Below are 56,616 nucleotides of genomic sequence, written 5' to 3' on the forward strand. Positions count from 1 at the left end.
GAGGCGATCTCGGGAGCGTACGCGAGGTGAGTGAACCGCGACTCGATGATCCGCACCCCGGCCGCCTCCACACGCGCGTGCAGCTCGGCGGCGAGCTTCTCGGTGATCTCCTCGGCGTTGCCGCGCAGCGACAGCCCGTCCTCCTCGTGGGCGTCGTAGGGGTACTCGATGGCGATGTGCCGCACGGCCGCCTCGGTCTGGGTGGCGACGAACTCCAGGTAGTTGTCCACCTCGAAGGACGCCTGCGCGGTGTCCTGCACCTTCCACACCACGACCGCGGCCAGCTCGATCGGGTTGCCGTAGGCGTCGTTGACCTTCAGGACCGCGGTCTCGTGGTTGCGCACCCGGGTGGAGATCTTCTCGCGGGAGGTGAACGGGTTCACCCAGCGCAGCCCGTCCTCGCGGATCGTGCCCCGGTAGCGGCCGAAGAGCTGGACGACCCGGGCCTCGCCCGGCGCCACCATGTTCAGCCCGCCCATCGCGAACAGTGCGGCGATGCCAACCAGCAGGCCGGCGGCGATCAGTGCGGCCTTGGCGCCGGCGACGGCGACCGTCGCGCCGCCCGCGACCAGCGCCACCGCCACCAGCAGCCCGAGCAGGCCGAGCAGCAGTGCGACGCCGCCCTTGATGCTGTGCGCCGGGAACTCCCGCACCCGCGGCGCGGGCATCTCGGGTATGTCGACGGCGGGCTCGGCAGTGGGTGCGGCGTCCTGTGCGGTCGAGTCGTGCGTGGACATGGGGGTCCCCCGTTTCCGCTGCGCGTCTGCCACGCGCAGCCAATAGCTTCTGTCTAGCTAAGTGATAGCACTTTATCGCGTCCTGGCAACCCTGGGCCCTTCTTGTACGTCGGTTCATTGGGGCGGGTGCCGATTGTCACGTCCGCAAAGTGCGGATCGAGGGCCCTTTGTCACAGAGAGCGGTGTTAGCTTTCTGAGCTGACCCGAGCCACGGACCTGAGTGACAGCCGAGACGGAAGCGGAGCGGACGGACGCATGGGACGAGCGGAAGAGAGACGAGCGCGACAGCGCGGTGGCCGCCGCGCGGCGCCCAGGCGCTCGTCCGGGACGCCGGCTGTCGGCGTGGCGGGTGGCGCGCCGGATGGTGGGCCGGGCGGCCGGGCGGCTGCCCGGCGGGCGGCCAGACCGGCCAAGGCCCGCAAGAGCGGTATACGCCGCCTGTTCACCTGGAAGAAGATCCTCGGCACGTTCTTCGGCGTGTGCCTGCTCGGCATAGGCGCGTTCATCGTGCTGTACCTGATGGTGGACATCCCCAAGGGCAACGCGGTCGCACAGCGCGAGAGCAACGTCTACAAGTACAGCGACGGCTCCGTCCTGGCCCGCGACGGCAAGGTCAACCGCGAGAGCGTGTCCCTGGACAAGGTGCCCAAGGACGTCCAGCACTGCTTCGTCGCGGCCGAGAACAAGACCTTCTACCACGACTCCGGCGTCGACCTGAGGGGCACGGCCCGCGGTCTGCTCAACACCCTGACCGGCAAGGGCACCCAGGGCGGCTCGACCATCACCCAGCAGTACGTCAAGAACTACTACCTCGACCAGAACCAGACCGTCACGCGCAAGCTGAAGGAACTGGTCATCTCGTTGAAGGTGGACCAGAAGTACACCAAGGACCAGATCCTCGCGGGCTACATCAACACCAGCTACTACGGCCGCGGCGCCTACGGCATCCAGGCCGCCGCGCAGGCCTACTACCGGGTCGACGCGCAGAAGCTCACGGTCGCGCAGGGCGCGTACCTGGCCGCCCTGCTCCAGGCGCCGAGCCAGTACGACTGGGCGGTGGCGACCCCGACCGGCAAGAAGCTGGTCCAGGCCCGCTGGAACTACGTACTGGACAACATGGTCAAGCAGAACTGGCTCGACGCCGCCACGCGCCAGGCCACGAAGTTCCCCGTCCCCAGGGACCCCAGGGGCACCCCCGGCCTGGAGGGCCAGAAGGGCTACCTGATCGACCTCGCCAACAAGCAGCTCGAGCAGAAGCTGATGAAGGACGAGGGCATCCCGCAGTCCCAGGCGGAGGCCGAGGTCGTGGGCCGGGGCTGGACCATCACCCTGAACGTCGACAAGAAGAAGCAGGCCGCCCTGGAGAAGGCGGTCAAGGCACAGCTGACCAGCAAGCTGGACCCGAAGAAGCGCAAGGTGGACGGCGACGTCCAGGCCGGCGCGGTCTCCGTCGACCCGAAGAACGGGAAGATCGTCGCCCTCTACGGCGGCCAGGACTACTTCAAGCACTACACCAGCAACGCCACCCGGCGGGACTTCCAGCCGGCCTCCACCTTCAAGCCGGTCATCCTCGCCGCCGCCCTGGAGGAGGGCGCCAAGACGCAGGACGGCCTGCCGATCAACGCCAACACGGTCTACGACGGCACCAGCGGCCGCCAGGTCCTGGACAACGGCACCAAGGTCGGCTTCGGCCCGCCCAACGAGGACGACCAGAGCTACGGGAACATCACCGTGCAGAAGGCGATGAACCTGTCCGTCAACTCCGTCTTCGCGCAGATGGGCGTCGACGTCGGTATGGAAAAGGTGATGAGCACCGCCGGCAAGCTCGGCATGGACACCGAGGGCATGCAGGCCGTGCCCGCCCAGACCCTGGGCTCCATGGGCGCCAGCCCGCTGGAGATGGCCGGGATCTACGCCACCCTCGACAACCACGGCAAGAAGGTCACCCCGAGCATCGTGGCCAAGGCCGAGCAGACGAACCGCTCGGTCGCCATGCCGGACGCCGTCGGCGACGAGGTGATCAGCCACCAGGCCGCCGACACCGTCACCTCGGTGCTGACCGGCGTGGTCGACGACGGCACCGCGAAGACCTCGGTCGCCGACAACCCGGTCCGCAACGGCCAGGAGGTCGCCGGCAAGACCGGTACGTCCGACGAGGACAGGTCCGCCTGGTTCACCGGCTACACCCCCGACCTGGTCACCTCGGTCGGCCTCTTCGGTGAGCAGGCCAAGCCGCCGTACCGGCACGTGAGCCTGACGGGTGCCACGGGTCTCATCCCGGGCCCGGGGCGCATCAACGGCGGCGGTTACCCGGCCCAGATCTGGGCGGCGTACACCTTCGGCGTGACCGACAGGGCCGAGTTCGAACTGGACACCACGCAGGGCGCGGCGGTCCAGCCCCCGCAGACGCCCTCGTTGTCGCCCTCGCCGTCCCACTCGCCCTCGCAGTCGCCGTCCAGCCACGCGCCGTCGCCCTCCAAGTCGCCGTCGCAGTCGCCGTCCAAGTCGCCCAGCCAGTCCCCGTCCAAGTCGCCCAGCCAGTCGCCCTCGCAGTCGCCGAGCCAGACACCGTCGGGCGGCCCGGTCACCGACAACCCACTCAACCCGAACGACCAGCAACAGCTGAACGGCAGACAGCCGGCCCAGTAGCCGCGCACGGCGCGCTGCATACGGCGCGCTGCATACGGCGCGCTGCATACGGCGCGCTGCATACGGCGCGCTGCATACGGCGCGCTGCATACGGCGAAGGGGCGCCCGGTCCGACCGGGCGCCCCTTCGCCATGTCCCGTCCGCCTCGGCCTCAGCCCCGGTTCAGCTCGAACCAGACCACCTTGCCGGTGCTCAGCCGGGTCGCGCCCCACCGCCGGGCCAGCCGATTGACCAGGTACAGCCCGCGGCCGCCCTCGTCCGTGGCGCGCGCCTGCCTGAGGCGCGGCAGCTGGGGCACGTCGTCGCCGACCTCGCACCGCAGCACGTCGGTGCGCAGCAGGCGGAGGGTGACCGGGCGGGAGGCGTAGCGCACGGCGTTGGTGACGACCTCGCTCACCAGGAGCTCCACGGAGTCGGTCAGCTCCTCCAGACCCCAGCGGGCCAGCGCCCGGCGGGCCAGCCGGCGGGCCCGGCCGGGAGCGGAGTCCTCCGGCTCCAGGAACCAGTACGCCACGTCGCTCGGCGCGATCCCGTCGAAGCGGGCGGCGAGCAGCGCGATGTCGTCGTCCCGGTCGCCCGGGCCGAGCATGTCGAGCACCTCGTCGCACAGGGCTTCCAGCGGCGGCGGATGGTCGGGTCCGGTGAGCTGGGCGGTCGCCGACAGCTTCTCGCGCAGCTGCTCTATTCCGGTCCACACGTCCCGCAGGCGCGACTCCACCAGACCGTCGGTGTACAGCAGCAGGGTCGCGCCGGCCGGCGCGTCCAGTTCCACGGCCTCGAAGTCGACGCCGCCCACGCCGATCGGGGCGCCCGGCGGCACCCGCAGCACCTCGGCCTCGCCGCCCAGGTGCAGCAGGACGGGCGGCGGATGGCCTGCGTTGGCGATGGTGATGCGGTGCGCGACGGGGTCGTAGACGGCGTACAGGCAGGTCGCCATGCGGTCGGTGCCCAGGCGCTGCGCCTGCTCGTCGAGGTGGTGCAGCACCTCCTGCGGGGGCAGGTCGAGTCCGGCCAGCGTCTGCGCGGTCGTACGCAACTGGCCCATGATCGCGGCGGAGGTCATGGAGTGCCCCATGACGTCGCCGACGACGAGGGCGACCCGGCTGCCGGGCAACGGAATCGCGTCGTACCAGTCGCCGCCGACGCGCGCGGTCTCGGCTGCGGGCAGATAGCGGGACGCCAGGCGGACGCCCGTCGGGCGGGGCAGCGTCTCCGGCAGCATGGTGCGCTGCAACTCGTCGGCGATGTAAGCCTCGCGCCCGTACAGCACCGCCTTGTCGATGCCGAGCGCGCTGTGCGTGGCGAGCTGGGCGGCGACCAGCAGGTCGTCGGGCTCGAACGCCAGGCGCTCGGGGCGGCGCAGGAAGAGCGCGGCGCCGATCACGCGGCGCCGGCCGCGCAGCGGGGCGAGGATGGTGCGCTGCCCGTCGGGTACGGCCAACTCCGAGTCCTCGCCCAGCAGTTCCTCCAGGGCTGCGCGGGCGGGCGGGGTGTCCGTGAACACCGGCCTCACCCCGCGCAGCACCTCACCGAGCGCGCTGCCGGGCCGTACCTCGCACAGCTCGTTGGTGACCACCGACAGCTCGGCCGGCTGCTCCGGGACCGCCGGGGGCACGTACACGCCCTCGGTGTCGCGCTCCGTCGGTATCCGGTCGGTACGGCGCAGCCGCAGCACGAGCGGGCCGACCGGCCGCTCGTCGCCCACCGGCAGCGGTTCGCGCAGATAGACGAGGATGGCGTCGGAGAAGGTGGGCACGGTGGCCCGGCACAGCCCCATCACGATCTCGTCGAGGTCCATCCCGCGCGCGATGCGCCGCGTGGCCGCCCCCACGAACCGCAGCCGGTCCCCGTCCCGCCGCATGGGCAGCGGCCGCCCGGGCGGCAGCCCCTGCCCGGTACGGCGCTCCTGGCCGGTGGGCGGCAGACCTTTGCCGGTCCGGTGCTCGCGGTTGTCGGGCTGGCGGTTGTCGGGCCGGCGGTTGTCGGGTTCGCGGCTGTCGGACTGCGGGCCCCGCCCCGCGCGCCGCTCCCGGCCGTCGGGCGGCGGCTCCTGTCCGGCCCGGCGCTTCTGCCCGCCGGGCCCGCTCCCCGCCCGGGGCGCCTCGGCACCCGCGCGGGCGGCCTCGGCGCCGTCCGGGAGCCCATCGCCGGCGCTCCCGCCGTCGGGGATCCGGCCGGCGGCGGCCCGGTCTCCGGTGGCCCGTCCTCCGGCCGTCGTGCCCTCGTCGGCCCGTGCCTGGGCGTTGCCCGCCCCGGAGGTCGTGGTGTCGGGGGTCGCGGCCCCGGAGGTCCGGGCGGCGGAGGTTCTGGCGCCGGAGGTTCTGGCCGCCGCGTCCGGCTGGGCCGGGATGCCGTCCGGCACGGGGCGCGGGCGGTGCGGGTCCGGCTCGGGCTCGGCGGACGCGGGCTGGGAGTGCTCGGACGCCGAGCCGACGGGAGCACCGGAGCCGCGCGGAGCCGGCGAGGCGGCCGCGTGGCCGCCGGCCGACGGACCGGAGCCGCGGCCTCCGGGAACGGGTGCGCCGGAGCCCCGGGCCGCGCCGGCCGGCGCCGCTTGGGTACTCCCGGCCTCGTGGCCCTCGGAGCCCACCGGAGCGGCCGGTACGTCGTTCCCCGCCGTCCCCGCCGTCCCCGCCGTCCCCGCCTTCCTCGGCTTCTCCGTCTTCTCGGCCTTTCGGGTCTTCTGACTCTTCTGACTCTTCTGGGTCTTCTGGGCCTTGTCGGTCCCGCGGCCGCCCGCGGGCCGCGACGACGCGGGCGGGCAAGGCGGTACGTCGCCCTGGCGCGACTGCAGCGGTAACGCCGGGGCGCCCGTGGCCTGCGGCGGCTCGGGGGTACGCAAGAGGGCCCCACGGGCGTCCGCGGGGTCGGGGCCCGCCTGGGGGCGTTCGAAGGAGGTCGGCTGCTCCGTCACGCGTGTCGAATCCATCCGTCCGGGGCTGCGCGCCGTGCGCACAGTACGTCCCGCCGAAGACCCGATACCCGGAATACATGTCCCAGGAACGGATTTACGGCGTGGTCAGAGGCTGTTCCTGTGCCACCGGCGGACCGTCTGCGGCCCGCACGGGTATTGCCCTGGTACCCCTCGCTCACGTCCTGCCGCCCCTCGGTGACGTCGGGTCAGACTCCGCAGACCGTCACGGAGTTGCATCTGTGCGCCCTTGCGGAGGACGATCCTACGTTTATTGCCCGGGGGCGCATCAAGGGTCTCATGAGGACACGTGCGCGGGCGTACGGTCCCAGTCCTCCGGCAGTGACGGTACCGTCCAGGCGGGGTCCGGGCGCCAGTGCTGCCAGCCCTCGGAGAACGGCGGCCGCCAGGCGCGGATCGCCTCCACCGCGTCCCGGCCGGCCTCTTCGACCCGCCTGGCCAGCCCGGCGTCCACCAGGCCGTCCCGCTGGGCCTGCGCGAACTCGTCCTCGTCCCGCCAGTGCCAACTGCGGTCCGGGTGCACGGAGATGTCCAGAAAGTGATCCTCGGAGTCGACCCCGCCCGCCCAACGCGCCAGCGGTTGTTCAAGATTGACGTACCAGTTCTTGAACCGCCAGCCCGGCTCCCAGAACAGCCACACCGACCACGGCTCACCGGGCCGGGCCAGTTTCAGCACTCCCGTGCCGAACCAGCGGTCGCGCTGCACCGTACGCGGCTTGGTGTAGCGCGAGGCCAGCGGTTCCAGGTGCACGGGCGTGCCGTCGGCGAGGACGGGCTTCACGCACTCGGTCCCGGGTGCCATCCAGACGGCCAGCAGCTCCGGGTCGTCCCGCACGACGGTGACCGGCCGCGCGATGTGGAAGCGCGCGCCGCCGTTCTCCCGGTAGCGCCACAGGATCTGGCTTCCGGGGGTCCAGTGGGTTGCCGCACCGCCCGGCGTCACGCGTCTCACCGCTCCGTCGTCTGCCATGCACAGATATTAGGTGCCCCGGGCATACGACGCTGCGGCGAGCGTCACGGTTCACGCCCGGGGCGGACCGGTCACGGGCGCGTCATCCGCAGGACGTCCAGCGCCTCGTCGAGCTGCTCGGCGGTCAGGTCGCCGCGCTCGACGTACCCGCTCTCGAGCACGACCTGACGGATGGTCTTCTGCTCGGCGAGCGCCTTCTTGGCCACCTTGGCGGCCGCCTCGTAGCCGATGTACTTGTTCAGCGGCGTGACCACGGACGGCGAGGACTCGGCGTACTCGCGTGCCCGCTCCCGGTGGGCGACGATCCCGTCGACGGTCCGGTCGGCGAGCAGCCGGCAGACGTTCGCGAGCAGCCGGACCGACTCCAGGACGTTCTTGGCGATGACCGGCAGCATGACGTTGAGCTCGAAGTTCCCGGAGGCGCCGGCGGTCGCGACGGTGGCGTCGTTGCCGACGACCTGGGCGCACACCATGAGCACGGCCTCGGGGATGACGGGGTTGACCTTCCCCGGCATGATGGACGACCCCGGCTGGAGGTCGGGCAGGGCGATCTCGGCGAGCCCGGTCCGGGGCCCCGAGGACATCCACCGCAGATCGTTGGCGATCTTCGTCAGCCCCACGGCGATGGTCCGCAGCTGCCCACTGGTCTCGACGATCCCGTCCCTGGCGCCCTGCGCCTCGAAGTGGTCGCGGGCCTCGGTGAGCGGCAGCCCGGTGACGCGGGCGACCTCCTCGATCACGGCCGCGGAGAACCCGGGCGGGGTGTTGATGCCGGTGCCGACCGCCGTCCCGCCCAGTGGCAGCTCGGCCAGCCGGGGCAGCGAGGCGCGCAGCCGCTCCACGCCGTAGCGCACCTGCGCGGCGTACCCGCCGAACTCCTGGCCCAGGGTGACGGGCGTGGCGTCCATGAGATGCGTCCGCCCCGACTTCACGACGTCGGCGAACTCCTCGGCCTTGCGGGCGAGGGCGTCGGCGAGATGGTCCAGGGCGGGGATCAGGTCCCGGGTGACGGCGGCGGTGGCGGCGATGTGGATGGAGGAGGGGAAGACGTCGTTGGACGACTGGGAGGCGTTGACGTGGTCGTTGGGGTGCACGTCCCGGCCGAGCCGCTCGCTCGCCAGGGTGGCGACGACCTCGTTGGTGTTCATGTTGGACGAGGTCCCGGACCCGGTCTGGAACACGTCCACGGGGAAGTGCTCGTCCCACTGCCCCCCGGCGACCTCCGCCGCCGCCTCCTGGATCGCCCGGGCGACGTCCTTGTCGAGCACGCCGAGCTCCGCGTTGACCTTGGCGGCGGCGCCCTTGATCCGCGCGAGCGCCTCGATGTGCGCCCGCTCGATCCGCTGCCCGGAGACGGGGAAGTTCTCCACGGCCCGCTGCGTCTGGGCGCGCCACTTGGCGTGGACGGGGACCTGGACTTCGCCCATGGAGTCGTGCTCGATGCGGAATTCGTCGCTCATACCGGGTACAGCGCGGGAGCGGGCGCGGATGTTCCGGGGTTGCGCCGAACGGGGGTGCTACCGGCCACGGTTGGCGGCGCCCAGGGGTGCCCGGGTGCCCAGCGATGCCCGGGAGTGCCCAGCGAGGCCAGGGCGTGCCAGGGAGGCCCGGGCGTGCCAGGGAGGCCAGGGAGTGCCCGGTGGGCGGGAGCGGCGGGGTGAGAACCTGGCCCCGCCGCATCCGGAGGGCTACTACGCCTTCCCCGGCCCCCGCACCGGGATCGACGTGAACGTCGGCTGCGGGGCCGGCCGGGAAGCCGCTGTCAGCAGCTCCACCTGGGCTTGTGCGCTGTCGTAGATCGAGAATGTCTCCAGTGGCCACATCCTCTCTTCGAGCGCACCCGAACCTTCCGGATCTACTGCTCCAACGTGGTGCCTGGCCTGCTCCAGACCCCCGCGTACGCAACCGCGCTGCTGACTGAGATCACCGACTTCCGGCAGACGCCCAATGACGTCACGGAGACTGTGGCCGCCCGCATGGATCGGGCACGGGTTCTCCGCGAAGGGGATCATCGGTTCGCCATCCTCGCCGAGGAAGCCGTCTTGCGGTAGCGACACAGCAGCCTCCCGGGCTACGCGGATTGCACGGACTTCTACGCACGGATCCTCCCGATGCTGCCGTGCTGGCGCCAAGGGTGCGCTTCAAGCCACGGGAGCGGGGGCTCATAGCGCCACCCACGGGACAGCAGCAGACCCCCCGGCGGCGCCGAGGGGTCTGGGAGGCTCTTAGGGGTGGCTCAGGACAGGCCGGGGCCCCGCACCGGGATGCTGGTGAACGTCGGCTGCTCAGGCTCCCGCGAAGTGAAGAAGTCGTTGCCCTTGTCGTCGACGACGATGAACGCCGGGAAGTCCTCGACCTCGATCTTCCAGACGGCCTCCATGCCGAGCTCCTCGTACTCCAGGACCTCGACCTTCTTGATGCAGTCCTGCGCGAGACGGGCCGCCGGACCGCCGATGGACCCCAGGTAGAAGCCGCCGTGCGCGTCGCACGCGTCCGTGACCTGCTTGCTGCGGTTGCCCTTGGCCAGCATCACCTTGGAGCCGCCCGCCGCCTGGAACTGCTCCACGTAGGAGTCCATGCGGCCGGCCGTGGTCGGGCCGAAGGAACCGGAGGCGTAGCCCTCGGGAGTCTTGGCCGGGCCGGCGTAGTAGACCGGGTGGTCCTTGAGGTACTGCGGCATCTCCTCGCCCGCGTCCAGCCTCTCCTTGATCTTCGCGTGGGCGATGTCGCGGGCCACGACCAGCGGACCCGTGAGGGACAGCCGGGTCTTCACCGGGTACTTGGTCAGCTCGGCGAGGATCGACTCCATCGGCTGGTTGAGGTCGATCCTGACGACGTCGCCCTCCGACTCCAGATGCTCGTCCGTGGTCTCCGGCAGGAAGCGCGCCGGGTCCGTCTCCAGCTGCTCCAGGAAGACGCCCTCGGCGGTGATCTTGGCGACCGCCTGGCGGTCGGCCGAGCAGGAGACGGCGATCGCGACCGGGCAGGACGCGCCGTGCCGCGGCAGGCGCACCACGCGCACGTCGTGGCAGAAGTACTTGCCGCCGAACTGCGCGCCGATGCCGATCTTCTGCGTCAGCTCGAAGACCTTCTCCTCCAGCTCCTTGTCCCGGAAGCCGTGGCCGAGCGGCGAGCCCTCGGCCGGCAGGTTGTCCAGGTAGTGCGCGGAGGCGTACTTCGCCGTCTTCAGGGCGTACTCGGCGCTGGTGCCGCCGACCACGATCGCCAGGTGGTAGGGCGGGCAGGCGGCCGTGCCCAGCGAACGGATCTTCTCCTCCAGGAACTTCATCATGGAGGCCTCGTTCAGGACGGCCTTGGTCTCCTGGTAGAGGAAGGACTTGTTGGCCGAGCCGCCGCCCTTGGCCATGAACAGGAACTTGTACGCGCCGCCGTCGGTGGCGTACAGCTCGATCTGGGCCGGGAGGTTGGAGCCGGTGTTCCTCTCCTCCCACATGGTGAGCGGAGCCATCTGCGAGTAGCGCAGGTTCAGCCTGGTGTAGGCGTCGTAGACGCCGCGCGAGAGGGCCTTCTCGTCCTCGCCCTCCGTGAGCACGTTCTGGCCGCGCTTGCCCATGACGATCGCGGTGCCGGTGTCCTGGCACATCGGCAGCACGCCCGCCGCCGCGATGTTCGCGTTCTTCAGCAGGTCCAGCGCGACGAACTTGTCGTTCGCGCTCGCCTCCGGGTCGTCGATGATGCGGCGCAGCTGGGCGAGGTGGGCCGGGCGCAGGTAGTGCTGGATGTCGTGGACGGCCTCCTCGGCCAGCTTGCGCAGCGCCTCCGGCTCGACCTTGAGGAACGTACGCCCGTCGGGCCCCTCGACGGTGGAGACGCCCTCCGACGTCACCAGCCGGTACGGGGTGGTGTCCTCACCCTGGGGCAGCAGATCGGTGTACGCGAACTCAGGCATCTCAGCCCATTCCTCACTCGGCAGACGGCACCCGCCGACGCTGGCGGGCGCTCACCAGCGTAGAACCTGCCGCCGGCAGCGAGTCTGTGAGGTCCGGCTCAGTCGACGTCCCCGCGGCTCGTGCCTCCGGCCTCGCGGCCTTCCGGCCCCGGGCTGCCGGGCTCGCGACCCGCGGGTCGTCCACAACCCTAGTCGCGATCTATCGCGTTTCGGTACGCTGCTGTCGTGGACCTTCAGAAGCAGACCGAACCGCGTCCGGCCGCCGCCCGCGTCGCCGAGCTGCGCGCCTCGGACGCCGACCGTGACCGGATCGCCGACATCCTGCGCGACGCCCTGGCCGAGGGGCGGCTGACCGCCGACGAGCACGCCGAGCGCGTCGAGGGGGTGCTGAGCGCCAAGACGGTCGGCGAGCTCGAGGTCTTCATCCAGGACCTGCCCGCCGGCCAGCGGGGCCGTACGGCTCCGGCGCCCGCGTACGGTCCCGCCCCGAACCACCCGCCGGCCGGCGCGATACCGCCCGAGGCCGACGAGAACGTGGTGGCTGTGTTCAGCGCGGCCATGCGCAGGGGCCGCTGGCGTGCCGGGCGCAGGCTGCACGCGTACGCGATCTTCGGCACCGTCGAGATCGACCTCAGTGAGGCGCTCTTCGAGTACCAGCAGGTCGTCATCAAGGCCGTCTCGGTCTTCGGCGACGTCCAGATCCGTGTCCCGGAGAACGTCTCGCTGCGCGGCACCGGCGGCGGTGTCCTCGGCAACTTCGAGGTGCACCCACTGGATTCGGCCGAACCCGACGCGCCCGTCGTCTACGTCGACGGCTGGGCGGTGCTGGGCAACGTCGAGGCGCGACCCAAGCGCGGCAAGCTCGTCGCGGACATACTCGATCGCGTTCAGCGCAAGGTCGACAAGGGTTTGCGCAAGCACTTGTGACATTGACGGTTGTGAACCGGACCGCTTCCGGAGCGAAGCGGTCCGCCCCGGCTCCGTCCGGCTGCCGTGCACTTCAGGCCCCCGGCCGCTCTCCGGATCCAGCGGTCGGGAACTCAGTGCATAGGCGCGCGCACAGCGGGTAGGCCTTGCTGCATCGTCTCTCGCTCGCGAAGCCGTCGTCAGGAGAAGACCGTGCTGCAACCGCCGCATTCGTCCCTGCAGGTCGCTGCCGTCCCGGCTCAGCGGGTGCCTGTGCGGGACAGGGACCAAGACGCCCCCTGGCACACCGAGGCTGTGTGCCGGCGCGACGAGGCCGGCCTGTTCTTCGCACCCTCGAAAGAGCCCACCGCCGCCCGGCTGTCCCGTGAGGAGGCGGCCAAGCGGGTCTGTGCGCGCTGCCCGGTGATGGTCGAGTGCCGCGAGCACGCGCTGCTGCAGCCCGAGCCGTACGGCGTGTGGGGCGGTCTGACCGCCGCGGAGCGCCGCGTCGTCCTGGCCCGGCGCCGCCGCCGCGACCTGGAGCTGAAGAAGACGGCACGCGCGACGGGCCCGATCGCGGCAGCCGGCTAGGGCAGGCCCCGGACACCGGGACACCCGGACCCCGGACACCCGGACCCCGGACACCCGGACCCCGGACACCCGGACCCCGGACACCCGGACCCCGGACACCCGTCGTCATACGCGACCGGACACCCGTCGTCATACGCGAATGGGGCGCCCCCTCCGCACCGGGAGCGCCCCATCGCCGTGACCGGCCCGCGGGCCGGGTTACTTGGCGCGGTCGAAGTCGATCGCGCTGTACGCACGCAGCTTGCTCAGCCGGTGCTCCGAGTCGATCCGGCGGACCGTGCCGGACTTCGACCGCATGACGATCGAGTCGGTCGTGGCGGTCTCCGAGCGGTAGCGCACGCCGCGCAGCAGCTCGCCGTCGGTGATGCCGGTTGCGACGAAGAAGACGTTCTCGCCGGAGACCAGGTCGTCCGTGGTCAGCACACGGTCGAGGTCGTGCCCGGCGTCGATCGCCCGCTGCCGCTCCTCGTCGTCCTTGGGCCACAGCTTGCCCTGGATGGTGCCGCCCAGGCACTTCACGGCGCAGGCCGAGATGATGCCCTCGGGCGTGCCGCCGATGCCGAGCAGGAGGTCGATGCCGGTGCCGTCGCGCAGCGCCAGGATCGAGCCGGCGACGTCGCCGTCGGAGATCAGCTTGATGCGGGCGCCCGTCTCGCGGATCTCCTTGATGATGCCCTCGTGCCGTGGCCGGTCCAGGATGACGACGGTGACGTCCTCGGGGGTGGACCGCTTGGCCTTGGCGACGCGCTTGATGTTCACGGACACCGGCGCGTTGATGTCGACGAAGTCGGCCGCCTCAGGCCCGGTGACCAGCTTGTCCATGTAGAAGACGGCAGACGGGTCGAACATGGCGCCCCGCTCGGTGGCGGCGAGCACGGCGATCGCGTTCGGCATGCCCTTGGCGGTGAGCGTGGTGCCGTCGATCGGGTCGACGGCGATGTCGACCTCGGCCCCGGTCCCGTCGCCGACGCGCTCCCCGTTGAAGAGCATCGGGGCCTCGTCCTTCTCGCCCTCGCCGATGACGACGACGCCGTTCATCGACACGGTGGAGACGAGGGTGCGCATGGCGCGTACCGCGGCGCCGTCGGCGCCGTTCTTGTCACCGCGCCCCACCCAACGGCCCGCGGCCATCGCCGCGGCCTCCGTGACCCGGACGAGTTCCAGGGCGAGGTTGCGGTCGGGGGCTTCGGAGGGGACATCGAGCTCGGACGGCAAGTGATGATGCTCGGTCATCGGAGCGCACCTTTCTGATACGACGACGGCCGGATGAGGGTTCTGGCCCCGACTCTATCGCCGAGCAGACAAAATGAGCAGGGGACCCCACGGATGAGCGGTTCGGACACCTGCGACGATAGGGGGCGTGGCAGGTTCGAACGGCAAGCAGAAGACAGTGCGGAGCATGATCCTCTCCCTGGGCGTGACCGCGCTCGCGGCGACGGTCGTCTACCTCTTCATCCCGCACAACGATCAAGCTCCCGACATCAAGCGGGTCGACTACCGCGTCGAGCTGCTCACCGCCCGGCGCGCGGCCTCCTACCCGGTGGCCGCGCCCGAGGGCCTGCCCCAGAGCTGGAAGGCCACCTCGGTCCGCTACCAGAGTGACCAGTACGACCGCTGGCACCTGGGTTTCCAGGATCCCGAGGGGCAGTACGTGGCGATCGAGCAGTCCACTCAGCAGCGCAGGGACTTCGTCGACGAGGCCAGCCAGGGTGCCCACGCCACCCGGGTCACCCAGAAGATCGGCGGACGGACCTGGACCCGGTACACCGGCGGCCGCTACGACGCCCTGGTGCTGGAGGGCGCCAAGGGCTCCACCACGGTGGTGACGGGCACGGCATCCTTCGACCGGCTGACGGCGATGGTGCAGGCGCTGAAGACGTCCTGAGCCCAGCCGCGAGTCCGCGTCCTCAGCCCGGGTCACGAGGCCCGGGTCACGAGGCCCGGGTCACGAGTCCGGGCCGTGAGTCCGGGCCGTGAACCCGCATGCTGAGCCGGGCTGCGAGTCCGCGCCCCGGGTCCGAGCCGCGAGCCTGGGACCCGGGTCCGGCCCGCGAGGCCGAGCCCGGACGGGCCCTACTCGGAGGACTCCGCCTCCGCCCCGCCCTCTTCCGCTTCCCTGGACTCCTCGGCCAGGGCCGCGTCCAGCCGGGCGCGCGCGCCCTCCAGCCAGCGGCGGCACACCTTGGCCAGTTCCTCGCCCCGCTCCCACAGCGCGAGGGACTCCTCCAGGCTGGTACCGCCCGCCTCCAGGCGCCGGACCACCTCGATCAGCTCGTCCCGCGCCTGCTCGTAGCCGAGCGCCTCTTCCGCCGGTGCTGCCTTGCTTGTCATCCGCCCACCCTATGTGTCGACACGAACCGTGAACTCGCCCTCGGCGACCCGCGCGCGCAGTGCCTCGTCCGCGGTCACCTCCGCCGGATCGCGGACCACGTGCCCGTCGGCCTTCTGCAGCACGGCGTAGCCGCGCCGGAGGGTCGCGGCGGGGGAGAGGGCCACCACGCGTGCGTGCGTGTGCGCCAGCTCCGAGTCGGCGCGGTCCAGCAGGTGGCGCAGCGTGCGCCGGCCGCGGTCCAGCATCGAGGCGACGTGGTCCGCCCGCTCGCCGATCATGCGGTGCGGGTCCTCCAGGCAGGGCCGGGCGAGCGCGTGGGCGAGCCCACGCTCCTCCCGCTCGAGATGTGCCCGTACGCACCGGCGCGCCCGGTCGCGCAACTGCCGTACCCGCTCGTACTCCTCACCGACGTCCGGGACGACCTTCTTGGCGGCGTCGGTCGGGGTGGAGGCGCGCAGATCGGCGACGTAGTCGAGCAGCGGGGTGTCCGGCTCGTGCCCGATCGCGGAGACGACGGGTGTACGGCAGGAGGCGACCGCGCGGACCAGCTGCTCGTCGGAGAACGGCAGCAGGTCCTCCACGCTGCCGCCGCCGCGCGCCACGACGATCACGTCCACGTCGTCCATCTCGTCGAGCTCCTTGACGGCCTGGACGACCTGCGGGACGGCGTGCACGCCCTGCACGGCGACGTTGCGCACCTCGAAGCGGACGGCGGGCCAGCGGTGCCTGGCGTTCTCCAGCACGTCCCGCTCGGCGGCCGAGGCCCGCCCGCAGACCAGGCCGATCAGCTGGGGCAGGAAGGGCAGCGGCTTCTTCCGCTCGGTCGCGAAGAGCCCCTCGGCGGCGAGGGACTTCTTCAGCTGTTCGAGCCGGGCCAGCAGCTCGCCGACGCCCACCGGCCTCATCTCGGCGGCCCGCAGCGACAGCTGCCCGCGCGGGGCGTACCACTCCGGCTTCGCGTGCACGACGACGCGGGCACCCTCGCTGACCACGTCGGCGATCGCGTCGAAGACCTGGCGGTAGCAGGTCACGCTGACGGAGATGTCGTACGACGGATCGCGCAGCGTCAGGAACACCACGCCCGCGCCGGGCCGCCGCGACAACTGGGTGATCTGCCCCTCGACCCACACGGCGCCGAGCCGCTCGATCCACCCGCCGATCAGCCGCGAGACCTCACCGACGGGCAGGGGAGCCTCTGGGGACGTGGAGACAGCCATGCCCGCGAGCGTAGCCGCCGCCACCGACAACACGGCGCCGTCGCAGCCACCAGGGGCCGCAGGACCGCGGTGGAACAGGCCACCCCCCCGGCCGCTCCCCCCGCCACCCTGGTCGCCCCGCCAACCCCTGCCCCACCGCCGCCCGGCCACGTGGGCCGTCAGTCCCCGCCCGGGCGCGATCTTCGAGCGGCCGAACGCGGCCTTACGATGGGGGGCATGACTGCTTCGCCTGGCCGCCGTGTCCTGCTCGCCGCCCCCCGGGGCTACTGCGCGGGCGTGGACCGCGCCGTGATCGCCGTCGAGAAGGCCCTGGAGCAGTACGGGGCCCCGATCTATGTCCGGCACGAGATCGTCCACAACAAGTACGTCGTACAGACCCTGGAGAAGAAGGGCGCCGTCTTCGTCGAGCGGACGGAGGAGGTGCCTCCGGGCAACATCGTGATGTTCTCGGCGCACGGTGTGGCGCCCGTCGTCCACGAGGAGGCCGAGCGCGGCCGCCTCGCCACCATCGACGCGACCTGCCCCCTGGTCACCAAGGTCCACAAGGAGGCCGTCCGCTTCGCCAAGGAGGACTACGACATCCTCCTGATCGGGCACGAGGGCCACGAGGAGGTCATCGGCACCACCGGCGAGGCCCCCGAGCACATCCAGCTCGTCGACGGTCCCGAGGACGTCGCGGACGTCGAGGTCCGCGACGCGTCCAAGGTCGTGTGGCTGTCGCAGACCACGCTCTCGGTCGACGAGACCATGGAGACGGTCGACGCGCTCAAGGAGAAGTTCCCGCAGCTGATCTCCCCGCCCAGCGACGACATCTGCTACGCCACCCAGAACCGCCAGCTCGCGGTCAAGCAGATGGGTGCCCAGGCGGACCTGGTCGTCGTGGTCGGCTCCCGCAACTCCTCCAACTCCAAGCGGCTGGTGGAGGTCGCCAAGCTGGCCGGCGCCGCGCAGGCCTACCTCGTGGACTTCGCCGACGAGATCGACGAGGCCTGGCTGGAGGGCGTCTCCACGGTCGGCGTGACCTCGGGCGCGTCGGTGCCGGAGGTGCTGGTCGAGCAGGTGCTGGATTGGCTGGCCCAGCGCGGTTTCCAGGACGTGGAGATCGTCAAGGCGGCCGAGGAGTCCATCACCTTCTCGCTGCCCAAGGAGCTCCGCCGGGACCTGCGCGACGAGGCGGCGACGCTGGTCGCCGAGCGCGGCGGCTCGGGTACTCCTCAGGCGTGACGCGGTTGGCGCAAGCGTGATGCGGTTGGCGCAAGCCCGACGCGGGTGGCGCAAGCCCGACGCGGGTGGCGCAGACGTGACCGCCGGCGGCCGGGCCGGACGGGGCACCGGTGTCCGTGACGTGACTGTCAGTCGCACGTCGTAACGTGGAGCCATGCAGATCTTCGGCGTGGACATCGGCGGATCGGGGATCAAGGGCGCCCCCGTGGACCTGGACAAGGGCGACCTGACCCAGGAGCGCTGCAAGGTGCTCACCCCGCAGCCGGCGGCGCCCGACGGGGTGGCCGACGGCGTCAAGCAGGTCGTCGACCACTTCGGCTGGACGGGACCGGTCGGTCTGACGTTCCCGGGCGTGGTCACCGGCGGCGCCACGATCCGTACGGCGGCCAACGTCGACAAGAGCTGGATCGACACCGACGCGCGCGCACTGTTCGGCGAGCGGCTGGGCGGCCTTCCGGTGACGGTGGTCAACGACGCCGACGCGGCGGGCGTCGCCGAGATGCACTTCGGCGCCGGCCGGGACCGCAGGGGCACGGTGATCCTGCTGACCTTCGGCACCGGCATCGGCAGCGCGGTGTTCGTCGACGGCGTCCTCGTGCCCAACACCGAGCTGGGCCATCTGGAGCTGGGCGGCCACGAGGCGGAGAAGCGGGCCTCCAGCAAGGCCAAGGAGGACGACGAGCTGACCTGGGAGCACTGGGCCCGCCGGGTGCAGAAGTACCTCGCCCACGTCGAGATGCTCTTCACCCCCGAGCTGTTCATCGTCGGCGGCGGGGTCAGCCGCAAGGCGCAGAAGTTCCTGCCGCTCATCGAGGGCCTCAGAGCGGAGATCGTCCCCGCCCAGCTGCAGAACAACGCGGGCATCGTGGGGGCGGCGATGCGCGCGGCGGAGGTGGCGTAGCCGGCCGTGGGCGCGGGAGCGACCGGGGGAGGCTGGAGCGGCCGGGGACGGGGGCAAGCCGGGGACGGGGCAAGCGGGCAGGGGCCCGCACCGCACGTGCGCCTCACGCCGGACATGACGTGGGGCTCACGCCGGACATGACGTGGGGCTCACGCCGGACATGACGTGCGCCTCACTTGCGCCTCACGCCGAACGCGACGTGGGGCTCACGCCGTACGGCGGCTGCGCGGCGCCCGGCGGCGGATCAGCGCGGCACGTCGCACCAGCGCCGTCACCCCCGCGACCAGCGTCCCCCCGTACAGCCACACCGCCTGGGTGGCGAGCGCGGTCACCAGTCCCATCAGCCCGCCGAGCACACCGTCGCCCCCGTCGGCCACCGGCAGCAGCCCCACGGTGAACCCCAGCGGCGCCACGACGGGCGCGATCAGCAGATCGCCCTTGCGCACCCACACCGCCGTCAGCAGGCACACCGGCACGAAGAGCACGCCGTACACGGTCAGCGACCCGCTGAGCAGCAGCAGGTCCAGACACCCCAGCGCGAACATCACCGCCCCGCAGAACAGGCCGCTCCCGAGTCCGGTCAGCCGTGGATTGGGCAGCTGCCGCAGTCGCCGCAGGGCGGGTACGGCCGTCGGCGGGGCCGCGGACGGGTGCCGTACCGCCGCCGGGCGCCGAACCGCGGGCCGGCCGGCCCGCCGGTCGCTCCCGGGCCGGCCCCGGGCCGCCTGGGAAGGCACCGGCGGCCCGCCGCGTCCGCCGCGTCGCGGTCCGTACTGCTGAGGTCGCGTCCTGTGTTCCTCCACTGGACCAACCTAGGTCTGTTTATGTGCCGAATAGGCCGTCTGACACGCCGGGCGGCGCGGCTTGGCCAAGCGTTCGAACCGTCGCCGGGGCCGGGTGCGACACGCCGTAGACTGGTGGATCGGCCGCCTGGCCCTCAAATCTCCTCACGTACGGGAAGTCGCAACGTGTCGCTCACGATCGGAATCGTCGGTCTGCCGAACGTCGGCAAGTCGACCCTGTTCAACGCCCTGACCAAGAACGACGTGCTCGCGGCCAACTACCCGTTCGCCACCATCGAGCCGAACATCGGTGTCGTGGGCGTCCCGGACGGTCGCCTCGCCCAGCTCGCCTCGATCTTCAAGTCGGAGCGGATCCTCCCGGCCACCGTCGACTTCGTCGACATCGCCGGCATCGTGCGCGGCGCCAGCGAGGGTGAGGGCCTGGGCAACAAGTTCCTGGCGAACATCCGCGAGTCGGACGCCATCTGCCAGGTCATCCGCGCCTTCAAGGACGAGAACGTCGTGCACGTCGACGGCAAGGTCTCGCCCAAGGAGGACATCGAGACGATCAACACCGAGCTGATCCTCGCCGACCTCCAGACGATCGAGAAGGTCCTTCCCCGTCTCCAGAAGGAGTCGCGGATCAAGAAGGACGTGGCGCCGAAGGTCAAGGCCGTCGAGGAGGCCAAGGAGATCCTTGAGAAGGGCGACACGCTCTTCGCGCACGGCATCGTCCAGGGCACCGAGCGCAACGAGCTGCTGCACGACCTGCACCTGCTCACCTCCAAGCCCTTCCTCTACGTCTTCAACGTCGACGAGGACGAGCTGGTCGACGAGGACTTCAAGAACGAGCAGCGCGCCCTGGTCGCCCCCGCCGAGGCGATCTTCCTCAACGCCAAGCTGGAGGCCGACCTCGCCGAGCTCGACGAGGAGGAGGCCCTGGAGCTGCTCCAGTCCGTCGGCCAGGACGAGCCGGGCCTGGCCACCCTCGCCCGCGTCGGCTTCAACACCCTCGGCCTGCAGACCTACCTGACGGCCGGCCCCAAGGAGTCCCGCGCCTGGACCATCAAGAAGGGCGCCACCGCCCCCGAGGCCGCCGGTGTGATCCACACCGACTTCCAGAAGGGCTTCATCAAGGCCGAGGTCATCTCCTTCGACGACCTCCTCGCGACCGGCTCGGTCGCCGAGGCCCGCGCCAAGGGCAAGGCCCGTATGGAGGGCAAGGACTACGTGATGCAGGACGGGGACGTGGTGGAGTTCCGCTTCAACGTGTGAACGTTTCATCCCTTGGCCTTTGTGCGTGAAACCGCAGGTCAGGAGATTCTCGTGCCCTATAGGCGGTGAGTCTTGTGGTGTTCTCCCGGAACGTTGAAGATCCCGGGCGACGACACCTCCGTTCAGGCTTCCGCAGGTCGGCGGCGTGACATGGCCGTCGTGCGTGCGGTAAGTGATGCCGTGGTCACGGGGGCGGGTTGCTGGATTTCTGCTGGGTGATCTGACGCATGGTCATCCATCGTCGTCCGGTGTTCGGTGCGGGCGGCGGCCGAGGAGTGCCGGTGACGCGCGGGCTCGACCTGGCCGGGCTGACCGTCCGCCCCTCCCGGCTGCGGGGCCGTATCCGCCTGGTGCCGCTGGTGCGTGAGGGGTCGGTCGCTCTCGATGTATTGATCACGAACGTTTGCAGAGCGCTCCCCGCACGTCCCGCCTGTCTCTTTCCGGCCGAAACTCCCGTCGGAGGCTTCCCGGCCGGGGTAGGTGTTTGCCTACCCCGGAAGTAGGTTTCGGCCCATGGCGCCCGCAAGCCCCCTCGCAGCAGCATGATCTCCAGGCCGCAGCGTGTGGCATGGATGACGAGACGGGGGGCGGATATGTGGCCGTTTCCGGTGGACGGGGCGGCGCCCTGGCCGGGGGGCGTGCTCGTGGCGTTGACCGCGGTCTGCGCCGTGCTGGCCTTCAGGGCGGAGCAGGCGCGGGACCGGCCGGGGCGCCTCGCGCGACCGGCTGGGCGGATCGGGTGGCCGGTCGTGGCGGGGCTGGTGGGTACGGCGGCGTACGGCAGTGTGCCGACCCTGCTGTTCGCCCTGCACAACTCCGCCGGATCGGGCGGCTACGTCGTCACCGTGCCGGATCTGCAACCCGACGGGCTGCTCCCGGCGGCGCTGCTGATGGCCGGCCTGCTGGCCACCACGCTGCTCACCTCGGCGAGCGTGCCCAGGCGGTGGGTGCTGCCCGTGGTCGCGGCGGTGACCGGCGAACTGCTGGAATTGACGTACTGGCTCACGCATTCCTCTGCCGGCTATGGGCAGACGCTGCTCAACGTCCTGGTGGGCTGTGTGAGCGTCCCGGTGCTCGCCGCCTTCGCCGGTGCGGCTCTGCTCCGGCCGGCGAACGGCAGGCCCGCGCGTCTGGCCGGAGCCGGCGCGTCGAGGCCCGCGTGCTGGGCCCTGCTGCTGCCCGCCGTCGTGGTGATGACCGGTGACCTGCTCGGCCTCGATCTGTGGCAGTTCGCGTCACCGGGCACCGGGATCGGGCCGGCAGCGGTGGGTTACCTGGCGGGACTGGCGCTGCTGGCGGCCGTCGTGGCCGGGCTGGTGCGGTGGCCCAGGGTGGCGGCGAACCTGGCTGTCCTGGGGCTGGTGGGGATCGGGGCGTACGACGTCGCCCAGAGCGGGTTCGGACAACGCCTGGTGGTGGTGCGGAAGTTCGGCTCCCCGCCCGGGCCGGCGCCGTCCCTCCCCCTGGAGATTGCCCACCATGCATCGGTACTCGGTGGCATCCAGGGGGCGGTGCTACTGGCCCTCGGGCTCTGGCTGCTGCCCAGAACCGTGCTGGCGGATGCCGGACGGCTGTTCGGGAGGGGGCCTGACCCGGCGCTGGCCCGGCGGGTGCGGGAGCTGACCGAGACACGGGCCGATGCGGTCAGCTCCGCGGCCGCGGAGCTGCGCAGGATCGAGCGAGACCTGCACGACGGCGCACAGGGACGGCTGGTCACCATCGGGATGAACCTCCGGGCCGCGGAGGAGATGATCCACAGCGATCCGCATGAGGCCGCCGCACTCGTCGTGGAGGCTCGCGTCGCCTCGGCGGCGGCACTGGAGGAACTGCGTGGCCTGATCAGAGGGATGCACCCGCCCATGCTGGCCGACCGGGGCCTGGGGGAGGCGGTCCGGGCGCTCGCGCTGGACCTGCCCCTGCCGTGTGAGACCGAGATCGAGCTGCCCGGGCGGCTCGACGCCCCGCTGGAGTCGGCCTGCTACTTCGCCGTCGCCGAGGTGGTCACCAACGCCGTCCGGCACGCTTCGGCGCACGGCCTCCAGATCCGGATGGCGCGGACAGACGGGCTGCTGCGTATCGAGGTGGTCGACGACGGGGTGGGCGGCGCGGATCCCGCCCGGGGCACCGGGCTGGCAGGGGTGGAGCGACGGCTGGCGGCCTTCGACGGCATCCTGGCGGTCAGCAGCCCGCCCGGGGGGCCGACGATCGTGGTCATGGAGGTGCCGTGCGGGTAGTCGTTGCGGAAGATCTCTTCCTGCTCCGGGAGGGGCTGGTCAGGCTTCTCAAGGCGCGTGGGTTCGAGATCGTGGCGGCCACCGACAGCGCTCCGGGCCTGCTCGGCGCACTGCTGGAGTTCCGGCCGGACCTTGCGATCGTGGACATCAGGCTGCCGCCCACCCACACCGACGACGGACTCCGTGCGGCGCTGTCCGCCCGGGAACGGATACCCGGGCTGCCGATCCTCCTGCTCTCGCAGTACGTCGAGCAGATCTACGCCCAGGAGCTGCTCGCCGACCAGGCCGGAGGGGTCGGCTACCTGCTCAAGGACCGGGTGTTCAGCGACGACCAGTTCATCGACGTGATCCGTACGGTCGCCGCGGGCGGCACGGTCATGGACCCCGAAGTGGTCACCAAGCTGCTCGGCCGCCGCAGCCGCGGCGAACGCGGGCCCCTCTCCCGGCTCACCGAGCGGGAGCGCCAGGTGCTTGAGCTCATGGCCGAGGGACGTTCCAACAGCGCCATCGCGAACCGGCTCTTCATCAGCGAGAAGGCCGTGTCCAAGCACAGCACGAGCATCTTCACCAAGCTGGAGCTCGCCCCCTCCGACGACGACAACCGCCGCGTGCTGGCCGTGCTCGCCTACCTCATGTCCGCGCCACGTGAAGGCCGCATGCCACCGGGCCACTGAGCCGATCAGGACCGAAACACTGCCGGCCCGGGCCGGCGACCCAGGCACTGGGCGTGGCCCAGTGCTGCCCAAAACCCAGGGAGGTTCCGTGACAACCACGCCGTTCATGAACCAGGGAGGACCGACACGCCGCCGCATGCTCACAGCCGCGCTGGCAGTCGGGGCCGCCGTGCCGATCGGCGCCGCACGCCGGGCGTGGGCGGCTTCGACCGCCGCGGGGCCGGTGCAGCTCACCCTGCCGGCGCCCACCGGACCGTACCCAGTGGGCACGGTGCCCCTGCACCTCGTCGACGCCTCACGTCCCGATCCCGTGGCCGGCCCCGGGCACCACCGCGAGTTGATGGCCGCCGTCTGGTACCCCGCCCGGGGCGTCAAGCGGTATCCACCGGCCCGCTGGACGTCCCCCGCCGTGGCACGGGCGCTCCTGACGTCGGCGGACTTTCCGGCCGATGTCGCGGTGGCGCCGCTCACGGCCGGCCACGAGGGCGCACCGGTGCTGCGAACGCGCCGACGACTGCCCGTCGTCGTCTTCTCGCACGGGGCGCACGATCACCGGGCGGACACCACCATCGTGGTGCAGGAGCTCGCCAGCCACGGGTATGTGGTGGTCACGGTGGATCACACGTACGACGCGTTCAGCCTGTTCCCCGACGGCCGGCTCACGGTCCCGCTCGACCGCCCCTCCCTGACACCACGAGACTTCGCCACCGACATCCGGTTCGTGCTCGACCGCGTCGAGGACCTCGCCGCTGGGCGCAACCCCGACGCCGAACGCCGAACGCTGCCGGCCGGCCTGCTCGGCGTGCTCGATCCGCAGCGCATCGGCATGTTCGGCTGGTCGAAAGGCGCGACGGCGACGGCCTTCGTGATGAGCGGGGACCGGCGCATCCGGGCCGGTCTGAGCATCGACGGGCCGATGCAACCGACGGTCACCACCGACCTGGACCGGCCGTTCATGCTGATGACCGCCGAGTTCCCCCGGGCCACGCAGCCGAGCGTCGCCGAGTTCTGGTCGCGCCTGCGGGGATGGCGGCTCAACGTCCAGGCGGAAGGCGCGGTTCACTCGTCGTACTGCGACGTCCAGTTCCTGGTCCCGCAACTGGCACAAGCCGTCGGGATGGGCGCCGCGGACCTTCAGGGCTGGATCGGCACCCTCGATCCCGCCCGGGCAGTGCGGATCCAGCAGACCTACCCGCTCGCCTTCTTCGACCTGCACCTGCGCCACCACCGAGGGCACGTGCTCGACGGCCCGTGCCCGGCCTTCCCGGAGGTGAAGTTCATCCCATGAAGCGAGAGACCGCGTCGCTCCCAGCCGGCTCGCTGCCATGACACCCAACATCTCCGTCACGGACTCCGCGTCGGCACACTCGCTCCGGCGCAGGGCGTGTCACACCCTGGCTCGTCTGCTGGGCGAGGCCGCAGACGCCGAGGGGCTCGTCCCATGGCTGCACGGCCTGCACGAGGCAGGGGCGCTGGAAGCGAAGTCGTGGCCGCGGATTCGGAGGCCCACACCGCACGGACCGCGCCGGGCAGGGACGCTGCCCTCTGGCCGGCCCTCTTGCTTCCCAGCACGCCCGACGCGCAGGAAGAGAGCAGTGCCAGGACGATCCACCCGAGCGCCCCGCGTACCGCCGGTGGGATGCGCAGGCGCGGTGGCCGGTACGAGCCCGGCCGGATCAGGAACTCGTCGAGTTGCACGCCGTCTTGGCTGACGGCGAAGGCGAGGGCTCGGCCGGTGGTGCCTTCGATCACCAGGCCGTCGCGGCTCTCGCGTATGCCGACGACGTCTCCGACGCGTGCGAGCGTGACGTCCACGATCTCGTCGAGCCGTGCGCGGCCCAAGGCGGTGACCACGCGCGGCGCGAGATGCTCCCGGCGGGCGGGCGGGCTCGGCGGTGAGGAACCGGTACAGGGCATTCGCCGCGGCACTTGCCGGGCCGGGGTCCGGTTGTCCGGCCTGACGGGGGATTGCCGATTCCCCGTTCGCCTCACGCATCGGCCGCACCGTCCTGCCCGGCCGCCATGGCCACGGGGGTCATGCCGAGTGTGGGCAGCGGTGTCCAACGACGTTGCGGCAGGCGTTTCCTGACGGTCCAAAAGCCCCGGGCGAGCCATCGGTGGTCCTCGTCACGCAGGCAGGTGCAGTCCGCGCCGATCGTCGGCAGGCCGAAGCACATGAGGCCCATGAGGCCCATGAGGGCCACGTGCAGGCCCTCCAGAGCCACCGTGTTGGCCTTCGGGACCCATGGGCGGGCGGACAGCATGGCGAAGGGCAGCGCGAGTTCGATGAAGATCGTGAAGTAGCAGACGGCGGTGCCCACGAAGGCGTTGTCCATGAGATGCGCATGGGCCGATGACATCTCGAAGCCGGTGACCCGGCTGGTGCGGTACATGGTCACGCCGTCCTGCCACATCTTCCCGGTGCTCTTCCAGTAGCCGGCGGTGAGGTACAGCACCGCGGTCCGGAAGACGATGAGAAAGGCGGCCGGGTTGTGCCGCACGGTGGCGCCGGCCGCCGCAGGGAAGCGGCCCTCAGCGGTGCAGTACGGACCCGGCGCGATCCGCAGCGTGCGGTCGCCGTCGAGCCGGACGTCCACGACCCCCTGCCGGTTGTCGCGCGGAGGGGGGTGACGGACGCGTCGCCGGCCATGAGCCCTCCTGAGTGACAGGGACCCGCGTACACGCGGGGCAGGGAGATCCGCGCTTGCCCCGCGGGTTGCGGTCAGGGTGATTCACAGCGCGACTGCCGACGCCAGGGCCGCCGGCACCGCGGGTTTTCGGTCAGCCTGCCGAACGGGGGCTTCGGCCGCCCGGTGGCCGCCGGCTCCGGGCGCTGCGGCGCGCGCCCCCTGCCGCGCCCCTCGCACGCCCGGAAAGCGTCAGGCCCCCGTCCTTCGATAGCCCCCCGATAGCGGCGCCATAGCCGCCGCGGTCCGGGCCGATAGGGAGGCACGGGAGATTGGTTCTCGCCAAGAGCAGGGCCCTGGAAGCGGCCACGGACACGGTGAGGACTGAAGATGATGATAGAGACTCAACGCCGCCCGGCTTCGGGGGAGGTGACGTCCCCGGATGCCGCCGTGCTCAGCACGGTCGTCAAGCGCTTCACCAACGCCAAGGGCGAGGAGTTCACCGCCGTCGACGGGCTGGATCTGCGGATCCGGCGCGGCGAGATCGTGGCGTTCCTCGGGCCGAACGGCGCCGGCAAGACGACCACCATCGACATGCTGCTGGGACTCACCCGGCCCGACTCCGGTCACGTGGAGCTGTTCGGCCAGGCACCGCAGCAGGCGGTGCGCGCCGGGCGGGTCGCCGCGGTGCTGCAGTCGGGCGGGCTGCTGCCCGACCTGACCGTCGAGGCGACCGTGCGGATGCTCGGTTCGCTGCACCCCGGCGCGGACGCCGAGCACGTCATGACCCGGGCCGGGATCACGGCGCTGCGCCACCGGCGGGTCGCCGAGTGCTCCGGCGGCGAGCAGCAGCGGCTGCGGTTCGCCGTCGCGCTGCTGTCGGACCCCGACTTCCTGGTGCTGGACGAGCCGACCGCCGGCATGGACGTCGCCGCCCGCCGTGAGTTCTGGGCCACGGTCCGCGAGGACGCCGAGCGCGGCATGACCGTCATGTTCGCCACCCACTACATGGAGGAGGCCGACCAGTTCGCCGACCGGGTCGTCATGATCGACCGCGGCCGGGTGGTCGCCGACGGGTCCGCCTCGTCCATCCGCGCCGCCATCAGCGGACGTACCGTCTCCGCCCGCATCAGCCCGCGCGACGCCCAGGCGGTGGCCGCGTCGGCCGCCGTCCTTTCGTGCGCGGCCCGAGGCGACCGCCACTACTTCGACACCACCGACTCCGACGCCCTGCTGCGCCTGCTGGTCAACCAGACCTCGGCCACCGAGATCGAGGTCGCCCCGCGCAGTCTCGAAGAGGCCTTCATGGCCATCACCCACCAGGGCCGGACCGCCCAGGAGGGCCCCCGATGAGCACCCTGACCGCGCCGACGGCTCCCGTCCGCTCCCGCACCTCGGCCCTCAGCGGCGTCAACCCCACCTTCGTCCGCTACGAGCTGCGCCGGCGGTTCAACCGCCAGACCACCATCTTCACCCTGCTGCTGCCGGCGGTCCTCTACCTCGCCCTGTTCCGCACCGCCCCGTCCCACGGGTCCGTGCCGCACGGCAACTTCGCCGCCTGGATGATGATCGGCCTCGCGGTGTACGGCGCCGCGATGGCCGCGACCAGCTCCGCCGCCACCATCTCGGTGGAGAAGTCCGCCGGCTGGATGCGCACCATCGCGCTGAGCCCGCTCGCCCCGCCCGGATACCTGCTCGTCAAGGTGCTCTGCTCGGTCGTCATGGCCGCCGTGCCCGTGGCCATCGTCGGGGTCCTCGGCGCCGTCACCGGGGCGCACGCCGACCCGAAGGTGTGGGTGGTCTCCCTGCTCGTCGCCTGGATCGGCGCCGCGGTGTTCGCCGCGCTCGGCATCGCGATGGGGCTCGCCCTGAAGCCCGAGGTCGTGATGCACATGCCGGGCCTGACCATGACCGCGCTGGCCTTCCTCGGCAACCTGTTCATCCCGCTCAGCGGGACCATGCTGGAGATCTCCCGGTACACGCCGATGTACGGCGTCTCGACGCTGGCCCGCTACACCCTCACCGACGGCTACACCTTCAGCGGCGAGCACTCCAGCCTGGCCGGCGCCGTGTTCAACATCGTCGCCTGGTTCGCCGGCTTCTCCTTCATGGCGGTCCGCCGCTTCGCCAAGAGCACGGGCCGTCAGTAGTCCCGGGCTTCCCGGGCCCAGTGGCCACGGGGCCGGCCGGCGCCGGGTCCCAACGCTCCGGCCCACAACCCCGGCCCCCCACCACCCCGGCCCACTGTCCCGGGTCCAGCAGCCCTGGCCCAAGAGCCCTGGCCCAAGAGCCCTGGCCCAAGAGCCCCGGCCCAAGAGCCCCGGCCCACTGGCTCCGGGCCCAGTAGCCGCACATCTCCGTATCGCACCGCCCGTACCGACCGCCGGCCCCGCGCCGCGCGATGGGTACTCAACACGAAAGGGGGATAGAACAAATGTTCGCAATCATTGCGCCGGGTCAGGGGTCCCAGACACCCGGCATGCTGGCCGGCTGGCTGCGCGACCCGGTGCACGCCGAGCGCGTACGGGCCTGGTCCGAGGCCGCGGACGTGGACCTGGTCCACCTGGGCACCCGGGCCTCGGCCGCGGAGATCGCCCGGACCGAGCACACCCAGCCCCTGCTGGTCGCCCAGGGCCTGCTGGCCCACGAGGAACTGGCCCCGGTGGCGGCCGAGCGGGCCGTGGTCGTGGCCGGCCACTCCGTCGGCGAGCTCACCGCGGCCGTGTACGCCGGGGTCCTCGCCCCCGCCGACGCCGTACGGCTCGCGGCGGTCCGCGGCCGCGCCATGGCCGCCGCCTGCGCCGAGGTCCCCACCTCGATGGCGGCCGTGGTCGGCGGCGAGGAGAGCGAGGTGCTCGCCCGGATCGCCGAACTCGGCCTGACCGCCGCCACGTTCAACGGCCCCGGCCAGATGGTCGCGGCCGGGCTCGCCGAGGACCTGGCGAAGCTGGCCGCTGCTCCGCCGCCCGAGGCGACCGTCAAACCGCTCCAGGTCGCCGGGGCCTTCCACACCCCCTACATGGAGCCGGCGCGGCGGACGTTCGCCGCCGCGGCCGCCGCGACCCCCTTCCAGCGGCCCCACGGGCTCCTGCTCTCCAACGCCGACGGCGAGGTGCTCGCCACCGCGGAGCTGATCCGCGGCCGCCTCGTCGACCAGGTGGTCCGGCCGGTGCGCTGGGACCTGTGCCTGCTGAGCCTGGCCCGGCTGGAGCCCGAGCTGACCGTCTCCCTGCCGCCGGCCAAGACCCTCTCCAACATCCTCCGGCGGCGCCACCCCGAACTCGCCGTGCTGCCGGTCGGCTCCGTCCGCGACATCGGCAAGGTCCACGCCCGGCTCGGTGCCACCGCCGACGCCGCCGTCCGGAAGGAGGGGGCCGTCCATGCCGGTGTCTGACCTCCTCGCGCACCGCCGCGCCGACCGCGGCGACCACCCGGCCGTCGTCGACGCCGAGGGCTCCCTCGGCTACGCCGGGCTCGGCACGGCCGTGGACCGGGCCGTGGGCTGGCTGCGCGCCCAGGGCGTCACCGCGGGGGAGCGGGTCGTCCACGCCGGCGGCAACGACCGCTTCTTCCTCGCCCTCTTCTACGCCACCCTCCGCATCGGCGCGGTCTTCGTCCCCGTACACCCCGACCTGACGGACACCCAGCTCGCCCACATCGTCGGCGACTGCTCGGCCGCCCTGGCCATCTGCTCGCCCGGTGCGGGCGACGGCGCCCGGCGCACCGTCGAGCCGGCCCGGGCCCGGCAGGAGGCCGGGCAGACGCCCGCCGACGACTTCGCGGCCGACGTCCACGACGACGACATCGCGATGCTGATCTACACCTCCGGCACCACCGGCCGCCCCAAGGGCGTCGTCTGCCCGCACCGGCAGATGCTCGCCTCCCTCGACGCCATCAACACCTGCCTCGGCTACCGGGCCGACGACGTGGTGCTGTGCCGGCTGCCGCTCTCCTTCGACTACGGCCTCTACCAGGCGCTGCTGTGCGCCCTGACCGGCGGCACACTGGTGCTCGCCGAACGCGCCGGGGACATCGGTCTGTTGCGGGCCGTCGAGCGGCACGGGGTGACCGTCGTACCGCTGGTTCCCTCGCTCGCGCAGATCCTCGCCCTGCTGCAGCGCAAGCACCAACGGCCCACCCGGGTACGGCTGTTCACCAACACCGGGGCCCGTCCGGGCCGCGCCGTCATGGCCGAACTGCTCGACGCGTTCCCCGGATCGGTCTTCGCCCCGATGTACGGCATGACCGAGTGCAAGCGCATCTCGATCCTGGACCCGGCGGAGTACGCCGCCCACCCCGACTCGGTCGGCCGGCCCATCCCCGGCGACCACGTCCGGATCGTCGACGCGGACGGCACCACCCTCGGGCCGGGACGGACCGGTGAGATCGTCGTCCGGGGCGCCACGGTCATGGCCGGCTACTGGGGGGTCCCCCTCGAGGAACAGCGGCGCTACGTCCGCCGCGCCGACGGCTCCCTCGAACTGCACACCGGCGACCAGGGCCGGCTCGACGAGGACGGCCGGCTCTACTTCGTCGGCCGCGACGACGACATGATCAAGCGGCGCGGCATCCGCCTCGGCCTGACCGAGATCGAGGACGCCGCCGAGCGGATCCCCGGAGTGACCGCGGCGGTCGCGCTGCGGCCCGACCCCGAGGACGGCCCGCTGCACCTGGCCGTGCGCAGCACCCTCACCCCCGAGGAGATCCGCGCCCATCTGACACTGCGGCTCGACCGGGCCCGGATGCCCGACCGGATCACCCTCATCGACACCGTGCCGCTGACCGCCAACGGCAAGCCGGACCGCGCGGCCGCCAGGCTCCTGGTCGATCCGCCCGACCCGGGGCGGCACAGCCCGGACTCACCCTTCGCACCGCCGACCCAGACGAGGACCAGCCATGCACCAGTCACAGTCTGACCAGCCGACCCAGTCGCAGTTCGACCAGCTCGTCGAGCGGGTCTGCGCCGTGACGGTCACCGACCCCGAGACCCCGCTCGTGGACCTCGGCGTGGACTCGCTCCACACCATCGCCCTGGTGATGGCGGTCGAGGAGCGGTACGGCATCGAGATCGACCCCGAGGTGATCGGCGACCCCTCGCTCACCTCCTCCGCCGGCCTGTGGCGGTCCGTGCAGGACCAGCTGGCCGCCGCGCTGCCGGCCAGAGCCGGGAACTGATCGCCATGTGGACCGACATACGCCCCGCGGTGGAGATGCCGCGGCTGTTCGAACGCGGCGGGGACGTGGTCTCGTTCGCGGGTGGCCTGCCCGACCTGGACGTGCTGCCCCTGGAGACGATCTCCACCCAGCTCTCCCGGCTCGTCCGGCTCGGCGGAAAGCTCGCCCTGCAGTACACCACCCCGCACGTGGCCCAGGCCCTCGTGCCGGCGATCAGCGACCTGATGGCCCGTGAGGGCACCACCGCCACCGCCGAGCAGCTGGTCCCCACCGGCGGATCGCAGATGGGCCTCATGGCCGTCGCCCTCGGGATCGGCGCACCCGGCGAGACCGTCCTCGTCCAGACGCCCGCCTACCCGGGCGCCGCGGCGGCCTTCCGCACCGCGGGCCTGATCCTCCACGCAGCCCCGGAGGACACCGACGGCCTCGACCCGGCCGCCCTGCGGGAGACGGTGCCGCGGCTGCGCGCGGCCGGCCGGACCGTACGGCTGCTGTACTGCAACCCCACCTTCCAGAACCCGACCGGCGCCACCCTCGGCGTCGCCCGCCGCCAGGAACTCCTCGCGGCAGCGCGCGAGCTGGACCTGCTCGTCATCGAGGACAACCCCTACGGGCTCCTCTCCTTCGACGGCCGGACCACCACCGCCCTGCACGCCCTCGACCCCGACCGCGTGGTCTACCTCGGCACCTTCTCCAAGGTCTTCGCGCCCGGCCTGCGTTGCGGCTGGATCGCGGCGCCCGGACAGCTGGCGCAGACCCTGCGCCGTACCACCGAGGTCATGGCCCTGTCGCCGTCCGCGCTGGCCCAGGCCGCGCTCGCCGCCTTCCACACCCGGGCCGGCTGGACCGGCCTGCTCGACGCCTACCGCGACAGCTACCGGGAGCGGTGCGGCCTGATGGCCGACGCGCTCGAGGCCGGGCTCGGCACCGACGGGCCCTGGCGGTGGGAGCGTCCGAGCGGCGGCTTCTACATCTGGCTGCAGCACCGCGACGGCGTGGACACCTCCCGCTTCGCCGCGGCCGCCGCCGAGCACGGGGTCTCCTTCGTGCCCGGCAGCCACTTCGGCATCGACGGCGAGCACGCCGACGGACTGCGGCTGTGCTTCAGCCACGTACCGAGGAAGCGGATCGCCGAGGGGGTCGCGCGGCTCGCCACGGCCCTGGCCGCACCCCTGCCCTCCCTGGAAGGAGCGGCCCGATGACCGCGGCCGCGCCCGAAGCGGCGCACGCCCTGGACCGGCCGGACTTCGCACCGGCGTACCGGCTCGGCGACAGCCACTGGCGGGTGTGGGGCGTCGGACTGCTGCGCAGCGCGGGCTTCCCGGTCTCCGGGCTGGGGCTCCTGGGCGGGCCGCGCGCGGCCGCGGCGGCGGCCCTCGTGGCCGACGGCCGTGCCGCCGGAGGCGACGGGTTCTCCGCCGCCTATCGCGCCGACACCGCCGCCGAGTCCGAGCGGCTGGCCCGCCTCGCCGCCGACGACCGTCTCCGCCGGGCCATCGCCTGGCAGAACCGCACCGTCTACCACCTGCTGGACTCCGTCGCGGCCGGCAAGGGCCCCGAGTCCAAGCGCCGGCGGCGCGAGCGCACCCTCGCGATGTACTGGCTGCGCTACTGCGCCAAGGCCGAGACGATCGGCTTCTTCGGCCCGGCGGCCTGGATCAGCGTCGGACAGGGGCAGCGTGCCGTCGACCTCGACCACGGCCCGGCGCTCACCAGCGCGAGCCGCACCTTCCTCGAACGCTGGACGGTGGCCGCCCTCGCCGACTGGATGGCGGGGCAGCCCGGCGCCCGCTGGTGGTTCCCGCCGATGCTCCGGCCCGACGTCCACCTCGACGGCGACCGGCTCCTCATGCAGGGCGGCCGTACGGTGCGGCTGCGCGAGGACGACGTGGCGGTGCTGCGGCTGGCCGACGGCGACCGCGGCGGCGAGGCCATCGCGGACACCCTGACGGACACCGCCGGCTGGGACCCCGCTACGGCACGCCAGCGGGTCGAGAAGGTCCTCACCCGGCTGCTCAGACAGCGGGTGCTGACCTGGGACGCCAACATCCCCGTGGACGTGCGCGCCGAGGAGGTGCTGCGGCGGCGGGTGGCCGCCATCGGCGATCCCGGGCTCTTCGTGCGCTGCGAGGCCATCCTCGCCGAAGTGGACCGGCTGCGCGCCGGCATCGACCGCGCGGCCGATGCCGAGGAGCTCGTCGCGGCCCTGGACCGGCTCGACGACTTCTTCGTCCGTACGACGGGACAGGCGGCCTCCCGCGAGGAGGGCAAGGCGTACGCCGGCCGCACGCTCTGCTACCAGGACTCCCTGCGCGACTGCCGGATGGACCTCGGCCGGGACTTCTTCGACGCGATCGCCCGCCCGCTGGCCCTGGTCGCGGACGCGGCGGACTGGTTCGGCAACCGGCTCGCCGAACTGGTGGAGACGGAGGTCGCCGGCTTTGTGCGCAAGGCCGCGGCCCGCCGCACGGACGTGACCCTGGCCGACGTCTGGCCGCAGGTGCTCGGTCTGTTCTGGGGGGAGCACGCCACCCCGGTGCACACCGCGACCCGCGAACTGGCCGAGAAATGGCGGGAGGTGCTCGGCCTCGACCCGGCCGCCCCGGGGTCCGTCCCGGTGCGGCTGAGGGTCGCGGACATCGAGGAGCGGTTCCGCGCCCTGTTCGCCACCGGGCCGGTGCGCTCGCCCCATCTCGCCGTGCACAGCCCCGACCTGCAGGTGGTGGCCGCCTCCCCGGACGCGGTCAACGCCGGTGAGCACACCGTCGTCCTGGGCGAACTGCACGCCTGCCTGGCCACGCTGGACCTGCCCTTCCTCGACTGGACCAGCGACGCCGGCTCACTGCGGGACAAGGTCAACGCGGCGCTCGACGCCCCGCGCCTGGTACCGCTGCTGCCGGTGGAGTGGAGGCGCAACAGCGGCCGGATGGTGCCCGCGCCGATCGGGGCGGGGGACCGGCTGATCGGGTTCACCCGGGCGCCCTGCGACGACCGGACCTGCGTCGACCCTGCGGCGGCGATCGCGCTCGCCGAGACGGACGGCACGGTCACCGCGACCACCCCCGACGGACGGGAGTGGTCCGTGGCCGAACTGCTCGCGGTGCCCATCTCCATCATCGCCGCCGACGCCTTCAAGATCGGGCTCGACCGGGCGCACGCGCCGCGCGTGACCCTCGACGACCTGGTCCTGTTCCGGCAGAGCTGGCGGCTGCCGGTCGCCGGGATCGCCCTGCCGGAGAAGGCCGACCGGGAGCGCGACTACCTCGCCGTACGCCGCTGGGTGGCCCGGCACGCCCTGCCCGACCGGCTCTTCGTGAAGTTCCCCGAGGAGACCAAGCCGTCCCTCGTGGACTTCACCAGCCCGACCCTCGTGCTCGCCTTCGCGGGCCTCGTCCGCACCGCGCGCCGCCTCGACCCCGGGGCCGCCGTGACCCTCGGCGAACCGCTGCCGGACCCGGACGACTCCTGGCTGACCGACGCCGACGGCGAGCGCTACGTCAGCGAACTGCGGCTCCAGATCAGCAGAAAGGTGCCGGAATGACCGTCCTCGCCTCCGACGGGGCGGCGCTGGCGCTCGGCGCCACCCGCTCCCGGGACCCCGACATCGTCGCGACGATCGGCGGGACTCCGCTCGTCGCCCTCGACCGGCTGTTCCCGCCCGCCCGGTTCCAGGTGTACGCCAAGTGCGAGCGCTTCAACCCGGGCGGGAGCATCAAGGACCGTGCCGCCAAGTCGATGATCGAGCAGGCCATCAAGGCCGGCAAGCTCGTCCCCGGGGTCTCCACCGTCGTGGAGTCCTCCTCGGGCAACCTCGGCATCGCCCTCGCCCAGCTCTGCAACTTCTACCGGCTCGATCTGATCTGCGTGGTCGATCCCCGGACCACCGCGCAGAACGCCGCCATCATGCGGGCGTACGGCGCGAAGGTCGAGGTCGTCGACCGCGACCCGGCCACCGGCGAGTACCTGCCGGCCCGGATCGGCAGGGTCCGCGCCCTGCTGGAGAGCGTCCCGGACGCCTACTGGCCCAACCAGTACGCCAACGAGTACAACGCCCGCGCCCACCACCACACCATGCGCGAGATCTGCGAGGCGCTGCCCGGCGGCCCCGACTACCTGTTCCTGGCGGCCGGCACCACCGGCACGCTGCGCGGCTGCGCCGAGTACATCCAGGAGCAGGGCCTGGCCACCCGGGTCGTCGCGGTGGACGCGGTGGGCAGCGTGATCTTCGGCCCGCCGGAGCCGTGGGAACGCGGGCACCGGCGCACCATCCCCGGGCACGGGGCGGCCGTCGTCCCGCCGCTGCTGCGGCCGGGCCTGGCCGACCGGGTCGTCAAGGTCACCGACCTCGACTGCGTGCACGGCTGCCGCCGGCTGCTCGCCGAGGAGTCCATCCTCGCCGGCGGCTCCTCCGGCGCCGTGATCGCCGCCCTGCGAGGGGCCGGCGACTGGCTTCGGACGGGCGCCACCTGCGTCGCCGTGCTCCCGGACGGCGGCGACCGCTACCTCGACACCATCTACTGCGACGCGTGGGTCGAAAGCCGCTTCCAGGGACAGCACCCCCACCCCCAGCCCGACCCCGACCCCGACCAAGACAAGGAGTGAGCCGTGAAGATCCTCGGACGGGACGACGTCAAAGCAGCCCTGACGGGTCTCGAACCCGCCGTCCTCGACGCGGTGCGCACCGCCTATGTGCTGCACGGCCAGGGCCACTCGCAGGTGCCGTTCTCCAGCTTTCTGCGCCCGCCGCGGCCGTCCGGCTCCCGCATCATCTCCCTGCCGGCCTACCTGGGCGGACCGGAGCCGGTGATGGGCCTGAAGTGGATCTCGTCCTTCCCCGCCAACGTCGAGCAGGGCCTCCAGCGGGCCTCCTCGGTGCAGATCCTCAACGACCTGAACACCGGCTACCCCAAGGCGCTTCTGGAGGGCAGCCAGATCTCCGCCTCCCGCACCGCCGCAAGCGCCGCCCTCGCCGCCGGCGCCCTGCACGGCGGCCGCCGGGTGCGCACCGCCGGCCTGATCGGCTGCGGCACCATCAACCAGCGCGTCCTCGCCTTCCTCAGGCTGACCCACCCGCACCTGGAGAGCGTGGTCCTCCAGGACGTCGTACCGGGGCGTGCCGAGGTCTTCGCCGCCGAACTGGAGTCCGAACACCCGGGGATCGCCTTCCGCACCGGTGACGTCGGCGACGCGCTCGGCGCCGAGACCGTGAGCATCGCGACCACCGACTCGACGTACTGGCTCGACCTCGGCGAACACCCCGAGCGGCCCGCCGGCCAGGTGATCCTGCACCTGTCCCTGCGCGATCTGAGCACCTCGTCCGTGCTGGGCGCGTACAACGTGGTCGACGACATCGAGCACGCGATCCGTGAGCAGACCTCCCTGCACCGGGCCGAACTGGAGGCCGGCCACCGGGAGTTCGTGCACGCCGAGATCGCCACCGTGCTGGGCTGCACCGAGCCGCCGGCCACCGGCCGTACGGTGGTCTTCTCGCCCTTCGGCCTGGGCATCCTCGACCTCGCGGTGGCGCAGGCCGTGCTCAAGGCCGCCACCGGGGCGGGCCTGGGCACCGAGGCCGCCGGCTTCGACCCGGGCAGCCACCGGGTCACCGCCGCGATGCTGGGGGGCGCGGCATGAGCGCACCCGCAACCCTGTTCGCCCAGGGCACCAGGGCCCTGGTCACCGGCGCCTCCCGCGGCATCGGCGCGGCGATCGCGATCGCGCTGGCCGAGCACGGCTGCGACGTCGCCCTCAACTACCGCTCCAACGCCACCAAGGCCGAGGAGGTCGCCGAGCGGGTCCGCGCCCTGGGCCGCGAGGCCCTGCTGCTGAAGGCGGACATCTCCGACGAGGCCCAGGTGGCCGCCATGTACAAGGAGTTGAGGACCGCCTGGCGCCGTCTGGACGTCGCCGTCCTCAACTCCGGGGTGACCGCGGACGGCCATCTGGCCGCCATGAGCGGCGCCAAGTGGCAGGAGGTCATCGGCACCAACCTGACCGGCACCTTCTTCACCGCCCGCGAGGCGACCAAGCAGATGTACGCCGGCGGCGGGGCGATCGTGTTCATCGCCTCCACCAGCGGCATCGCGGGCCGGGCCGGCCAGGCCAACTACGCCGCCAGCAAGGGCGGGGTGATCTCGCTGGCCAAGACCCTGGCGTACGAGGTCGCCCCGCGCGGAATCCGCGTCAACGTCGTCGCGCCGGGCTTCATCGACACCGACATGGTCAGGAAGGTGCCACCCGCGCAGATGAAGGAGGCCCTGCAGGCGATCCCCATGGGACGCATGGGCACTCCGGCAGAGGTCGCCCAGGCGGCCGCCTTCCTCGCCGCCCCCGCCGCCTCCTACATCACCGGCAAGGTGCTCACCGTCGACGGCGGAATGATCCCGAACTAGCCCGGAACCAACCGGTCACAGCCCTTACCCGATCACCCTCATCGAAAGGAACACCCATGTCCGTCGCCACCTTCGAGGACATCCGCAGCCAGGCCGAGACGCGCCTGGAGAAGAACATGAAGGTCAAGTCGATGATCATCGACCGGCTGGGCCTGGACGTGGAGCCGGCCGTCGTCTCCGACAACCAGCCGCTGTTCGGCCGCGGCCTGGAGATGGACTCGCTGGACACGCTCGAGATCGTCGTCATGGTCAACAACGAGTACGACGTGCTGATCAGCGACGACGACTTCGAGGCCTTCGGCTCCATCAACGCCCTGGTCGACTTCGTCGAAGCCCGCGAGGTGTGAGCATGACGGTCACCCCCGAGGCCCCCGCCAGGGCCGCGAAGAAGAAGTTCAGCTACTCCTCCGACGACATCAAGCGGATGCTCCCGCACCGCTGGCCCATGCTGATGATCGACCGCGCCTACGACGTCGTGCCCGGTGTCTCGGGCCGCGGGGTGAAGAGCGTCTCGGTCAACGAGCCCTTCTTCGCCGGCCACTACCCGGACCACTCGATCATGCCCGGCGTGATGATCGTCGAGGCGATGGCCCAGCTGGTGGCCGTCGTGTACGTCGCCGAGATCGTCGAGTCGCCCGAGCCGCCGGCCGAGGGCGGCGACCCGTCGGCCAGCGTCGGCTACCTCGGCTCCATCAGCTCGATGAAGTTCTCCCGGCTGGTGGTCCCCGGCGACCAGCTCACCCTCGACGCCAGGCTCGGCCAGCGCCTGGGCGGTCTGCGGCAGGTCCAGGTCCGGGCGAGCGTCGGCGGCGAACCGGCGGCCGCCGGCTCCCTCATCGTCACCACGGGACGCAAGTCCTAGCCATCCGGCCGGACTTGAGCCCGACCCGAAGAGAAGGAGGTGTGCAATGTCCATCACGATCCGCCCGTACCAGGAGGGCGACGCGCATGACATCGCGGAGCTCTACAACCGCCACCGCGACAACCCCAACCCGGTGGCCGGAGGCATCACCGGCGAGGAACTGGAGCGCGAGCTGGCCGAGCGGGACACCGGTACGTTCCTGGTGGCGGTGGACGGCGGGCGTGTGGTGGGCACCTTCGGCCTGTTCCACAACACCGGCCGGCGCTCCGCCCGCGCCGGCGAGCTCATCGCCGACATGTTCTTCGTCGCCCCCGCCTACCGCAACGGCGTGATCACCGGACGGCTGTTCACCGAGGCCGTGGAATGGATGGTGCAGTCCGGCTGCCTGGTGCTGCGGCTCACCGTCAACCCGGCCAACGCCGTGGCGTTCAAGCTGTACCGGCGCGTCGGCTGCGTCTCCGTCGGGCAGACCGTGCCGGGCGAGGACGGCAACGTCGAACTGCACAACTACATCCCGCTGATCCTGCGCAGCGTCTTCGCCGACCTCGGACCCGAGGTCAAGGCGGCCCTCGGCGGCCTGAACAGCTTCGCGACCGTCACCGAGTCCCGCGACGACGAGCTGCGCTCCGACGTCCGCCCGGTCGACGGCGTCCGCACCGTCGCCTACTGCCTGGCGCTGGGGGAGTTCAGGCTCACCGCCAGCGTCGACGTCGACCGCGGCGTCGTACGGGAGGCGGAGGTCACCGGCGCCGACGGGGTGAGCCGGGCGCTGCGGCTCGCGGAACCGCCCTACCGCGTCCGGGCCGCGCGGGAGGCGGCACCGTACCGGTTCGCCGACGGCGACCTGGCGGTGGAGGTGGACGGCGACGACGGGACCGTGCGGGTGCTGGCCGACGGCCACCACGGGCCGCTGTTCGTCTCCACCTGGCCCAGCTGCCGCGCCGAACGCTCGGCGGGCTGGCGCGAGGGCGAACCGCGCGACCTGGAACTCGTCCCCGTCGAGCACGGTGTACGGGTCACCGAACGGTGCGGGGACGACGAGGTGGTCGGCACGATCACCCTCACCGGGGGAGTGCTGGGCCAGGACTTCGCCTTCACCCGCCGGCCCGGCCGGATCTTCCAGACCGTGGGGCTGCGCCAGGGCACCTTCGCCCAGGACGGCGACCGGCCCCGGCCCATCGGGCTCGGCATCGGCGTCCGCGACGCCTCCGAGGTGGTCGCCGCCGCACGGGTCGCCCAGCCCGGCGCCGATCTGACCTGGAACGGCGCCGCATGGAGCGTGCGGGTGCCGGTGCGCGAGCCCGTCCGGCTGGTCCACAGCGCCCTGCTGGAGCGCGGCCTGGCGGCCGGGGCGGACGGGGTGGCCCGGCTGCGCACCGGGTTCCGGCGGCAGGACGCACCCGCCGGGCCCGCCGCCACGGTCCTGCGGCCCGTGGAGGGCCCCCGCCGTATCCAGCTCGACGCCTCCGCCGCCGGCGTCACCGCCTGGAAGGAGGGCACGGTCAAGGTCCTGCGCAGCCCCTTCCCGCGCACCCGGGCGTTCGGCAACAACCCCCGCTGGAGCGCGGGCATGTGGGTCACCGCCGAGCACAGCAGGTACGGCCGCGCCGGGGGCCTCGGCTGGGGCGTGCGCTCCACCGCCGCCTGGGAGGAGAAGCACCCGCTCGGCCTGTACGGCCCGCAGGAGGGAATCGGCTGGGAGCTCACCGCGCCCGAGGACACCACGCAGCCGGTCCGCGTGGACATTCAGGCCCCCGCCACCGGGGCCGACGAGGAGGTCGTCCTCTGGCTCACCCCGAACACCCCGCGCCGAACCACCGTGGTGATCGACTCCGCCGGCACCCGGTGGGAGCTGGACTCCCCGGAGTTCCGGCAGATCTGGGCCACGGCGGCCGCCGTCCGGCTCACCGACGGCAGCTGGCTGCACTGCCGGCCCGCCGGCTCCGGCCCGGCCGGGGCGGAGATCGTCCTGCGTACCACCCCCTCCGGCCTGCTCCTCGGCTGTGTGTCCCCGGCGTGCCGGGAGAACGCCTGGCACCTGGCCGTGAGCAGCGAACCCGGGCTCTGAGCACCGCACTTCACACACCATCACGTACCGAGAGGAACCACACCGCCATGACCACCGCCCCGCTTCGCACCGAGACGGACGACTACACCACCGTGCGCACCACCGTCGGCGCCTACCGGATCACCGCTCCGCTGGTGCGGATCGCCGGCGACGAGCGGATCACCCTGCTGGACCAGTTCCTGGCCAAGTCGGGCGAGTTCGTCGAGCCGGACACCGTCCGTGAGGCGCTCGCGCTGAACGCCGACGGCACCCCCTTCGCGATCCTGCTGCACTTCGAGATCGGCGACGACGCCTGGCTGCTGCCGCGCACCGAGGTCACCGCGGACGAACTGCGCGTCTACCTCGAGCAGTTGGACGTCCCCGAGGACGTCACGATCGAGGTCGAGCCGGAGGGCTGGGGCGCCAGCGCCTTCGAGGGCCCGACCGCCTGGTCGGTGGCCGCGGACTTCGTCGACTTCGACATCTCCGGCCTGACCCTGCACGCCGTCACCGAGTCCGCGCTGCCCGAGGAGTCCGCCGCGCTGGCCCACCTGGCACGCGTCGGCACCACCGGCGAGTACGGCTACCTGCTGCTGTCCAACGCCCCCGAGGCCGCCCACGAGGCCGTCCTCGCCGCCGTCGCCGGGCAGGGCGGCGCGCCGGTCGGCCCCAGGGGGCTGGCCCGGGTGCAGGCCGAGGCCGGCATGGCCGTGTACGCGGCCGGCTTCGCGGGGCTGACGGTCAACGAGGCAGACCTGGCCTGGATGATCGACTGGAACCGCATCGGCGAGTTCCACGGCTCCGGCGGCCTGGAGCGGCCGACCACCGGGACGGCCCGGCTGACCGCCCTGGCCGCCCCCGCCGAGAGCCGGTTCGCCGCCGGTGCCAAGGTGAGCGCCGCCGGTGAGGCCGTCGGCACGGTCCTGTGGCAGGCGCCCTCCGCCAACCCGGAGGAGGAGCTCGTCCTCGCCCTGCTGGACGCCCCGTTCTGGGTCCCCGGCCTGGAGCTGGCCGCCGGGGACGAGCAGGGCGCCGGGCGTCCGCTGCGCACCGTCACCCTGCCCCGCGTAATCGCCCGCTCGCTCACCACGAGGATCTCCTGATGACCACGCCGAGAATCGCCCTCACCGGCCTGGGCCTGATCACCGGGGCCGGGGACGACGTCGAGAAGGGCTGGTCGTCCATCACCGCCGGGGCCTCCGGCATCCGTACCAACACCCTCTTCGACACCTCCGAGCTGCTGACCGAGTGGGCCGGCATGGTCACCGCCGAGCAGCCGGCCGACCTGGACCGCTGCTACGGCCTGGCCGCCACCGCCATCCGGGAGGCGCTGCGCACCAGCGGCCTCGACCTCGACACCGTCGACCGGAACCGGGTCGCGGTCGTGGTGGGCTCCAGCCTCGGCGCCATGCCGACCCTGGAGGGCGTCCACGCCGGCCTGGTGCACGAGGGCAGGCTGGACGCGCAGGCGGCGGCCGCCTCCCAACTGCCGTGCGTCGGCGACTACATCGCCGCCGAGTTCGACCTGCGTGGCCCGCGCGTGGTCCTCTCCAACGCCTGCGCCGCCAGCGCGGTCGCCCTGGGCTACGCGGCGGAACTGCTGTGGAAGGAGGACGTCGACTACGTCATCTGCGGAGGCGTCGACCCGCTCGCCGCGCTGTCGGCGTACGGGTTCAGCGCCCTGGGCGCGCTGGACGCCGAGCCCTGCTCGCCGATGTCGGCCTCCAGCGGGCTGACCCTCGGCGAGGGGGCCGGGTTCATGGTCCTGGAGCCGGCCGACCGCGCCGCCGAGCGCGGCGCCCGCGCACTGGCCGAGCTGGGCGGGTACGGCCTGTCCTGCGACGGCTACCACCAGACCGCCCCCGACCCCAGCGGCAAGGGCGCCTGCGCCGCCATGGCGCAGGCCCTTCAGACCGCCGGCCTCGGCCCGGACGACGTCGACTACCTCAATCTGCACGGCACCGGCACCCCCGCCAACGACGCCTCCGAACCCAAGGCCGTGAAGCTGCTGTTCGGCTCGTCCGTCCCGCCGGCCAGCTCCACCAAGTCGATCATCGGCCACACCCTGGGTGCGGCCGGCGCGGTCGAGGCGGTCGTCAGCACCCTCGCGATCGACCGCGGGACGCTGCCGCCGACCATCAACACCCGTGGTGTCGAGCAGCCGTTCGGCCTGGACGTCGTCCCGGACGCCGGGCGACCGGCGTCGCCCGGGGTGGTGCTGTCGAACTCCTTCGCCTTCGGTGGCAACAACGCCTCCGTCGTCCTCAACCGCCCGGGCCGCCCCGGCTCGGCGCCGCGCCGCACACGGTCGGTCCACGACGTCGTGGTGACGGGCGTCGCGGGTCTGGCCGGCGCGGCCGGCAGCACGGCCGACCTGCTTGCCGCCCTGGCCGAGGAGCGGGCCTGCTTCACCGGCGCCGAGCACGTCGAGGGCGTCGGGGAGGTGCCCGTCGGCCGGATCGACGTGAAGTCCGCCGCCCGGGGCATCAACCCCAGCCGGGCCCGCCGCATGGATCCCCTCAGCCTGCTCGCCGCCGCCGCGGTCGCCGACCTGTACGGCCGGCACGGCAAGCCCTCACGGGCCGAGGCCGAGGGCACCGGCATCGTCTTCGCCACCGGCTACGGCCCGGTGACGTCCGTCCTGCAGTTCCACAAGGGCGTTCTGCAGCAGGGCATCAACGGCGCCAACCCCGCCCTGTTCGCCAACACGGTCGTCAACGCGGCCGCCGGGCACGTGGCGATGCTGCACCGCTACCGCGGCTACACCGCCACCATCGCCAACGGCGGTACCAGCTCGGTGCTCGCGCTCCAGCTCGCCGCCCGGGTCATCGCCCGCGGCGCGGCCGACCGGATCATGGTCGTGATCGCCGACGAGTTCCCCGAACAGGCCCTGGCCACCCAGGCCGGTCTGCCCGGCTACGCCCGCACCGCACGGGTGGTCCCCGGCGGCCGCACCGGAATGGTGCTCAGCGAGGGGGCCGCCGCGATCCTCCTGGAAAGCAACGAGTCGGCCGCCGCCCGCGGCGCGGACGTCCTCGCCCGGGTCCGCGGCTACGGCGCCTCCGGCGAACCGGCCGGCATCGGCCGCCTCGGCCGTGACGGTGAGGCCTGGGCACGGGCGCTGCGCGCGGCGATGGCCGAGGCCGAGGCCGGCCCGGACGAGATCGGCACCGTGGTGTCCGCCGCCTCCGGCTACAGCCTGGTGGACCTCGCCCAGTCCCGCGCCCTGCGCCTGGCCGGTCTCGACGGCCGCCCGGTGGTGGCCCCGAAGGCGCTGCTCGGCGAGACATACGGCAGCGCGGGTGCCCTCGGCCTGGTCGCCGCGCTCGGCGGCGAGCACCCGCGGGGCCGGCTGCTGCTGTCCAGCTTCGCCTACGGCGGCAGTTACGCGGCCGCCGTGTTCGACGCGGGGGCGTGATGGGCAGCCTGATGGGGCTCCCTGCGGACTCCGGTGCGGCGATCCGGGGCCGTCCGGTGATCGAGGGCGAGGCCGTCCGGGCCGGAGGGGGGTCCGGGGGCGTGGCCCCCGGGGACCCGTGCCCCCACCGGCCCGCGGTGATCGACTGCCTGGTCACCCACCACCCTCATCTGCCCCGCGACCGCATGGGCCACCGCATGAGCCGCTCGGGCCGGTCCCTGATCGTCGAGGCCGTACGGGCCGTGCACGGCCTCGACGTCACCGCCCGGGACCTGGTCCGGGACGTGCACAAGCGGTGGAGCGTCCCGGCGTACGGCCTGACCGTGTCCGTGGCCCACTGCGACGCCTACAGCGCCGTCGCGCTGTCGGCCGGGGCGCGCGTCGGTGTGGACCTCCAGGACGAGCGGGACCGTCCTTACGCCATGCGGTGGCTCGGCGAGCTGCTCGGCCGGACGGAACCGGCCACCATCGGGGACTTCGCCGAGTGCGAGGCGCTCATCAAGGCCTCGCACGTGACCAAGGAGACCTTCGCCGGAGTCCGGCTGCCGGCCTGGCAGCCGGGCTGGCGGGCCACCAACGTCCCGCCCTACCGGGTCCGTTCGGCCCACCTCGGCCGGAACATGCACCTCGCCCTCGTCGCCGACCGGTCCGCCCCCGTCCGCTGGTGGTGGCGGGCCGGCCGCGCCGCGCGGGCCACCCGTACCGACGCCCTGACCCTGGAGGCGGCATGACAGCGACAGCGACCGAGGTGCGGCGGCCGTACACCCGCCGTATCTCGCAGATCGAGCGCGGCTATCTGAACGCGGCGGCGACCGGCACCCCGCAGCTGATCCAGATGGTCGTCGAGGGAGCGGGCCGGATCGGCCCCGGGGCCCTGCGGGAGGCCGTACGGACGGCCACCCTCGCCAACCCGGGCCTGGCGGTGCGCCGGCGGGCCGCGGCCTGGCGCGCCGACGGCCCCCTCCCGCCGGTCGTCGAACTGCCGGACGGCACCGGCTTCGAGGCGCCCTTCTTCCAGCGGGACCTGGACGTCGTGACCGGACCGGTCTGCGAGGTCGGGCTCGTGAACGGTCCGGTGACCCGGCTGGTGGTGCGGGCCAGTCACATCGTGACCGACGGCCGGGGGCTGAGGCAGTGGATCGCCGACGTGTTCCGGGCGCTGCGCGGCGAGGAGCCGCTCGGCGCGGACGCGGTGGTCGACGACGCCCACTTCCGCAGGGCGGCGGGCACGGTGCCCCCCGCCGAACCGCCGGCCCGGCTTCCGGGCCTGCCCGCGATCCTCGGCGACGGGCCCGCCGACGGCACCCCGCTGTGGCTCCGGCGCCGGGTGCCGGCCTGCCCGTCCGCGGTCACCGCCCGCGTGGCCGCCGCCCTGTCCGGGCACCTGGCCGGTGACACCGGCCGCCTGATCGTCCCGGTGGACCTGCGCCGCCACGACCCCACAGTGCGCTCCACCGCCAACCTGACCTCCCAGCTGGTGCTCGACCTGAGCCGGGACGACGACTGGAAGGCGCTGCACGGCCGGATCGTGCGCGCCCTGCTGCGCAAGCGCGAAGTGGCCGCCCTCAGCCGGGACTTCCTGCGCCAGAACCCCTTCGCCAACACCCTGCGCGAGGCCCGGGAACTGGACGGCACCCGCTTCCCCTGTACGGCGATCATCACCGACCACGGCCGGATCGACACCGGCGAACTGCGCACCGAGGGCTTCACGCCCACCGCGTTCGCCACGCTGCCGATGCTGGTGCCCTATGCCGAGATGTTCCTGAGTGCCTGTCGGATCGGCGCCGAAACCGAGCTGACCCTCTCCTGCCGGAACCGCCCCGGCGCCCGCGAGGCGGGCGAGACGGTCCTCGACGACATCGAGCGCGCGCTCGCCTCGGCGGACTGAACCGCCCTTCCCAACCCGTCGACTTCCACAAGGATGCGCCCACATGTCGCTGACCGACCACCAGACCGGCGAGGAGGCTCGTCCCGAGCCGTCGCCCCCCGCCACCGCCAAGCCCTCCGGCCCCACCGCCGTGACGATCGCCGTGGCCGTCACGGGCGGCTTCCTCGCGCTGCTCGACACCACCATCGTCAACGTGTCCCTGCACGAGACCACCGCCCGGTTCGGCGCCATCGACCGGGTGCAGTGGGTGGTGACCACGTATCTGATCGCGCTGTCCGCGCTGATGCCGGCCACCGGCTGGCTCGCCACCCGGTTCGGCGTCAAACGTGTCTTCGCCGGTGCGGCCACGCTGTTCGCCCTGGGCTCGGCGGCCTGCGCGGTCAGCCAGAGCCTCCCGGAGCTCATCGCGGCCCGAGGGGTGTCGGGGGCGGCGGCCGGTGTGCTCACGCCCGTGTCCACGATCCTGCTCACCAGCGGCGTACCGCGTGAACAGCTGGGCCGGGTACAGGCGTTGAACGGCAGTGTGATGCTGATCAGCCCGCTGCTCGGCCCGACGATCGGAGGCCTCCTGGTGCAGGCCGGGGGCTGGTCCGCGGTGTACGCGGTCAACGTCCCGCTGTGCGCATCCCTGCTGGCCGTCACCCTGCGCTTCGTGCACGGTGACGCCCCGGCCGGCAAGGAGGCCAAGCCGCTGGACGTGGTCGGGCTGGTGTCCTCGGCCGTGTGCACGGTGAGCACCGTCCTGGCCATCCACGCCTTCTCCGGCGCCGGACTGCACGCGCGGGCGTCCCTGCTGGTGCCGCTGGCGCTCGCGGTGGCGAGCGGCGCGGTGTTCGTGGTGCGCCAGCTGCGGGCCCGTTTCCCGCTGCTGGACCTGCGGCTGTTCGCCCACCGCGTCTACCGTACGGCGGCGGTGAACATCTTCTGCCTGGGCTTCGTGCTCTACTCGCCGATGATGCTCATCCCGCTGTACTTCGAGTCCGCGCGCGGCGAGAGCGCGGTGACCACCGGTCTGCTGATGTCCACGGGCGGGATCGGCGTGGTCACCGCCGCCTGGCTGTGCCGGGTCCTGATGAAGCGGCTGGGCGGTGGCGGCACCGTCGTCGTCGGCATCTCGCTCACCATGGTCGCCACCGTGCCGCTGACCCGGCTGTCGGCCGACACCCCGTACGCGCTGCTGTGCGCGAGCCTCGCGGTGCGCGGCCTGGGTACGGGACTGACCATCGTGCCGGCGATGACCAGGGCGTTCCAGTCGATCCGGGCGCAGTCCATCCCGGACGCCTCCTCCCAGCTCAATCTGATCCAGCGGATCGGCGGCGCCGTCGCCCTCGCCGCGGTGACGGTGGTGCTGGACGCGGCGGCGCGACAGCGCCACGGACTGGTGCCGGGCGCCTTCGCCCACTCCTTCGGCTGGCTCCTCGGTGTCTACGCGGTCACGCTGCTCCCCGCCCTGGCGCTGCTCGCGGCGGACCGCCGCGAAGCCCGCCAGGAGGCGGAGCAGGCGTAACACGGCGAGGGCGGGGGAGGGCCCATGGTGCGCGGACGCCCGCGGTCACCGGGAGGAGGGGAGCCAGCCGTCCTGGACGGCGTGCACTCCTGCCTCGAAGCGGCTGCGGGCGTCCAGGCGTTCCATCAGGTTGGCGGCGATGCGGCGGGCGGTGCGCGGCGAGACACCGAGCCGCTTGGCGATGGCCTCGTCGGTGTAGCCCTGGGCGAGCATCTTCAGCACCGCCCGCTCCTGCGGCGGCATGTCCTTCGCCCCGCACTTGGGTGTGCTGCCCAGGGGGATCGCGGTGTGCCACACGCTCTCGAACAGCGCGCACAGCGCCGCCACCGTCCCGGCGCCGCGCAGCACCACCCCGCCGGCCCGGGCGTCGGAGGTGTCGATGGGCAGCACCGCCTGGCTCCGATCGAAAATGATCATCCGGATCGGCAGGTCGGGCACCGTGCGGACCTGCCCGCCGTGCTGGTGCAGCCAGCTGACGTGGTCCAGCGTGGGCGCGTGGTTGCGCACGCTGTCGAGGTAGACGGTCCGCATCCGCACGCCGCGGCCGAGCAGGTCGGCGTTGGGCCCACGGCTGGCCGCGAGGTCCTCCGCCGAGTGCGCGCCGCCGGGCGCGAAGGTGGTGACCTCGGTCTGGGCGGACCTGGCCAGCTCGGCCAGCCGCTCCCGGATCGCGTCCGGACCGAGCAGCTGTTCGGCTGCGTGGTCGAGGGCACGCGGGCGCAGCGCCGAGCACTCGGCGATCAGCTGGGCGGCCGCCGCGCGGGAGGCCTCCACCCGCATCTGCTGGGCGGCCAGCTCCGCCTGCTGGCGGGCGAGCAGCACCTCCATCGCGGTCTCCGGGCCGACCGCCCGGAAGCCGATCCCGTCTCTGCCCGGTCCGCCGTCCCTGCCCGCTCCCTCCTCGCCTCTTCCTCCTGCCCGTCTTCCGGAGGGCTGGATCAGCGCCAGCTCGCTGAGCCGGTCCAGCCCTCTTCGAACCTGTTCCTCCGTCAGGCCCAGCCGGGCGGCCAGTGCCGCCACGCCGTCCTGGGGATTGGTCAGCATCCCCCGGTAGATGGCTTCGGCAACGGCATCGAGTCCCAGAACGTCCAACATGATGCGATCCCCCTGGCCAGGATCAAACTCACTGAGTTCGAAACTTAGTGCCCCGAAGCTTACTGATGTTGAACTCAATGGAACCGCCCGGATGACGTCGAGGCCGGTTCCGGCCAAACTGACGAACATTCAGCCCGTCGGGGACGGGGACTGCCGCTCGGAGGGGGGTGGCGAGGCGTATGCGGTTCGTCCGGGGATCTGCGGGCCGGACACCGACCGGACGGTCGTTGCCTGTTGAATTTTCCGGCCGGACCCGCCCCGTCCGGGCGGCCGGCACGCCCCTTCGCATCCGCGTCAATTTATGGGGTCCGCACCGGCCCGGCGAGTGACGGTTCAGGCCATGGCACAAACCGTCCAACCCGAGCTGCTCCCATGTGCAAATCCCACGCCCAAGAATTGGGGTATGTATCTCATCCACGTGCGCCTGAAGGGCCCCGACGGCACGGCCGAGCGACCCGACCTGGCCGCGATCATCACGTCGTACGCGGAAAGGGCGGAAGGCCTGGAGCACGTCACCGTCCATCCGAGCCCTTCCGGGGACGTCACGCTGGGCCTTTTCCTGCTCGCCGACAGCCTCGCCACGGCAGAGGAGAGATCCGCGCGACTGGTGCGGCGGGCCGTCGCCGGCCATCCGCGGCTGTGTGGCTTCCGCGTCCTTCAGGCCGAGACGGTCCTGGTGCCCGGCCCCTGGTGGGACGCCTGAGCCCAGCCGTCGCCGCAGGTCGCGGTGGACGTCTTAGGACAGTGCATGTTCCGTCCAGCCGTTTGCCGTTCCCCCCGGCCCGATGGCCGAGCAGGGTGGAGGCATCGGCGGAAAGGAAAGCGGCCGCCGAACACCCGGGTGATTCCCCCGGGTATCCCCTCGTCGTCGAAGGAGAAATTCCGTGCTGGCTACCCGCGTCTGCAAAATCGTCGCCGCCGCCCTTCTCGCCGCCGGTGGAATGACGCTCTCGGTGACCGTCGCGGATCATGTCGCGCACCTTCCCGGAGTTGCCGAGGCCGGGCAGGACGCGGGTACCACCACTGCCGTCGTGACCCCCGACGACGTCACCTGGGGAAAGTGATGGACCCGCGCAGCCGGCGCTGAACCGCCACGCACCTCGGGGACGGAAGAAATGGAATTCCTGGTCCTGGGTTCTCTGGAGACCCGCGAGTCGGGTCAGCTGATCCGCGTCCGGGGCATGCGCCAGCAGAAACTCCTGGCGTTGCTGCTCCTGAACGCCAACCGGGTGGTCCCGGTGGACGTGCTGGTGGACGAGTTGTGGGAGGACCCGCCGCCGTCGGCGCGTCCCCAGGTCCACAACGCCATCCGCGACCTGCGCCGCATCCTGTCGGGGGCGGACGGGACCAGCCTGGTCACCATGGACGTCGGATACCGGCTCATGGTCCCCGACGACGCCGTCGACGCCCGCCGCTTCGTCAAACGGGTCCGCGGCGCCGGAGCGGCCGAGCGGGAGGGCCGGTGGGCCGACGCCATCGGCATCCTGCAGTCGGCGGTTGACCTCTGGCGTGGCGACGCCTTCGCCGGCATCCACTGCCCCTCCGTGACCTCCGCCGCGGTCAAGCTCAACGAGCAGCGGCTGACCGCCCTGGAGGACCTCATGGCGCTGCGCCTGCGGACCGGTGAAGCCGCCTCCGTGGTGGGGGAGTTGCACGCGCTGCTCGCCGAGTACCCGCTACGGGACTCCCTGCGCGGCAGCCTGATGCTCGCCCTGTTCCGCAGCGGCCGGCAGGCCGACGCCCTCGCGGTCTACGAAGAGGGCCGGCGGTTCCTGGCGGAGGAGCTCGGCCTGGAACCGAGCCGGCACCTGCGGACCCTGCACGCGGAGATCCTCGCCGACGCCCCGACGGCTCGCGGCCCGGCCCCGGCCGACCTCGCCGCGCGCCGCGCGCGAGCCCGCCGGGAGGACGATCCCGTACGCACCTGCCCGGCGCCCCCGGACGGCAACCGCCGCAACTATCTGCCCCACGACCTCACCGACTTCACCGGCCGCACCGCCGAACTCGGCTCCCTGCTGGACGCGGCCGGCCAGGCGCCCGGCACGTCCCCGCTGATGATCGCGATCGACGGCATGGGCGGGGTCGGCAAGACGACCCTCGCCGTGCGCGTCGCCCATCGCGTCGCGGCCCACTACCCGGACGGCCAGTACTTCATCGGCCTGCACGGCTACAGCGCCGACCGCCCACCGGTGCCGCCCCAGCAGGCGCTGGCCAGCCTGCTCCAGGCGAGCGGTGTTCCCCCGGAGGCGGTTCCGGCCAGCCTGGAGGAGCGCAGCGCGCTGTGGCGGTCGCGGCTGGCGGGCGAGCGCTGCCTGGTCGTCCTCGACGACGCGGCGGACACCGCGCAGGTCGCCCCGCTGCTGCCCGGCAGCGGCGGCGCGCTGGTGCTGGTGACCAGCCGCCGCAAGCTCACCGCGCTGGACGGCGCGGTGCCGCTGTGGCTGGACGTGCTGCCGTCCGCGGACGCCGTCTCGCTGTTCACCCGCATCGTGGGGGAGCAGCGCGCCGCCCGCGAGCCCGCGCAGACGGTCAGGGCGGTCGAACTGTGCGGTCATCTGCCGCTGGCCATCCGGATCGCCGCGACCCGGCTGCGCGGCCGGCCCGCGTGGGCGATCGCGGACCTCGTCGACCGCCTGGCCGGCGGCCCGCAGCGGGCCGGCTGCCTGCGGACCGCCGACCGCGACCTGATGTCCATGCTCCGGACGTCCTACCGGTACCTGAGCCCGTCCCAGCGCCGGTTCAGCCGTCTCATCAGCCTTCACCCGTCCCCGTCCTACGACCTCGACCACGCGGCCGCCGTCACCGGGCTGCCGGCCGGTGACGTGGAACGCCACTTCGACACCCTCGTCGAGAACAACCTCATCCGCGAGGACACCCCTTCCCGCTTCTCCTTCCACAGCCTGATCCGGGACTGCACCCGCGAGTTGCTGCCGGAGGAGCCGGACACCGGGGCCGCGGCCGCGGGGCCCGTTCCGGCGCCTGTTCAGGCCGCCCGGACGCAGCTCCCGGCCACGGCGTAGGGCCGCCCGGACCGCCGCCCGGTCCGGCGCCGGTCCCGCCGCGCTCCGTCAGATCCCGCTCACCCGCGCCACCGTGAAGGGCGCCCGGGGGGTTCCCGGACCCATCGGCCCGCCCTTGTCGAACTGGGAGCGGACGACCAGCAGGCGGCCGTGACGGCGGGCGAGCGTGGTCGGGATCTGCAGCGCGGAGTCTGTGACCCGCCGCTCCAGGCGGGCCGCGGTGGCGTCCCCCGTCAGGCGCCAGCGGCTGATGGTGTTGACGGCGTTGTGCGCGGCCCACAGCGTGCCGTGGGACAGTTCCAGGCCGTCGCCGTGCTTCAGATCGCCCCCGTGCAGCGCCACTTGGCGGACCCTGCCGCTTTCGGGGCCGATCCGGTACAGCCCGCCGCCGGTCATGTCGACGGCGAGCAGATGGCGGCCCGCCGGGTCGGCGACGATGCCGTTGAGGGTGAGCGCCTCTGACGTCCTGGCGTCGCGTACCCGGCTCAGGTCGTGGCTCACCCGCAGCGAGCCGGACCCGTTGCGGGCGCGCGCCAGGTCCGCCGGCGTGACCGCGTAGACGACCGCGCGGGTGCTGTCGGTGAGGTAGGCGGTGCCGTCGGGGGCGATCGCAAGGTCGTTGACGAAGCGCGGCCCGTCCCCGGGCACCCGGAACCGGGCGAGGAGCGCGCGGTCGCGCATGCCGTAGACGTCGACGCCGGCGGTCGAGTCGATGACCCAGAGCCGCCCGGCCCGGTCGGCCTTCAGTCCGTTGGCGGTCTGCCGGCCGTCGGCACCCGCCGGGAGGAACACCTCGGCGCTACGGCGGCCCGCCGCGGCCCGGTAGACGGCGCCGGTGGTGTACGAGCCGACGTACGCGTCGCCGGTGCGCGGGTCGAGGGCGATGCCCTCGGGGTAGGCGCGGTCGCCCGGGAGGGTGAACGCGGTACTGACACGGGATGCCGTGGCCGCCTGCGCGGTGGCGCCGGCCGTCGCGGTGACGGTCAGGGCCGCGGTCGTGGCGAGGAAGGTACGGCGGTGGATCGAACGGGACACTGCGGTGCCTCTCGGTTCGGCTGCTCGCGGTTACGAACACGAATCTAAATTAGAGTTCTAATCTTCGTCAATATATTAACTTCGACGTGAGGTCTCATTGATGAGCGTGCCCGCTACCATGCGTGAATGACATCCATGCCCGCGTCCGAGCGCCTCGGCGCCCACCTCAAGCGGGCCGAACAGGCCCTCAACGCGACGAAGCACGCGGTGCTGAAGCCTGCGGGTGTGACCGTCGCGCAGTACGCGGCGCTGCTCCATCTCTCCGGGAACCCGGGCATCTCGGCCGCCGCTCTGGCACGGCTGTGCGGGGTGACGCCGCCGACCATGAACACGGTCCTGAAGAACCTTCAGGACCGTGCCCTGATCGAGCGCACCCCGCACGAGTGGCACCGCAACGTCCTGGAGACCCGTCTCACGGAGGAGGGCCGCGTCGCGCTGGCCGACGCCGACGCGCGTGCCGTAAGGGTGGAGCGGGCCCTCGCCGCGGAGTTCACCGCCGAGGAGCGCGAAACGCTGATCGCCCTGCTGGGCCGCTGTGTGTCCCTGCTGGAGAAGGAACGCCCCTGACCGCGCCGGGGGGCGGGCGGCGGACGGCGGCCGGACCGGGGTCTCCCGGTCACGGCTACGGGCGCGCGATGCCCGACTTCAGCCCCGCCCCGCACAGCGGCACCACCGCCGACCTGCCGCCGAGCGCGCCCTCGCGGACCGCCGCCCAGCAGGCCACGCCCGTGGCCTCGACGTAGAGGCCGCGGGAGGCCAGGTCCAGCTGGGCGTGGCGGATCTGGTCCTCCGTCACGGTCAGGAAGGTGCCGCCCGAGTCCCGTACCGCGCGCAGGATCTGGCGGGCCCGGGGCGGGCGGGGGATGGCGATGCCCTCGGCGTACGTGGGCGCCACGGGGGTCGTCCCGACGAGCTCCTCCGCGCCCTCCGCCCAGGCGTGCGCCAGCGGGGCGACCGCGGCCGCCTGCACCGCCCACAGCGCCGGGCGCCGGTCCAGCAGCCCGGCCCCGTACAACTCGGCGATGGCCAGCGCCGCACCCAGCAGCAGCGTGCCGTTGCCCACCGGCAGTACGAGGACCTCGGGAAGGCGTCCGCCGAGGTCCTCCCACAGCTCGTGGACGTAGGTCTTGGTGCCGTGCAGGAAGTACGGGTTGTAGACGTGCGAGGCGTAGAAGGTGCCCTCCTCGTCCGCCGCCGCCCGGGCCGCGGTGCCCGCCGCCTCGCGGCCGCCGTCTACCACCTCCACCCGTGCCCCGTGCGCCTCGATCTGCTCCAGCTTCTTCGGCGAGGTGCCGAGGGGGACGTAGACCGTGCAGGGCAGGCGGGCACGGGCGCAGTACGCGGCGACGGCCGTGCCCGCGTTGCCGCTGCTGTCCACGACCACCCGGTGCGGCCCGGCGCGCAGCGCCAGTTCGGTCAGCAGCACCGCGCCCCGGTCCTTGAACGACAGCGTGGGCATCAGGAAGTCCAGCTTCGCCGAGACCTCGTCCGTCAGCGTCACGAGCGGGGTGCGGCCCTCGCCCAGGGACACCGAGGGTGACGACAGCGGCAGCGTTTCCGCGTACCGCCACAGCGAGTTCACCCGTCCGGTGAGGGACTTCAGCGATGCCGGGGTCGGCGCGAAGTCGAGGTCGAGGGGGCCGTGGCAGGACGGGCAGCACCAGGCGAGGGAGTTGCTGGGGACACGGGCGCCGTCGATGGGGCAGTAACGGTCCGGCAGAGATGTCATGTCCGCAGGTTAAGGGCGGGCTTCGTGCGGGCCGCGGTATGACGGCCGCGCGGCACGTCTGTCACTCCCCGCCGTCCTCCCGCGCGGGCCGCCGGGCCTCACGAGGGTGTGACGGCCGCCATAGTGGGGAGAAAATGCCTGCGTGAAGCGTTCAGGCTCCCCATGTCATCACATCGAGTGATTCTCTGGCCTTTGCTTGCAAGTACAACCGACGGTTGCCAGTCTGTTGCTGTCTGTACAACCTGATGGGAGCGGCCAGTGACTTTCGGTGAGCAGCCGGCGTACCTGCGCGTCGCGGGTGATCTCCGCAAGAAGATCGTCGACGGTCAGCTGCCCCCGCACACCCGGCTGCCCTCCCAGGCCAGGATCCGCGAGGAGTACGGCGTCTCGGACACGGTCGCCCTCGAAGCCCGCAAGGTGCTGATGGCCGAGGGTCTGGTCGAGGGCCGCTCCGGCTCGGGGACGTATGTGCGTGAGCGCCCCGTCCCGCGCCGGGTCGCCCGCTCCGGGTACCGCCCGGGTGACGGGGCCACGCCCTTCCGCCAGGAGCAGGCGGACGCCGGGGCGCGCGGCACCTGGGAGTCGCGCAGCGCCCAGGCCGAGGCCAGCGGCGCGATCGCCGAACGGCTCGGCATCAAGCCCGGCGACCGCGTGATGTGCACCAAGTACGTCTTCCGGGAGGCCGGCGAGGCGATGATGCTCTCCACCTCCTGGGAGCCGCTCGCCGTCACCGGGCGCACCCCCGTCATGCTGCCCGAGGAGGGACCGCTCGGCGGCATGGGAGTCGTCGAGCGGATGCGCGCCATCGATGTCATCGTCGACAACGTCACCGAGGAGGTCGGCGCCCGCCCCGGCCTCGCCGAGGAACTGCTCGCCCTCGGCGGCGTCCCCGGCCATGTGGTGCTGGTCGTCCAGCGCACCTTCTACGCCTCCGGCCGCCCCGTCGAGACGGCGGACGTGGTGATCCCCGCCGACCGCTACCGGGTGGCGTACCACCTGCCCGTGAAGTAGGCGGAGCAGCGGGGCGCGTGTCACTGCTGGTGTCCTTGTTCACGCCGTAGTGCACGCCCCCGCGGCGGTCGCCTCGCACGCCCGTCCCGGGCGCCGCCCCGCCCGGGGGCCGGAATCCGGCCGTTCTCGCAGGTCGCCTGGTCGGGCGCGATACACCTCTGACCGGACCCACCCACGCCCGCAAACGGCGCGTTCGCGTATCTGCGCCCCCTGTGTACTGGCCGGTTGCATACCTCTTTGTGAAAACCCGTATTCGCTGCGTAAAGGTTAGGCGTAGGGTCGGGCATATGCGGACTGCGGTTTCCTCAGCGGGCGGGGCAAGGCGGAGGCCGGGAGCCGGGCACGGGCGGTCAGGGCCGGGAAGGAGCAGTGGGGCGCGATGAACGACGGCACGATCACTCTTCCCTGGCTCGTCGTCCGGCAGGACGACAACGGCAATCGCTACCGCGTGGGCAGGTACGCCACCCGAGCCGAGGCCCAGAAGATCGCCGACAGCCTCGACAGCCGTGGCCACAAACAGCTCTACTGGGTCGAGCGCATCGGGCAGCACGGCGGCGGGGCGGGCGACGACGGCTGACGCTTCGCCGGTGACCGCCCCGCTCCCGTAGGCTCCGGCGCATGACCGAACGGATCGTGGTGGTGGGTGCCGCCCTGCTCGACGGCGGCCGTCTGCTCGCCGCGCGCCGCAGCGCGCCCCCGGAGTTGGCCGGACGCTGGGAGCTGCCCGGCGGCAAGGTCGAGCCCGGCGAGCTCCCCGAGGCCGCCCTCGTACGCGAGTTGCGCGAGGAACTCGGCGTCGACGCCGAGGCCGTGGAGAGGATTCCGGGCGGCTGGCCCCTGCGGCCGCCCTACGAACTCCAGGTGTGGACCGCCCGGCTGCGCCCCGGCTCCGCCGAGCCCAAACCCCTTCAGGACCACGACGAACTGCGCTGGCTCACCCCCGCCGGGATCTGGGACGTGCCCTGGCTGGACCAGGACGTGCCCGCCGTGCGCGAGACCGTCGCGCGCCTCGGCGGCGGCGAGGAACACGGCGCCGGCCAGGGGCACGGCACCGACCGGGGGCGGGACGCACCGGGCGCGTGAGGGCGTGAGGGCGTGAGAGCCGGTCCCGGACACCGGCGCGCGAGGCGTGCCGCGCGACGCGCGGGTACTGCCGGGTGCCGCACGCCGGATGCCGCACGCCCGGTGCCGCACACCGTGTGGTGACGCGGAGCGCATCAGGTGCCCGGGCGCGAGTCCCACGCGCCTCGTCCGCCGTCAGTGCCACAACGCGCCGTTCGTGGGCAGCACTGGTGCAGTACTGGCTCCCGAAGCGCGGTACTGCCCCCTGGATATCGGGTATGTGCCCATTAACCCCATGAAATCGGACATGGGTGGGCTCGCTGGCCTGGGAAGTGATCGGTGTGATCGACACCGAAGGCGACTGCGCCGAGTGGACCTTTTCCGCGGATCCCGGCGCGGTGCGCACGGCCCGCG

The 56,616-nt window shown here is 72.5% G+C and carries 51 protein-coding genes and 1 pseudogene (2 of these 52 only partly in view); 39 read left to right on the top strand and 13 right to left on the bottom strand.

The genetic code is table 11. The annotated features are described in order from the left end of the window. Positions 1–737, bottom strand: the 5' portion of a protein-coding gene (locus ACH4UM_RS02810; protein ID WP_398172786.1) for an SPFH domain-containing protein. It extends 226 nt beyond the left edge of the window; only the first 737 of its 963 coding nucleotides appear in the window; its start codon is at positions 735–737; its stop codon lies off the left edge, out of view. A gap of 255 nt (positions 738–992) precedes the next feature. On the opposite strand from ACH4UM_RS02810, the gene ACH4UM_RS02815 reads away from it, so the two are divergent. After that, positions 993–3,386: a transglycosylase domain-containing protein gene (locus ACH4UM_RS02815; protein WP_398172788.1), complete on the top strand. Its 2,394-nt coding sequence runs from the start codon at positions 993–995 to the stop codon at positions 3,384–3,386. Positions 3,387–3,537: 151 nt separating this feature from the next. Here the strand turns inward: ACH4UM_RS02815 and ACH4UM_RS02820 are convergent, their stop codons facing one another. The 3 genes from ACH4UM_RS02820 to ACH4UM_RS02830 all read right to left on the bottom strand — a co-directional run bounded on the left by ACH4UM_RS02820 (position 3,538) and on the right by ACH4UM_RS02830 (position 8,748). Continuing rightward, positions 3,538–6,300, bottom strand: a complete 2,763-nt coding sequence (locus ACH4UM_RS02820; protein ID WP_398172790.1) for a SpoIIE family protein phosphatase — start codon at positions 6,298–6,300, stop codon at positions 3,538–3,540. A 295-nt stretch (positions 6,301–6,595) separates the two neighbouring features. After that, a complete protein-coding gene (locus ACH4UM_RS02825; protein ID WP_398172792.1) occupies positions 6,596–7,288 on the bottom strand; it encodes a DUF402 domain-containing protein in 693 nt (230 codons plus the stop codon). Between the two features lie 71 nt (positions 7,289–7,359). Then, positions 7,360–8,748: a class II fumarate hydratase gene (locus ACH4UM_RS02830; protein ID WP_398172794.1), complete on the bottom strand. Its 1,389-nt coding sequence runs from the start codon at positions 8,746–8,748 to the stop codon at positions 7,360–7,362. Positions 8,749–8,920: 172 nt separating this feature from the next. Here ACH4UM_RS02830 and ACH4UM_RS02835 point away from each other — a divergent pair, with 172 nt between their 5' ends. Then, the gene (locus tag ACH4UM_RS02835; RefSeq protein ID WP_398172796.1) at positions 8,921–9,085 is read left to right on the top strand and encodes a hypothetical protein; all 165 of its coding nucleotides are present in this window, start codon (positions 8,921–8,923) and stop codon (positions 9,083–9,085) included. Positions 9,086–9,111: 26 nt separating this feature from the next. Beyond that, a pseudogene (locus ACH4UM_RS02840) lies at positions 9,112–9,336 on the top strand (Scr1 family TA system antitoxin-like transcriptional regulator); the annotation flags it as partial. 188 nt (positions 9,337–9,524) lie between these two features. Here ACH4UM_RS02840 and ACH4UM_RS02845 read toward each other — a convergent pair. Beyond that, a complete protein-coding gene (locus ACH4UM_RS02845; RefSeq protein WP_398172798.1) occupies positions 9,525–11,198 on the bottom strand; it encodes a fumarate hydratase in 1,674 nt (557 codons plus the stop codon). A gap of 225 nt (positions 11,199–11,423) precedes the next feature. Here ACH4UM_RS02845 and ACH4UM_RS02850 point away from each other — a divergent pair, with 225 nt between their 5' ends. After that, complete coding sequence (locus tag ACH4UM_RS02850; RefSeq protein ID WP_398172800.1) at positions 11,424–12,125, top strand: DUF1707 domain-containing protein; 702 nt, start codon at positions 11,424–11,426, stop codon at positions 12,123–12,125. Positions 12,126–12,317: 192 nt separating this feature from the next. Further along, positions 12,318–12,695, top strand: a complete 378-nt coding sequence (locus tag ACH4UM_RS02855) for a WhiB family transcriptional regulator (RefSeq protein ID WP_398172802.1) — start codon at positions 12,318–12,320, stop codon at positions 12,693–12,695. Between the two features lie 198 nt (positions 12,696–12,893). Here ACH4UM_RS02855 and glpX read toward each other — a convergent pair whose 3' ends face one another. After that, entirely contained in the window at positions 12,894–13,928 is a 1,035-nt protein-coding gene (glpX, locus tag ACH4UM_RS02860; protein WP_398172804.1) for a class II fructose-bisphosphatase, read from the bottom strand. Positions 13,929–14,055: 127 nt separating this feature from the next. Between glpX and ACH4UM_RS02865 the strand changes: the two genes are divergently transcribed. Then, the gene (locus ACH4UM_RS02865) at positions 14,056–14,580 is read left to right on the top strand and encodes a DUF4245 domain-containing protein (RefSeq protein WP_398172806.1); all 525 of its coding nucleotides are present in this window, start codon (positions 14,056–14,058) and stop codon (positions 14,578–14,580) included. 188 nt (positions 14,581–14,768) lie between these two features. On the opposite strand, the gene ACH4UM_RS02870 is transcribed toward ACH4UM_RS02865, so the two are convergent. Then, the gene (locus tag ACH4UM_RS02870; protein ID WP_398172808.1) at positions 14,769–15,026 is read right to left on the bottom strand and encodes an exodeoxyribonuclease VII small subunit; all 258 of its coding nucleotides are present in this window, start codon (positions 15,024–15,026) and stop codon (positions 14,769–14,771) included. Positions 15,027–15,035: 9 nt separating this feature from the next. Further along, positions 15,036–16,244: an exodeoxyribonuclease VII large subunit gene (gene xseA / locus ACH4UM_RS02875; protein ID WP_398172810.1), complete on the bottom strand. Its 1,209-nt coding sequence runs from the start codon at positions 16,242–16,244 to the stop codon at positions 15,036–15,038. A 207-nt stretch (positions 16,245–16,451) separates the two neighbouring features. Here xseA and ACH4UM_RS02880 point away from each other — a divergent pair, with 207 nt between their 5' ends. Then, positions 16,452–17,468 carry a 4-hydroxy-3-methylbut-2-enyl diphosphate reductase gene (locus ACH4UM_RS02880; protein ID WP_398172812.1) on the top strand — a complete coding sequence of 339 codons (1,017 nt, stop codon included), beginning with the start codon at positions 16,452–16,454 and terminating at the stop codon, positions 17,466–17,468. Between the two features lie 154 nt (positions 17,469–17,622). Then, positions 17,623–18,369: a polyphosphate--glucose phosphotransferase gene (gene ppgK, locus ACH4UM_RS02885; protein WP_398172814.1), complete on the top strand. Its 747-nt coding sequence runs from the start codon at positions 17,623–17,625 to the stop codon at positions 18,367–18,369. Positions 18,370–18,575: 206 nt separating this feature from the next. Here the strand turns inward: ppgK and ACH4UM_RS02890 are convergent, their stop codons facing one another. Continuing rightward, a complete protein-coding gene (locus ACH4UM_RS02890) occupies positions 18,576–19,172 on the bottom strand; it encodes a DUF6542 domain-containing protein (protein WP_398172816.1) in 597 nt (198 codons plus the stop codon). Positions 19,173–19,337: 165 nt separating this feature from the next. On the opposite strand from ACH4UM_RS02890, the gene ychF reads away from it, so the two are divergent. The 5 genes from ychF to ACH4UM_RS02915 all read left to right on the top strand — a co-directional run bounded on the left by ychF (position 19,338) and on the right by ACH4UM_RS02915 (position 25,233). Beyond that, positions 19,338–20,426, top strand: a complete 1,089-nt coding sequence (gene ychF, locus ACH4UM_RS02895; RefSeq protein ID WP_398172818.1) for a redox-regulated ATPase YchF — start codon at positions 19,338–19,340, stop codon at positions 20,424–20,426. 644 nt (positions 20,427–21,070) lie between these two features. Beyond that, positions 21,071–22,660 carry a sensor histidine kinase gene (locus ACH4UM_RS02900; RefSeq protein WP_398172820.1) on the top strand — a complete coding sequence of 530 codons (1,590 nt, stop codon included), beginning with the start codon at positions 21,071–21,073 and terminating at the stop codon, positions 22,658–22,660. Continuing rightward, positions 22,651–23,334, top strand: a complete 684-nt coding sequence (locus ACH4UM_RS02905) for a LuxR C-terminal-related transcriptional regulator (protein ID WP_398172822.1) — start codon at positions 22,651–22,653, stop codon at positions 23,332–23,334. Before ACH4UM_RS02900 ends, ACH4UM_RS02905 begins: the two co-directional genes overlap by 10 nt. A gap of 88 nt (positions 23,335–23,422) precedes the next feature. Beyond that, positions 23,423–24,622 (top strand): alpha/beta hydrolase family protein, encoded by a 1,200-nt coding sequence (locus ACH4UM_RS02910; RefSeq protein WP_398172824.1) that lies wholly within the window; start codon positions 23,423–23,425, stop codon positions 24,620–24,622. A 416-nt stretch (positions 24,623–25,038) separates the two neighbouring features. Beyond that, positions 25,039–25,233 (top strand): hypothetical protein, encoded by a 195-nt coding sequence (locus tag ACH4UM_RS02915; RefSeq protein ID WP_398172826.1) that lies wholly within the window; start codon positions 25,039–25,041, stop codon positions 25,231–25,233. Positions 25,234–25,322: 89 nt separating this feature from the next. Here ACH4UM_RS02915 and ACH4UM_RS02920 read toward each other — a convergent pair whose 3' ends face one another. Continuing rightward, the gene (locus tag ACH4UM_RS02920) at positions 25,323–25,931 is read right to left on the bottom strand and encodes a hypothetical protein (protein WP_398172828.1); all 609 of its coding nucleotides are present in this window, start codon (positions 25,929–25,931) and stop codon (positions 25,323–25,325) included. A 420-nt stretch (positions 25,932–26,351) separates the two neighbouring features. On the opposite strand from ACH4UM_RS02920, the gene ACH4UM_RS02925 reads away from it, so the two are divergent. From ACH4UM_RS02925 to ACH4UM_RS03010, 18 genes are all read left to right on the top strand, one after another. Continuing rightward, positions 26,352–27,314 (top strand): ABC transporter ATP-binding protein, encoded by a 963-nt coding sequence (locus tag ACH4UM_RS02925; protein ID WP_398172830.1) that lies wholly within the window; start codon positions 26,352–26,354, stop codon positions 27,312–27,314. Continuing rightward, a complete protein-coding gene (locus ACH4UM_RS02930; protein WP_398172832.1) occupies positions 27,311–28,111 on the top strand; it encodes an ABC transporter permease in 801 nt (266 codons plus the stop codon). Before ACH4UM_RS02925 ends, ACH4UM_RS02930 begins: the two co-directional genes overlap by 4 nt. Positions 28,112–28,395: 284 nt before the next feature. Further along, a complete protein-coding gene (locus ACH4UM_RS02935) occupies positions 28,396–29,355 on the top strand; it encodes an ACP S-malonyltransferase (protein ID WP_398172834.1) in 960 nt (319 codons plus the stop codon). Then, positions 29,342–30,877 carry a class I adenylate-forming enzyme family protein gene (locus ACH4UM_RS02940; protein WP_398172836.1) on the top strand — a complete coding sequence of 512 codons (1,536 nt, stop codon included), beginning with the start codon at positions 29,342–29,344 and terminating at the stop codon, positions 30,875–30,877. Before ACH4UM_RS02935 ends, ACH4UM_RS02940 begins: the two co-directional genes overlap by 14 nt. Next, positions 30,858–31,136 carry an acyl carrier protein gene (locus ACH4UM_RS02945; RefSeq protein WP_398172838.1) on the top strand — a complete coding sequence of 93 codons (279 nt, stop codon included), beginning with the start codon at positions 30,858–30,860 and terminating at the stop codon, positions 31,134–31,136. The genes ACH4UM_RS02940 and ACH4UM_RS02945 overlap by 20 nt, the downstream gene beginning before the upstream one ends. A gap of 5 nt (positions 31,137–31,141) precedes the next feature. After that, the gene (locus tag ACH4UM_RS02950) at positions 31,142–32,338 is read left to right on the top strand and encodes a PLP-dependent aminotransferase family protein (RefSeq protein ID WP_398172840.1); all 1,197 of its coding nucleotides are present in this window, start codon (positions 31,142–31,144) and stop codon (positions 32,336–32,338) included. Next, positions 32,335–34,677, top strand: a complete 2,343-nt coding sequence (locus tag ACH4UM_RS02955) for a lantibiotic dehydratase (protein ID WP_398172842.1) — start codon at positions 32,335–32,337, stop codon at positions 34,675–34,677. The genes ACH4UM_RS02950 and ACH4UM_RS02955 overlap by 4 nt, the downstream gene beginning before the upstream one ends. Then, positions 34,674–35,738, top strand: a complete 1,065-nt coding sequence (sbnA, locus tag ACH4UM_RS02960; RefSeq protein WP_398172844.1) for a 2,3-diaminopropionate biosynthesis protein SbnA — start codon at positions 34,674–34,676, stop codon at positions 35,736–35,738. The genes ACH4UM_RS02955 and sbnA overlap by 4 nt, the downstream gene beginning before the upstream one ends. A 3-nt stretch (positions 35,739–35,741) precedes the next feature. Further along, positions 35,742–36,770: a 2,3-diaminopropionate biosynthesis protein SbnB gene (gene sbnB / locus ACH4UM_RS02965; RefSeq protein WP_398172846.1), complete on the top strand. Its 1,029-nt coding sequence runs from the start codon at positions 35,742–35,744 to the stop codon at positions 36,768–36,770. After that, the gene (gene fabG / locus ACH4UM_RS02970) at positions 36,767–37,528 is read left to right on the top strand and encodes a 3-oxoacyl-ACP reductase FabG (RefSeq protein WP_398172848.1); all 762 of its coding nucleotides are present in this window, start codon (positions 36,767–36,769) and stop codon (positions 37,526–37,528) included. The genes sbnB and fabG overlap by 4 nt, the downstream gene beginning before the upstream one ends. A gap of 56 nt (positions 37,529–37,584) precedes the next feature. After that, on the top strand, positions 37,585–37,875 hold the full coding sequence (locus ACH4UM_RS02975; protein WP_398172850.1) for an acyl carrier protein: 291 nt from the start codon (positions 37,585–37,587) through the stop codon (positions 37,873–37,875). Between the two features lie 2 nt (positions 37,876–37,877). Then, positions 37,878–38,390 (top strand): 3-hydroxyacyl-ACP dehydratase FabZ, encoded by a 513-nt coding sequence (gene fabZ, locus ACH4UM_RS02980; RefSeq protein WP_398172852.1) that lies wholly within the window; start codon positions 37,878–37,880, stop codon positions 38,388–38,390. Positions 38,391–38,436: 46 nt separating this feature from the next. Beyond that, a complete protein-coding gene (locus tag ACH4UM_RS02985) occupies positions 38,437–40,458 on the top strand; it encodes a GNAT family N-acetyltransferase (protein ID WP_398172854.1) in 2,022 nt (673 codons plus the stop codon). Positions 40,459–40,505: 47 nt separating this feature from the next. Further along, complete coding sequence (locus tag ACH4UM_RS02990) at positions 40,506–41,540, top strand: aminomethyl transferase family protein (protein ID WP_398172856.1); 1,035 nt, start codon at positions 40,506–40,508, stop codon at positions 41,538–41,540. Further along, the gene (locus ACH4UM_RS02995; protein WP_398172858.1) at positions 41,540–43,855 is read left to right on the top strand and encodes a beta-ketoacyl synthase N-terminal-like domain-containing protein; all 2,316 of its coding nucleotides are present in this window, start codon (positions 41,540–41,542) and stop codon (positions 43,853–43,855) included. The genes ACH4UM_RS02990 and ACH4UM_RS02995 overlap by 1 nt, the downstream gene beginning before the upstream one ends. Positions 43,856–43,866: 11 nt before the next feature. Further along, on the top strand, positions 43,867–44,586 hold the full coding sequence (locus tag ACH4UM_RS03000) for a hypothetical protein (protein ID WP_398172860.1): 720 nt from the start codon (positions 43,867–43,869) through the stop codon (positions 44,584–44,586). Continuing rightward, complete coding sequence (locus ACH4UM_RS03005) at positions 44,583–45,743, top strand: hypothetical protein (RefSeq protein WP_398172862.1); 1,161 nt, start codon at positions 44,583–44,585, stop codon at positions 45,741–45,743. The genes ACH4UM_RS03000 and ACH4UM_RS03005 overlap by 4 nt, the downstream gene beginning before the upstream one ends. A gap of 43 nt (positions 45,744–45,786) precedes the next feature. Further along, positions 45,787–47,250 (top strand): DHA2 family efflux MFS transporter permease subunit, encoded by a 1,464-nt coding sequence (locus tag ACH4UM_RS03010; protein WP_398172864.1) that lies wholly within the window; start codon positions 45,787–45,789, stop codon positions 47,248–47,250. A 45-nt stretch (positions 47,251–47,295) separates the two neighbouring features. Here the strand turns inward: ACH4UM_RS03010 and ACH4UM_RS03015 are convergent, their stop codons facing one another. Continuing rightward, positions 47,296–48,345 carry a LuxR C-terminal-related transcriptional regulator gene (locus ACH4UM_RS03015; RefSeq protein ID WP_398172866.1) on the bottom strand — a complete coding sequence of 350 codons (1,050 nt, stop codon included), beginning with the start codon at positions 48,343–48,345 and terminating at the stop codon, positions 47,296–47,298. Between the two features lie 403 nt (positions 48,346–48,748). On the opposite strand from ACH4UM_RS03015, the gene ACH4UM_RS03020 reads away from it, so the two are divergent. The 3 genes from ACH4UM_RS03020 (at position 48,749) to ACH4UM_RS03030 (ending at position 51,365) form a co-directional block, all read left to right on the top strand. Further along, positions 48,749–49,048, top strand: a complete 300-nt coding sequence (locus ACH4UM_RS03020; RefSeq protein ID WP_398172868.1) for a hypothetical protein — start codon at positions 48,749–48,751, stop codon at positions 49,046–49,048. A gap of 181 nt (positions 49,049–49,229) precedes the next feature. After that, on the top strand, positions 49,230–49,409 hold the full coding sequence (locus ACH4UM_RS03025; protein ID WP_398172870.1) for a hypothetical protein: 180 nt from the start codon (positions 49,230–49,232) through the stop codon (positions 49,407–49,409). A 51-nt stretch (positions 49,410–49,460) separates the two neighbouring features. Beyond that, positions 49,461–51,365, top strand: a complete 1,905-nt coding sequence (locus ACH4UM_RS03030) for an AfsR/SARP family transcriptional regulator (protein ID WP_398172872.1) — start codon at positions 49,461–49,463, stop codon at positions 51,363–51,365. Between the two features lie 48 nt (positions 51,366–51,413). Here ACH4UM_RS03030 and ACH4UM_RS03035 read toward each other — a convergent pair whose 3' ends face one another. Further along, a complete protein-coding gene (locus ACH4UM_RS03035) occupies positions 51,414–52,400 on the bottom strand; it encodes an SMP-30/gluconolactonase/LRE family protein (protein ID WP_398172874.1) in 987 nt (328 codons plus the stop codon). A gap of 126 nt (positions 52,401–52,526) precedes the next feature. On the opposite strand from ACH4UM_RS03035, the gene ACH4UM_RS03040 reads away from it, so the two are divergent. Further along, a complete protein-coding gene (locus tag ACH4UM_RS03040; RefSeq protein WP_398172876.1) occupies positions 52,527–52,967 on the top strand; it encodes a MarR family winged helix-turn-helix transcriptional regulator in 441 nt (146 codons plus the stop codon). A 55-nt stretch (positions 52,968–53,022) separates the two neighbouring features. On the opposite strand, the gene ACH4UM_RS03045 is transcribed toward ACH4UM_RS03040, so the two are convergent. Then, positions 53,023–54,129 carry a pyridoxal-phosphate dependent enzyme gene (locus tag ACH4UM_RS03045; protein WP_398172878.1) on the bottom strand — a complete coding sequence of 369 codons (1,107 nt, stop codon included), beginning with the start codon at positions 54,127–54,129 and terminating at the stop codon, positions 53,023–53,025. A 258-nt stretch (positions 54,130–54,387) separates the two neighbouring features. Here ACH4UM_RS03045 and ACH4UM_RS03050 point away from each other — a divergent pair, with 258 nt between their 5' ends. From ACH4UM_RS03050 to ACH4UM_RS03065, 4 genes are all read left to right on the top strand, one after another. Continuing rightward, positions 54,388–55,140 (top strand): GntR family transcriptional regulator, encoded by a 753-nt coding sequence (locus tag ACH4UM_RS03050; protein WP_398172880.1) that lies wholly within the window; start codon positions 54,388–54,390, stop codon positions 55,138–55,140. Between the two features lie 379 nt (positions 55,141–55,519). Then, complete coding sequence (locus tag ACH4UM_RS03055; RefSeq protein WP_398172882.1) at positions 55,520–55,717, top strand: SPOR domain-containing protein; 198 nt, start codon at positions 55,520–55,522, stop codon at positions 55,715–55,717. 41 nt (positions 55,718–55,758) lie between these two features. Next, the gene (locus ACH4UM_RS03060) at positions 55,759–56,223 is read left to right on the top strand and encodes a (deoxy)nucleoside triphosphate pyrophosphohydrolase (protein ID WP_398172884.1); all 465 of its coding nucleotides are present in this window, start codon (positions 55,759–55,761) and stop codon (positions 56,221–56,223) included. A gap of 290 nt (positions 56,224–56,513) precedes the next feature. Further along, positions 56,514–56,616, top strand: the 5' end (the start) of a protein-coding gene (locus tag ACH4UM_RS03065) for an ATP-binding protein (protein ID WP_398172886.1). 326 nt of this gene lie beyond the right edge of the window; only the first 103 of its 429 coding nucleotides appear in the window; its start codon is at positions 56,514–56,516; the stop codon falls past the right edge of the window.

The sequence above is a fragment of the Streptomyces sp. NPDC020801 genome (genome assembly GCF_044334385.1).
In the GTDB taxonomy this organism is placed as follows: Bacteria; Actinomycetota; Actinomycetes; order Streptomycetales; family Streptomycetaceae; genus Streptomyces.

Excerpts from the sequence above, each read along its gene's own strand:
- ACH4UM_RS02815 (WP_398172788.1), top strand. The coding sequence starts at position 993 with ATGGGACGAGCGGAAGAGAGACGAGCGCGACAGCGCGGTGGCCGCCGC.
- ACH4UM_RS02825 (WP_398172792.1), bottom strand. The coding sequence starts at position 7,288 with ATGGCAGACGACGGAGCGGTGAGACGCGTGACGCCGGGCGGTGCGGCA.
- ACH4UM_RS02830 (WP_398172794.1), bottom strand. The coding sequence starts at position 8,748 with ATGAGCGACGAATTCCGCATCGAGCACGACTCCATGGGCGAAGTCCAG.
- ACH4UM_RS02845 (WP_398172798.1), bottom strand. The coding sequence starts at position 11,198 with ATGCCTGAGTTCGCGTACACCGATCTGCTGCCCCAGGGTGAGGACACC.
- glpX (WP_398172804.1), bottom strand. The coding sequence starts at position 13,928 with ATGACCGAGCATCATCACTTGCCGTCCGAGCTCGATGTCCCCTCCGAA.
- ACH4UM_RS02870 (WP_398172808.1), bottom strand. The coding sequence starts at position 15,026 with ATGACAAGCAAGGCAGCACCGGCGGAAGAGGCGCTCGGCTACGAGCAG.
- xseA (WP_398172810.1), bottom strand. The coding sequence starts at position 16,244 with ATGGCTGTCTCCACGTCCCCAGAGGCTCCCCTGCCCGTCGGTGAGGTC.
- ACH4UM_RS02880 (WP_398172812.1), top strand. The coding sequence starts at position 16,452 with ATGGGGGGCATGACTGCTTCGCCTGGCCGCCGTGTCCTGCTCGCCGCC.
- ppgK (WP_398172814.1), top strand. The coding sequence starts at position 17,623 with ATGCAGATCTTCGGCGTGGACATCGGCGGATCGGGGATCAAGGGCGCC.
- ACH4UM_RS02925 (WP_398172830.1), top strand. The coding sequence starts at position 26,352 with ATGATGATAGAGACTCAACGCCGCCCGGCTTCGGGGGAGGTGACGTCC.
- ACH4UM_RS02930 (WP_398172832.1), top strand. The coding sequence starts at position 27,311 with ATGAGCACCCTGACCGCGCCGACGGCTCCCGTCCGCTCCCGCACCTCG.
- ACH4UM_RS02935 (WP_398172834.1), top strand. The coding sequence starts at position 28,396 with ATGTTCGCAATCATTGCGCCGGGTCAGGGGTCCCAGACACCCGGCATG.
- ACH4UM_RS02940 (WP_398172836.1), top strand. The coding sequence starts at position 29,342 with ATGCCGGTGTCTGACCTCCTCGCGCACCGCCGCGCCGACCGCGGCGAC.
- ACH4UM_RS02945 (WP_398172838.1), top strand. The coding sequence starts at position 30,858 with ATGCACCAGTCACAGTCTGACCAGCCGACCCAGTCGCAGTTCGACCAG.
- ACH4UM_RS02950 (WP_398172840.1), top strand. The coding sequence starts at position 31,142 with ATGTGGACCGACATACGCCCCGCGGTGGAGATGCCGCGGCTGTTCGAA.
- ACH4UM_RS02955 (WP_398172842.1), top strand. The coding sequence starts at position 32,335 with ATGACCGCGGCCGCGCCCGAAGCGGCGCACGCCCTGGACCGGCCGGAC.
- sbnA (WP_398172844.1), top strand. The coding sequence starts at position 34,674 with ATGACCGTCCTCGCCTCCGACGGGGCGGCGCTGGCGCTCGGCGCCACC.
- fabG (WP_398172848.1), top strand. The coding sequence starts at position 36,767 with ATGAGCGCACCCGCAACCCTGTTCGCCCAGGGCACCAGGGCCCTGGTC.
- ACH4UM_RS02975 (WP_398172850.1), top strand. The coding sequence starts at position 37,585 with ATGTCCGTCGCCACCTTCGAGGACATCCGCAGCCAGGCCGAGACGCGC.
- fabZ (WP_398172852.1), top strand. The coding sequence starts at position 37,878 with ATGACGGTCACCCCCGAGGCCCCCGCCAGGGCCGCGAAGAAGAAGTTC.
- ACH4UM_RS02985 (WP_398172854.1), top strand. The coding sequence starts at position 38,437 with ATGTCCATCACGATCCGCCCGTACCAGGAGGGCGACGCGCATGACATC.
- ACH4UM_RS02990 (WP_398172856.1), top strand. The coding sequence starts at position 40,506 with ATGACCACCGCCCCGCTTCGCACCGAGACGGACGACTACACCACCGTG.
- ACH4UM_RS02995 (WP_398172858.1), top strand. The coding sequence starts at position 41,540 with ATGACCACGCCGAGAATCGCCCTCACCGGCCTGGGCCTGATCACCGGG.
- ACH4UM_RS03000 (WP_398172860.1), top strand. The coding sequence starts at position 43,867 with ATGGGGCTCCCTGCGGACTCCGGTGCGGCGATCCGGGGCCGTCCGGTG.
- ACH4UM_RS03005 (WP_398172862.1), top strand. The coding sequence starts at position 44,583 with ATGACAGCGACAGCGACCGAGGTGCGGCGGCCGTACACCCGCCGTATC.
- ACH4UM_RS03010 (WP_398172864.1), top strand. The coding sequence starts at position 45,787 with ATGTCGCTGACCGACCACCAGACCGGCGAGGAGGCTCGTCCCGAGCCG.
- ACH4UM_RS03015 (WP_398172866.1), bottom strand. The coding sequence starts at position 48,345 with ATGTTGGACGTTCTGGGACTCGATGCCGTTGCCGAAGCCATCTACCGG.
- ACH4UM_RS03020 (WP_398172868.1), top strand. The coding sequence starts at position 48,749 with ATGTATCTCATCCACGTGCGCCTGAAGGGCCCCGACGGCACGGCCGAG.
- ACH4UM_RS03030 (WP_398172872.1), top strand. The coding sequence starts at position 49,461 with ATGGAATTCCTGGTCCTGGGTTCTCTGGAGACCCGCGAGTCGGGTCAG.
- ACH4UM_RS03040 (WP_398172876.1), top strand. The coding sequence starts at position 52,527 with ATGACATCCATGCCCGCGTCCGAGCGCCTCGGCGCCCACCTCAAGCGG.
- ACH4UM_RS03045 (WP_398172878.1), bottom strand. The coding sequence starts at position 54,129 with ATGACATCTCTGCCGGACCGTTACTGCCCCATCGACGGCGCCCGTGTC.
- ACH4UM_RS03055 (WP_398172882.1), top strand. The coding sequence starts at position 55,520 with ATGAACGACGGCACGATCACTCTTCCCTGGCTCGTCGTCCGGCAGGAC.
- ACH4UM_RS03060 (WP_398172884.1), top strand. The coding sequence starts at position 55,759 with ATGACCGAACGGATCGTGGTGGTGGGTGCCGCCCTGCTCGACGGCGGC.